Annotated in this window: 64 protein-coding genes and 1 pseudogene (1 of these 65 cut by a window edge); 53 read left to right on the forward strand and 12 right to left on the reverse strand. The window is 40.4% G+C overall.

All coding sequences use genetic code 11. The features are described 5' to 3' along the window. Positions 1–93 precede the first annotated feature (93 nt). The 3 genes from G358_RS0120650 to G358_RS34705 all read left to right on the forward strand — a co-directional run bounded on the left by G358_RS0120650 (position 94) and on the right by G358_RS34705 (position 1,554). Positions 94–300, forward strand: coding sequence for a helix-turn-helix domain-containing protein (locus tag G358_RS0120650; protein ID WP_019639160.1), 207 nt, complete (start codon positions 94–96; stop codon positions 298–300). A 168-nt stretch (positions 301–468) separates the two neighbouring features. Continuing rightward, the gene (locus G358_RS0120655; RefSeq protein WP_026342388.1) at positions 469–948 is read left to right on the forward strand and encodes a GNAT family N-acetyltransferase; all 480 of its coding nucleotides are present in this window, start codon (positions 469–471) and stop codon (positions 946–948) included. Between the two features lie 294 nt (positions 949–1,242). After that, on the forward strand, positions 1,243–1,554 hold the full coding sequence (locus tag G358_RS34705; RefSeq protein WP_019639162.1) for a hypothetical protein: 312 nt from the start codon (positions 1,243–1,245) through the stop codon (positions 1,552–1,554). Between the two features lie 74 nt (positions 1,555–1,628). On the opposite strand, the gene G358_RS0120665 is transcribed toward G358_RS34705, so the two are convergent. Beyond that, entirely contained in the window at positions 1,629–1,898 is a 270-nt protein-coding gene (locus G358_RS0120665) for a DUF6809 family protein (RefSeq protein ID WP_019639163.1), read from the reverse strand. A gap of 138 nt (positions 1,899–2,036) precedes the next feature. Beyond that, a complete protein-coding gene (locus tag G358_RS0120670) occupies positions 2,037–2,216 on the reverse strand; it encodes a hypothetical protein (RefSeq protein WP_019639164.1) in 180 nt (59 codons plus the stop codon). 696 nt (positions 2,217–2,912) lie between these two features. Between G358_RS0120670 and G358_RS0120680 the strand changes: the two genes are divergently transcribed. From G358_RS0120680 to G358_RS0120700, 3 genes are all read left to right on the forward strand, one after another. Further along, positions 2,913–3,407 (forward strand): hypothetical protein, encoded by a 495-nt coding sequence (locus G358_RS0120680; protein WP_019639166.1) that lies wholly within the window; start codon positions 2,913–2,915, stop codon positions 3,405–3,407. A gap of 211 nt (positions 3,408–3,618) precedes the next feature. Next, the gene (locus G358_RS33190; protein WP_019639167.1) at positions 3,619–3,786 is read left to right on the forward strand and encodes a hypothetical protein; all 168 of its coding nucleotides are present in this window, start codon (positions 3,619–3,621) and stop codon (positions 3,784–3,786) included. A gap of 940 nt (positions 3,787–4,726) precedes the next feature. Then, positions 4,727–5,335, forward strand: coding sequence for a hypothetical protein (locus G358_RS0120700; RefSeq protein WP_019639170.1), 609 nt, complete (start codon positions 4,727–4,729; stop codon positions 5,333–5,335). A gap of 158 nt (positions 5,336–5,493) precedes the next feature. Here the strand turns inward: G358_RS0120700 and G358_RS0120705 are convergent, their stop codons facing one another. Next, a complete protein-coding gene (locus tag G358_RS0120705) occupies positions 5,494–6,072 on the reverse strand; it encodes a lysozyme (protein WP_019639171.1) in 579 nt (192 codons plus the stop codon). Positions 6,073–6,512: 440 nt separating this feature from the next. Here G358_RS0120705 and G358_RS0120710 point away from each other — a divergent pair, with 440 nt between their 5' ends. The 18 genes from G358_RS0120710 (at position 6,513) to G358_RS0120795 (ending at position 22,567) form a co-directional block, all read left to right on the forward strand. Then, a complete protein-coding gene (locus G358_RS0120710) occupies positions 6,513–7,022 on the forward strand; it encodes a P-loop NTPase family protein (protein ID WP_019639172.1) in 510 nt (169 codons plus the stop codon). A 71-nt stretch (positions 7,023–7,093) separates the two neighbouring features. After that, entirely contained in the window at positions 7,094–7,672 is a 579-nt protein-coding gene (locus G358_RS0120715; protein WP_019639173.1) for a stalk domain-containing protein, read from the forward strand. Positions 7,673–7,884: 212 nt separating this feature from the next. Then, positions 7,885–8,697 (forward strand): GNAT family N-acetyltransferase, encoded by an 813-nt coding sequence (locus tag G358_RS0120720; RefSeq protein ID WP_019639174.1) that lies wholly within the window; start codon positions 7,885–7,887, stop codon positions 8,695–8,697. Positions 8,698–8,848: 151 nt separating this feature from the next. Next, positions 8,849–9,685: a hypothetical protein gene (locus tag G358_RS0120725; protein WP_019639175.1), complete on the forward strand. Its 837-nt coding sequence runs from the start codon at positions 8,849–8,851 to the stop codon at positions 9,683–9,685. After that, positions 9,682–10,164 carry a hypothetical protein gene (locus tag G358_RS0120730; RefSeq protein ID WP_019639176.1) on the forward strand — a complete coding sequence of 161 codons (483 nt, stop codon included), beginning with the start codon at positions 9,682–9,684 and terminating at the stop codon, positions 10,162–10,164. Before G358_RS0120725 ends, G358_RS0120730 begins: the two co-directional genes overlap by 4 nt. A gap of 260 nt (positions 10,165–10,424) precedes the next feature. Then, on the forward strand, positions 10,425–10,889 hold the full coding sequence (locus G358_RS30575; protein WP_019639177.1) for a hypothetical protein: 465 nt from the start codon (positions 10,425–10,427) through the stop codon (positions 10,887–10,889). Positions 10,890–11,053: 164 nt separating this feature from the next. Continuing rightward, the gene (locus tag G358_RS31365) at positions 11,054–11,428 is read left to right on the forward strand and encodes a hypothetical protein (protein WP_240480079.1); all 375 of its coding nucleotides are present in this window, start codon (positions 11,054–11,056) and stop codon (positions 11,426–11,428) included. Between the two features lie 449 nt (positions 11,429–11,877). Then, positions 11,878–12,435 (forward strand): metallophosphoesterase, encoded by a 558-nt coding sequence (locus G358_RS30585; RefSeq protein WP_019639179.1) that lies wholly within the window; start codon positions 11,878–11,880, stop codon positions 12,433–12,435. 43 nt (positions 12,436–12,478) lie between these two features. Then, the gene (locus G358_RS0120750) at positions 12,479–12,958 is read left to right on the forward strand and encodes a hypothetical protein (RefSeq protein ID WP_019639180.1); all 480 of its coding nucleotides are present in this window, start codon (positions 12,479–12,481) and stop codon (positions 12,956–12,958) included. 52 nt (positions 12,959–13,010) lie between these two features. Next, positions 13,011–13,814: an ATP-grasp domain-containing protein gene (locus G358_RS31370; protein ID WP_019639181.1), complete on the forward strand. Its 804-nt coding sequence runs from the start codon at positions 13,011–13,013 to the stop codon at positions 13,812–13,814. Positions 13,815–14,166: 352 nt separating this feature from the next. Beyond that, positions 14,167–14,703, forward strand: coding sequence for a hypothetical protein (locus G358_RS0120760; RefSeq protein WP_019639182.1), 537 nt, complete (start codon positions 14,167–14,169; stop codon positions 14,701–14,703). 345 nt (positions 14,704–15,048) lie between these two features. Beyond that, positions 15,049–16,041 carry a beta-ketoacyl-ACP synthase III gene (locus tag G358_RS0120765; RefSeq protein WP_019639183.1) on the forward strand — a complete coding sequence of 331 codons (993 nt, stop codon included), beginning with the start codon at positions 15,049–15,051 and terminating at the stop codon, positions 16,039–16,041. Then, entirely contained in the window at positions 16,031–17,344 is a 1,314-nt protein-coding gene (locus G358_RS0120770) for an ATP-grasp domain-containing protein (protein ID WP_019639184.1), read from the forward strand. Before G358_RS0120765 ends, G358_RS0120770 begins: the two co-directional genes overlap by 11 nt. Then, the gene (locus G358_RS0120775; RefSeq protein ID WP_019639185.1) at positions 17,341–18,345 is read left to right on the forward strand and encodes an NAD-dependent epimerase/dehydratase family protein; all 1,005 of its coding nucleotides are present in this window, start codon (positions 17,341–17,343) and stop codon (positions 18,343–18,345) included. The genes G358_RS0120770 and G358_RS0120775 overlap by 4 nt, the downstream gene beginning before the upstream one ends. Continuing rightward, positions 18,308–19,171, forward strand: coding sequence for an MBL fold metallo-hydrolase (locus G358_RS0120780; RefSeq protein ID WP_019639186.1), 864 nt, complete (start codon positions 18,308–18,310; stop codon positions 19,169–19,171). Before G358_RS0120775 ends, G358_RS0120780 begins: the two co-directional genes overlap by 38 nt. 11 nt (positions 19,172–19,182) lie before the next feature. Then, positions 19,183–20,565, forward strand: a complete 1,383-nt coding sequence (locus G358_RS30595) for a F390 synthetase-related protein (protein ID WP_019639187.1) — start codon at positions 19,183–19,185, stop codon at positions 20,563–20,565. Beyond that, positions 20,537–21,694: a GNAT family N-acetyltransferase gene (locus G358_RS0120790; RefSeq protein WP_019639188.1), complete on the forward strand. Its 1,158-nt coding sequence runs from the start codon at positions 20,537–20,539 to the stop codon at positions 21,692–21,694. Before G358_RS30595 ends, G358_RS0120790 begins: the two co-directional genes overlap by 29 nt. 21 nt (positions 21,695–21,715) lie before the next feature. Next, positions 21,716–22,567 carry an SDR family oxidoreductase gene (locus tag G358_RS0120795; RefSeq protein WP_019639189.1) on the forward strand — a complete coding sequence of 284 codons (852 nt, stop codon included), beginning with the start codon at positions 21,716–21,718 and terminating at the stop codon, positions 22,565–22,567. Between the two features lie 315 nt (positions 22,568–22,882). Here the strand turns inward: G358_RS0120795 and G358_RS0120800 are convergent, their stop codons facing one another. The 5 genes from G358_RS0120800 to G358_RS0120820 form a co-directional block, all read right to left on the reverse strand. After that, positions 22,883–23,617, reverse strand: coding sequence for an ABC transporter permease (locus tag G358_RS0120800; protein ID WP_019639190.1), 735 nt, complete (start codon positions 23,615–23,617; stop codon positions 22,883–22,885). A gap of 10 nt (positions 23,618–23,627) precedes the next feature. Continuing rightward, a complete protein-coding gene (locus G358_RS0120805) occupies positions 23,628–24,365 on the reverse strand; it encodes an ABC transporter permease (RefSeq protein ID WP_019639191.1) in 738 nt (245 codons plus the stop codon). Continuing rightward, positions 24,358–25,281, reverse strand: a complete 924-nt coding sequence (locus G358_RS0120810) for an ABC transporter ATP-binding protein (RefSeq protein ID WP_019639192.1) — start codon at positions 25,279–25,281, stop codon at positions 24,358–24,360. The genes G358_RS0120805 and G358_RS0120810 overlap by 8 nt, the downstream gene beginning before the upstream one ends. A gap of 163 nt (positions 25,282–25,444) precedes the next feature. Next, positions 25,445–26,362, reverse strand: coding sequence for a sensor histidine kinase (locus G358_RS0120815; protein ID WP_019639193.1), 918 nt, complete (start codon positions 26,360–26,362; stop codon positions 25,445–25,447). 7 nt (positions 26,363–26,369) lie between these two features. After that, positions 26,370–27,077 (reverse strand): response regulator transcription factor, encoded by a 708-nt coding sequence (locus tag G358_RS0120820; RefSeq protein WP_019639194.1) that lies wholly within the window; start codon positions 27,075–27,077, stop codon positions 26,370–26,372. 385 nt (positions 27,078–27,462) lie between these two features. On the opposite strand from G358_RS0120820, the gene comI reads away from it, so the two are divergent. Continuing rightward, positions 27,463–27,558 (forward strand): competence inhibitor ComI, encoded by a 96-nt coding sequence (gene comI / locus G358_RS34055; protein WP_019639195.1) that lies wholly within the window; start codon positions 27,463–27,465, stop codon positions 27,556–27,558. 230 nt (positions 27,559–27,788) lie between these two features. Here comI and G358_RS0120830 read toward each other — a convergent pair whose 3' ends face one another. From G358_RS0120830 to G358_RS0120840, 3 genes are read right to left on the reverse strand one after another with little or no spacing between them, the layout of a single operon-like run. Next, positions 27,789–29,042, reverse strand: coding sequence for an erythromycin esterase family protein (locus tag G358_RS0120830; protein ID WP_019639196.1), 1,254 nt, complete (start codon positions 29,040–29,042; stop codon positions 27,789–27,791). Between the two features lie 18 nt (positions 29,043–29,060). Beyond that, complete coding sequence (locus tag G358_RS0120835) at positions 29,061–29,627, reverse strand: DUF2812 domain-containing protein (RefSeq protein WP_019639197.1); 567 nt, start codon at positions 29,625–29,627, stop codon at positions 29,061–29,063. Positions 29,628–29,632: 5 nt separating this feature from the next. Continuing rightward, the gene (locus G358_RS0120840) at positions 29,633–29,932 is read right to left on the reverse strand and encodes a PadR family transcriptional regulator (RefSeq protein ID WP_019639198.1); all 300 of its coding nucleotides are present in this window, start codon (positions 29,930–29,932) and stop codon (positions 29,633–29,635) included. Between the two features lie 200 nt (positions 29,933–30,132). Here G358_RS0120840 and G358_RS0120845 point away from each other — a divergent pair, with 200 nt between their 5' ends. From G358_RS0120845 to G358_RS34605, 23 genes and pseudogenes are all read left to right on the forward strand, one after another. Then, positions 30,133–31,026, forward strand: coding sequence for an ATP-grasp domain-containing protein (locus tag G358_RS0120845; RefSeq protein ID WP_240480080.1), 894 nt, complete (start codon positions 30,133–30,135; stop codon positions 31,024–31,026). Positions 31,027–31,222: 196 nt separating this feature from the next. Further along, positions 31,223–31,330 (forward strand): stalk domain-containing protein, encoded by a 108-nt coding sequence (locus tag G358_RS34600; protein WP_084662858.1) that lies wholly within the window; start codon positions 31,223–31,225, stop codon positions 31,328–31,330. Between the two features lie 209 nt (positions 31,331–31,539). Continuing rightward, positions 31,540–32,091, forward strand: coding sequence for a DJ-1/PfpI family protein (locus G358_RS0120850; protein WP_019639200.1), 552 nt, complete (start codon positions 31,540–31,542; stop codon positions 32,089–32,091). A gap of 106 nt (positions 32,092–32,197) precedes the next feature. Further along, the gene (locus G358_RS0120855) at positions 32,198–32,824 is read left to right on the forward strand and encodes a hypothetical protein (protein ID WP_157274438.1); all 627 of its coding nucleotides are present in this window, start codon (positions 32,198–32,200) and stop codon (positions 32,822–32,824) included. A 14-nt stretch (positions 32,825–32,838) separates the two neighbouring features. After that, a pseudogene (locus tag G358_RS33710) lies at positions 32,839–33,029 on the forward strand (VOC family protein); the annotation flags it as partial. 48 nt (positions 33,030–33,077) lie between these two features. Further along, entirely contained in the window at positions 33,078–33,623 is a 546-nt protein-coding gene (locus G358_RS0120865; protein ID WP_019639202.1) for a hypothetical protein, read from the forward strand. A 287-nt stretch (positions 33,624–33,910) separates the two neighbouring features. Continuing rightward, positions 33,911–34,879, forward strand: coding sequence for an ABC transporter permease (locus tag G358_RS0120870; RefSeq protein ID WP_019639203.1), 969 nt, complete (start codon positions 33,911–33,913; stop codon positions 34,877–34,879). Between the two features lie 18 nt (positions 34,880–34,897). After that, positions 34,898–35,788, forward strand: coding sequence for a carbohydrate ABC transporter permease (locus tag G358_RS0120875; RefSeq protein ID WP_019639204.1), 891 nt, complete (start codon positions 34,898–34,900; stop codon positions 35,786–35,788). A 128-nt stretch (positions 35,789–35,916) separates the two neighbouring features. Then, positions 35,917–37,590, forward strand: coding sequence for an extracellular solute-binding protein (locus G358_RS0120880; RefSeq protein WP_019639205.1), 1,674 nt, complete (start codon positions 35,917–35,919; stop codon positions 37,588–37,590). Between the two features lie 70 nt (positions 37,591–37,660). Then, positions 37,661–39,580: a cache domain-containing sensor histidine kinase gene (locus G358_RS30605; RefSeq protein ID WP_019639206.1), complete on the forward strand. Its 1,920-nt coding sequence runs from the start codon at positions 37,661–37,663 to the stop codon at positions 39,578–39,580. Further along, the gene (locus G358_RS0120890; RefSeq protein WP_019639207.1) at positions 39,555–41,174 is read left to right on the forward strand and encodes a response regulator; all 1,620 of its coding nucleotides are present in this window, start codon (positions 39,555–39,557) and stop codon (positions 41,172–41,174) included. The genes G358_RS30605 and G358_RS0120890 overlap by 26 nt, the downstream gene beginning before the upstream one ends. Before the next feature lie 544 nt (positions 41,175–41,718). Further along, the gene (locus G358_RS0120900) at positions 41,719–42,123 is read left to right on the forward strand and encodes a GNAT family N-acetyltransferase (protein ID WP_019639209.1); all 405 of its coding nucleotides are present in this window, start codon (positions 41,719–41,721) and stop codon (positions 42,121–42,123) included. 194 nt (positions 42,124–42,317) lie between these two features. Continuing rightward, entirely contained in the window at positions 42,318–42,893 is a 576-nt protein-coding gene (locus G358_RS0120905) for a dihydrofolate reductase family protein (protein WP_019639210.1), read from the forward strand. Between the two features lie 150 nt (positions 42,894–43,043). Further along, positions 43,044–44,093: a hypothetical protein gene (locus G358_RS0120910; protein ID WP_019639211.1), complete on the forward strand. Its 1,050-nt coding sequence runs from the start codon at positions 43,044–43,046 to the stop codon at positions 44,091–44,093. Between the two features lie 425 nt (positions 44,094–44,518). After that, complete coding sequence (locus G358_RS31850) at positions 44,519–45,256, forward strand: ABC transporter substrate-binding protein (protein ID WP_051107715.1); 738 nt, start codon at positions 44,519–44,521, stop codon at positions 45,254–45,256. 35 nt (positions 45,257–45,291) lie between these two features. After that, positions 45,292–45,909: a type 2 periplasmic-binding domain-containing protein gene (locus G358_RS31855; protein WP_051107716.1), complete on the forward strand. Its 618-nt coding sequence runs from the start codon at positions 45,292–45,294 to the stop codon at positions 45,907–45,909. 170 nt (positions 45,910–46,079) lie between these two features. Then, complete coding sequence (locus tag G358_RS0120920) at positions 46,080–46,457, forward strand: BlaI/MecI/CopY family transcriptional regulator (RefSeq protein ID WP_019639212.1); 378 nt, start codon at positions 46,080–46,082, stop codon at positions 46,455–46,457. Positions 46,458–46,466: 9 nt separating this feature from the next. Further along, positions 46,467–47,807, forward strand: a complete 1,341-nt coding sequence (locus G358_RS30615) for a M56 family metallopeptidase (RefSeq protein WP_019639213.1) — start codon at positions 46,467–46,469, stop codon at positions 47,805–47,807. 488 nt (positions 47,808–48,295) lie between these two features. Continuing rightward, on the forward strand, positions 48,296–48,583 hold the full coding sequence (locus tag G358_RS0120930; protein ID WP_019639214.1) for a nucleotidyltransferase family protein: 288 nt from the start codon (positions 48,296–48,298) through the stop codon (positions 48,581–48,583). A gap of 702 nt (positions 48,584–49,285) precedes the next feature. Continuing rightward, positions 49,286–50,572, forward strand: coding sequence for an ABC transporter substrate-binding protein (locus G358_RS0120940; RefSeq protein ID WP_019639216.1), 1,287 nt, complete (start codon positions 49,286–49,288; stop codon positions 50,570–50,572). Between the two features lie 51 nt (positions 50,573–50,623). Continuing rightward, positions 50,624–50,980 (forward strand): NIPSNAP family protein, encoded by a 357-nt coding sequence (locus G358_RS0120945; protein ID WP_019639217.1) that lies wholly within the window; start codon positions 50,624–50,626, stop codon positions 50,978–50,980. 15 nt (positions 50,981–50,995) lie between these two features. Then, entirely contained in the window at positions 50,996–51,220 is a 225-nt protein-coding gene (locus G358_RS0120950; RefSeq protein WP_019639218.1) for a hypothetical protein, read from the forward strand. 334 nt (positions 51,221–51,554) lie between these two features. Next, positions 51,555–51,812: a zinc-ribbon domain-containing protein gene (locus tag G358_RS34605; RefSeq protein WP_084662859.1), complete on the forward strand. Its 258-nt coding sequence runs from the start codon at positions 51,555–51,557 to the stop codon at positions 51,810–51,812. 29 nt (positions 51,813–51,841) lie between these two features. Here the strand turns inward: G358_RS34605 and G358_RS0120960 are convergent, their stop codons facing one another. Beyond that, the gene (locus tag G358_RS0120960) at positions 51,842–53,440 is read right to left on the reverse strand and encodes a GMC family oxidoreductase (RefSeq protein ID WP_019639220.1); all 1,599 of its coding nucleotides are present in this window, start codon (positions 53,438–53,440) and stop codon (positions 51,842–51,844) included. Between the two features lie 135 nt (positions 53,441–53,575). Here G358_RS0120960 and G358_RS0120965 point away from each other — a divergent pair, with 135 nt between their 5' ends. The 5 genes from G358_RS0120965 to G358_RS0120985 all read left to right on the forward strand — a co-directional run. Next, complete coding sequence (locus tag G358_RS0120965) at positions 53,576–54,136, forward strand: NUDIX hydrolase (protein ID WP_019639221.1); 561 nt, start codon at positions 53,576–53,578, stop codon at positions 54,134–54,136. After that, positions 54,129–55,004: a stalk domain-containing protein gene (locus tag G358_RS0120970; RefSeq protein WP_019639222.1), complete on the forward strand. Its 876-nt coding sequence runs from the start codon at positions 54,129–54,131 to the stop codon at positions 55,002–55,004. Before G358_RS0120965 ends, G358_RS0120970 begins: the two co-directional genes overlap by 8 nt. Positions 55,005–55,008: 4 nt before the next feature. Further along, positions 55,009–55,257, forward strand: coding sequence for a hypothetical protein (locus G358_RS0120975; protein ID WP_019639223.1), 249 nt, complete (start codon positions 55,009–55,011; stop codon positions 55,255–55,257). A gap of 153 nt (positions 55,258–55,410) precedes the next feature. Then, a complete protein-coding gene (locus G358_RS0120980; protein WP_019639224.1) occupies positions 55,411–56,151 on the forward strand; it encodes a LytR/AlgR family response regulator transcription factor in 741 nt (246 codons plus the stop codon). Position 56,152: 1 nt separating this feature from the next. Further along, a protein-coding gene (locus tag G358_RS0120985; protein WP_019639225.1) for an ATP-binding protein crosses the window boundary here: on the forward strand, positions 56,153–57,406 show its 5' portion. The gene runs 42 nt beyond the window's last position; 1,254 of the gene's 1,296 nt are visible here — the first part of the coding sequence; the start codon lies at positions 56,153–56,155; the stop codon falls past the right edge of the window.

Genomic DNA, 57,406 nt, shown 5'->3' on the forward strand with positions numbered 1-57,406 from the left:
TTGTGTCAAGAGAACATAAATATATTTTTGATTAGGCGAAGATTTTTTAATATAATTGAAGAAAACTTCAACTAATCTGAGAGGGAACTGGCAATGATAAGTTATAAACCATTACAAAAATTGCTGATAGATCGGGATATAAAGAAACAGGAGTTATTAAAAATGACAGGGATCTCATCAGCAACGATGGCTAAATTGAATACGAACGAATATGTTTCTCTAGAAGTCATTGATAAAATTTGTGCAGCGTTGGATTGTCAGCCTGGTGATTTATTGGAGCATATTCCTGAGCATGAATAAAGAATGGAATAGAGCGTGAAATGATTTTGCAATAAGAGTTAGTTTTAAAAATATAATCAGATAAACACGCCCCGGCATAAGATAAGAAAATCTAAGGCCGGGGTGTTTTGCGAACGAAAGAATGTTATATGAAATAACAAGCGAAATATGGACATGGACGGTGGGAGCATGGAGGTCGTTGTAATAGAAGCTTCAAGAGCAGATAGACATCTGATTGAAAATCTAATTCAGTTTTACACTTATGATTTTACTGAATTTACAGGAGCAGCAATTCTTGAAGATGGTACTTTTCGGTCATTGCCTGATTTAGGCACATACTGGAGTGAACCAAATAAGAATCATGCATATATCATTAAAGCAAATGATGAAATTACGGGATTTACATTGATTAAAGAAATAGAAGGGACTAGAAAGTACAATTACTTAGCTCATTTTTTTATTTTACGTAAATACAGAAGATCTGGGATTGGTCGAAAAGCAGCAAAAGAAGTATTGAGTAAATACCAAGGGGAGTGGGAGTTGTATCAGTTGGAGAATAACATTCCAGCGCAGAATTTTTGGGATAAAGTAATCGAAGATATATCAGATCAGGAGGTAAAGGTAAGAATTGAGAACGGAAGAAGATATCAGAACTTCATTTGTAAGTGAACGAGGCCTTAGAGGATCTAACTACAATGTTAGTTGGGCTCTTTTTTTCACCACCTCTATTTTACAAATAGGCTATAATCTTGATTGATGATGGTTTGCTAAATCACGCGGAAATGGAAGAGGGTGAATGCATCCGCACCACCTAACTGCATTGCGGCCGATACGGATGAGGCGTCTGGTATTGAAAAGGTATATTAGAAATTTTAATATCAATCTTGATTTAACAGAGTTAATTAATAAATAACAGATATGGCTAAGACCTGTTAGTTTAGGTAAAGAGGATGTTCTATTTTTTTGAGAGACGATAAGGAAAGCTTTATAAAATTTGTGCAGCGTTGGATTGTCAGCCTGGTGATTTATTGGAGCATATTCCTGAACATAAATAGAAAATGGAATAGAGCCTCAAATGATTTTGTAATAATAGTTATCTTTCAAAAATATAATCAGACAAACACGCCCCAGCCTAAGATAGACGGACAGCTCACCCCTAACTGCGGTTGCGCAGTTAGGGGGTGGGCCGTCGTGAACACAAAAATTTTAAGTAAAATCTCGCTTCGTGCTGTCCTTTACGCAAAGTTCCACATCATGCTGACAAGTTTGGTTTAAGGAAACAATCGTTCTTCCGTAATTTACAAAAGTCATCTGTCCATTACCCCCCCAGTAAAGGATAGACTTTAGCTCTACCGCTTGCCGATGACCTCTATCATCAAGTTGGCACCAAGTCTGAACCCATACTGAAAAGTAGCTTCAGCATATATACTGTCCACGCTACTACGCAGGTCAAAATACTCCTCAAGCTTACGAAACGTTTCCTCACCCAATTGGTTTCGCCATTGCTCCGTTTGAACCGATATTTGTCGACTTAGAGAACGGTATTTTGGATGAGACGGCACAATAGCCTCAACAGGATCAAGTTCCCCCCGGTACAGGGCTTCCAGAATCGAATTCATATTTTCCCCCCATTAAGTATAATCGCATCACTTGAATGAGATTCCTGCACATGATAGGATATTTATGCAGTCTGCTCAATAAAGCGATTGCTCGATAGGAAGTGGCGGTGTTCTTCGTGGGACGCGCCGCTTCCTTCTTTATTTTTGGAGATCGTCATACATCTTTTCAATCCCTTTGCGGATCACATCTGAACGGTTCGTATTCAGCTTCTCGGTGCAAGCATCGAGCTTATTTAAAATGGCTTGATCGACACGTACTCGAATCAAATCGCTTTTGGGATTGTCAGATGGTGGACGCCCCATCTTTTTGGACGACATCGCTTCACCCCACTTTTTGTGTCCATAATAAATATATTATTGTAGCAACAAAAAGTCAATCCAAATACTGTTCGTTGCTTTTTCTTAATAGGTTAAATATTTATGAGCGAGAATGTCTCTTGTTATAGTAAGCATAGAAATTGGATAGATATATTCTCTTAGTTAGGGTACGCCTCTAAATCCAGTATTTTGTGAGAAGAGCAGTTTCTTTATTCCAGTGAGTTACCATGTAGATTCTGATTATATAATTTATGGAAAATACCACCTAAAGACAGGGGAATTAACAATAAAGTTAGTCGTAGCTTCCCCATACAAGGATTCAAATTGGAAATCCGATTATTATTTTAATCGTAGGTATGTGTTAACTGAATCAAAGAATAATAAATTGTTCCTAATAGACAAATATGGAAAGACGCTCAAAGATAGAATCTTTGGGAACATTAATTATAAAACGATTGCTTTTATGATAGTAACAGGCTTTATCTTCCAGCTTTTTCCCAAAAAAATGACGAAGAGCTGGCTAGTATCCTGTTAGAAGTTTAGATGAACTAGTTTTAATCACGAGACGACATTACGGTGAAGTCTCTATTTGCCGTTTCCTCTATTTTACAAATGGGCTATAATCTTGGGTAGTGATGGAGTGGGGCGAAGTTCGCGAAAAAGGAGTTAGATGAAAATCTACTAAGGATTGAAAATATGAAGGATCTAAAAAACAAAGCAGGTATATATTATCTTGCGGTAGCTACAGGCTATATTGGTAGAAGTGATGTTATTAGGTGGGCTGATTGTTGCATTGAACATTTAGATGTTCCTTACGATTTCATTGAACTCTCATTATCAGGTTCAAAATCAATTGAAGATACTTTGTCTTTTCTAAAGACTATTTATGGTAAGAATTCATTTGTGACCCCAATGTATATTATGCTTGGTCTTATTCGCTCGGATTTTATTAAGCAGAAGATATCTGAAAATGATTTCTTCACGTATATTTTTCGGTTGTATACCCATGGTTGTATGTCAGATAAAGATGTTGTTGAATTTTCTTTTCTAGATCGGTTAAGTGATGGATATTATTTAGCGACAGAAGGGATATACGGAAATACAGAATGTGTTGTACAAGAAGCTATTGATGAGTTAAAGCGATTTGAAGAATATAAAAGCTATCTTGAAGGAGTATTCTTGGAAGAGTAGAAAATTCGTCTATCACTGCATTCGCGGGGATTACGCCCTTGGGTTGTCAGAAGTATAATCACGGGAGTAGCTCAGACAAACACGACGCGACCTAACACAAGATCTATCTAAGTACGGGGCGTGTCGTAGATGCAAGGAACGTTATATTAAGATCTTGATAAAACTCAAACTAAGAATGGCTCGAATAACTACAGCAGAATCACCAACCCCGATGCCGTCGCGCCCGAGAATCCATCCTGTTGAGAAGCTGAACGTCATCCCCTATAACCTCGACTGGGGCGGCCAAAATCGCAAGCGCCTGATGGACGACCGAGGTGCTGAGAGCGGGCAAGGGGAAGGATTGGGGGAGTTTTTGGGTGAGCAGGGACATGATGAGTGAGAGAATTGAAGATCTAAGAGAGGGCTTAACTACAATGTTGTAGTTAAGCTCTATTTGTTGTTTCCACTATTTTACAAATATATTATAATCTTGGGTAATGAGGGAGGGTGGTGGTGGGGTGGGATTAGGAGGCAGTAACATCGTCAAAATGGAAGAGCCTCTTTCTTTTGCTTTTTACTTGAGCATTTTTACGCTGCAATCTTCGGCACTTTTAGTATGCAATAAATACCCGCCAACTTTTAACGAAAATATACGCTAAGCCTTCGGCCGGCTTAGCGTATTTCTTACTCTAAGCCCAATAGTTCGGGCGGTATAGCCCAGACCATCGGTCATTCAACTTCCTTTTGTTTCAGCGATCCCCTATGACCCCAAACGGGATCGCCTCCACTTTGTTTAGCTTCTAATAGCGCTCGACCGATGCGGAAATAAAGGCGCAACTTGTCATTGATCGCTTTTCCCGACTGTTGAAAGCAATCGGCGTGATTTCGTTTGGCTCGGTTGAATAGCATGCCGAGTATACGATCGTGCATATGGAAATGAGATCCTCATATTAGGGGATCTCCTTTGCAGATTTCAATGTGTTTTTAAATTTTATACTTGCTTTTAGATGTATTTATAATCTTTATATGCTAAAATATGTTAGAAATAAATTGAAAAACAGCAACTCCTTTTTTTAATGAAAAAAGGTAAGCGACATCACCAACCTACGGAGTGAGCCGATAGTGCTCAAACGATTATCAAAGGATGTTTAAAAGACATTGCTATCGGTGCTCCATGGGCCAGAAAGGGAAGTGTTGGGAATAACGCTCCAATGGAGAGCTTTTGGGCAAAGCCAAGCAATAATGGCTTAATGGCAGGCTTGTCAAAATACGCAGTAAATAACCATATGATGTCTGAAGAGATTGTGACACAATCAAAAAAATAAAAAAGAGTGTGAAATATGAAAAAAATATTAATGGTTTGTATTATGATCATGTTGATGCTAGCATCGGCTTGTGGAAATGTTGAAATGACATCAAATCCAAATACTTCTAGTGATCCTAAACCTGAAACGGATGAATCTATTATTCCAAAAAACACATCCGAATATTGTACTGTAGAACGTATAAATTTGGATAGTGAAACTGAAAAATATTTCTATGGAACTTGGAAAGTTGAGAAGCTTTTAGGATTTGCAAATTCATATAATGATGCTTCTGAATATCCAACAGGGCAAAAATTTATTGGAGATGAAATTATAGTCAATAAAGACTTTTTTTCATCAAAGGGACTTAAAAACTATAAGAAATATCAATATGAACTAAAGAATCCATTATATGAGATTACAGCGACATGTTATAACTCTCTCTCTTTTTATAGATTATATAAAATAGATATCCCAAACTTAAATGAAAATGATGTAGTAAAAGTAATAGATATAAGTGACCCTTCTACAAAAATGAGCATACCTGTAGGTATAGGTTTTTTTGTTGTTAATAACGATAGGCTTATCTTGTCATCAGAGGCAACTATTTTTGAGCTTAAAAAAATTACGAATGAAATGAATTAAGGTTATGTAATAAGTTCTGTACTAATAGAATAGAAAATATCCAGGAAGGTAAGGATATCCTATAAGCGATTCTGAAAATGCCTGTGAATATAATTTTTTAAACAAGAAAGGTCAGTTTAAAGGCTGACCTTTCTTGTTTATGTCGTAAAACGATTAAACTATAGTGAATATACTGGATATTTGTGAGTATATTTCATGCCTTTACAAAATAAAGTTGCTTCTTCATTTCTTCTTGGTTTTAAATTTCTATCATATGAAAATGCTTTGCTGACTAATTTTGAACAAGTATCAAGATCATCTGGTAGAATTGGGCCGATAAAAGGAAATATAAGAGCATGGGCAAGCATAGCTTTTACATCATCGGTTTTTAGCACCCCAGGACCTCCATTAAAAGTTAACGAAACAAGTGCATCAAACTGAGATTGTGTAAATTGACAACCTTTAGGAAGTACCAAGTCATTTACTGCCTTTACAGCCTTTGCAGTATCTTCAGTAAAAAAAGTATTTGCCTTAGACTGAGAAATTGGTGAAGTATAATCTAGTTTTAAAGACTTTGATAGATCATCAGCTTCTTTTTGGGTTAGAAGAGAATTTTTAGTATATACTTTAGTCTTTGTTATCAAATGTCCCCATCCAACTGTTGGATACCCTTTAGGATCTCCATAAAATTTCAAGGAAAATCCCTCATGTTTTTTGATAAGGTCTGCTCCACCTGTGCCTAAAGAAAAATTTGACATAATAAAAACTCCTTTGTATTTGTATTGTTATTAAGATTTCGAAATGCAAATTTATAAAGGAGATTACTAGGATAAAGGTGAGATTAGAAATGTATCCCTCATTTCCAATGGCACCATATAATGTCCTTGATTTCATTATAATATATAGCGTAACGTTACGCAATATATTATTAAAAAAGGTTTGCCTGTTAGAAGTTTAGATGAACCAGGTTTAATCGGAGACGACACTACGGTGAAGTCTCTAATTGTCGTTTCCTCTATTTTACAAATGGGCTATAATCTTGGGTAGTGATGGAGGGCGTTAGGGAGAGAAGTCACAGTGATACAAGATGATTAGAAGGTTCGCTAGTCACGCGAAAGTCGAGGGGGGACGAAGCTCACGACAAAGGAGTTTGTGAAATCATTGCATGAGTTGTTTTGAACGTAAATCAAGGTGGTGAATGAATATCAAAATACGCATAATAGGAGCATGTGGAAGCGGCAAATCTTACATCGCAAAAGAGTTATCAAAGAATTATGGAATAAACTATTACGAGCTGGATAATCTTGTTTGGGATCGTAGTGCAGAAAATTTACGATATCCGATAGAAGTAAGAGATTCAATGCTAGATGCAATCATACATAAAGAAAGTTGGATAGTTGAAGGCGCTCATTATAAATGGGGGCAGGAAAGCTTTAGGAAAGCGGATCTAATTTTTATTCTTCAACCTAATAGATTCATTCGTGATCTCAGAGTAATTCAAAGATTTATAAAGACAAGAATAGGTTTAGAAGAATGGAATTATAAGCAATCGGTAAAGAATTTATATCAAATGCTATTTATATGGAATCGTAGCTACGATCGGGAGGGGATGAATCAGGTACTTGAGATTACAGATGAATTTGCAGAGAAAAGAATAATAATTAAAAATAATCAAGAGATAATAAAACGGATTGAAAAATATTGTTAGCTATTCAAGTTAGCAAAGGAAATTAGAAGTAACTTTTTTACAATAGATATTGCCAATAATAAAAAAAGGAAGTGATTAACATTAATAAATCAAGAGCTAATATAATCGTATTTATTTTTTTATTATTTTTAATCCCATACGATTCGGTGATTGCAGCGGGTGATAATACAGAATTAAAAATTAGTATTGATGGCCATAAAGTCGATTTTATGGATGGGTTGCCATTTATTAATAGTTTGAACAATTGTGTATATGTACCAATGGATTTTTTTCAGGATGATAAAATACAAGCCCAAGCAACTTGGGTAGAAGATTTGAATCATGTATCTTTTTTAAGTAGAGACGGTATTGTTAGTTCCTTTTTTATAGGCAATGAGGATTATAGTTATTTTGAACTTGGTACAGATTATCGAGCTATAGTAAGAAAGAAAAGTATTGCGGTACCGATTCTAGTTGAAGGTAAACCATATCTGCCCTTAAGAGTCGTTGTGGAGACTTTTGGTATAAATGTAAGGTGGGATGGAATAAATAAAGAGGTAATTTTGGAAACAAGTGATGAATTTAGAGATAGCCTTGAAACCGGAAAGGAATGGAGGGAGCTGCTTGAATTTATAGAATCAAATCCTGTTATATATGGGAATGTAGAATAGTTACGGCAATTACTAGCAGCTCACCAACTTCAACGCCGTCGCGCCCGAGTAAGTGAATTGAAGATTTAGAGAGGGTTTAGCTACAATGTGTTAGTTAGGCTCTCTTTGTCGTTTCCTCTATTTTACAAATGAACTATAATCTTGGGTAAAGAAGGTACATGGGTAGTAAGAGAATAGTTGTGCCTTAATCAACGATTTAAGGGGGAGTTAACATGATAACAGAACTCAATAAAAAAGATTTTTATAAGATAAGACATATCACTGATAAATGTAAAAATATCGAGGTTCGGGCTGTCATTCAGGGGAATAATCCAGGTACGGTCTATGTGGACCATCCAACGGAGCCTACAGCCGCTTTAATTTGGATCCAAGGCCAACAAAGCTTTCAACTCGTTGGAGATCCTCAGAGTAAAACATTTTTAGAAAGTTTAGAAGGATACATGAGCACTAATATTGAACCCAAATTAAAGGAACAAGATATTAATTGGGTTGAGATTGGAGTTGAAATGAATACTTGGGATAAAACCATACAATCCATATTTAATAATCGTAAACTTTCGAATGATATTCAACATGTGTTCTGTTTGAAAGGAAAATCAAAATCGATAGAGACTCAAGATAATAAAATAACTATTCGAAAAATGGATATAGATTTGTTGAAGTCAAGACAATTAGAAAACCATTCTTTTTTAGAAAAGAAAATACTTTGTTTTTGGGATTCAATAGATTCCTTTTTACAGCAGGGATTTGGTTACATTGCTGAGTATAACAACAGTGTTGTCAGTTTATGCTTTTCGGCATTTGTTATAGATCAGACGCACGCTATTGATGTAGAGACTCTAGAAATGTACAGAAGGAGTAATTATGGCACAGCAGTAGCTAATGCATTTGTACAAGAATGCATAAGAAGAGGAATTCATCCTTATTGGGATTGTTCTCCGGAGAATACCGGGTCTATTCGAATAGCAAAGTCAATCGGAATGTCACCGGATTTTGACTATCAAATATTTTGGTGCAGCATATAACACTGTGTTCAAGTGACGGGGACAAGAATAAGCTAAACAACAAACGACCCGGCCTGAATCAAGAGATATCTAGGGGATTCCACGGGGCTAAAATCAACACAATGATACGTCGAAACGCTTCAACTAATTGGGAGAAAAAGGGGGGGATGAAATGTTGAAAAAGGTTGTAGTTATTGTAATTTCTATGTTTGTCGTTGCAGGGACTGCCTATGCAGGATCGCTTTGGGGGAGTTACAAGGGGTACCCAATAATTAAGATTACATCCAACGGAAAAACTATTAACATGCCTGATGTACCCGCGATATCCATGGAGGGACGCCCCCTTGTGCCTGTTTCTTTACTCAAAGAAATAGGTGTTAAAGCAGACTTTGATGCTAATAAACAAACTGTAGATGTTAAGGTGCCACAAAATAACCTATCAGTGACAGAACTGAATAAACGATTTGATAGTATTGGTGCTCTTGTTGCCTACAATGAATTAGGGAATGTAATTACGGAGGGTACGGCTTTTTTTACGAACGGGTTTGTAGTCACAAATTATAGATTTCTATTGTTAGCAGAATCTTTCAAAGTTTACGTAAGTAATACCGGGAAGAATATTGAATTTGGGAATCTCGATGAGATAGTCGCCTTTAGTGACCCTGGGGTGAGCCTTATTGGTTTTCCTTACGAAACCGATAATTCTTTATCCATAAGTACAAAAAAACCACAAAAAGGGGATAGAGTTTATTCCATTTGGAACGAGATGAATGGCCTAAAAATTAGAGAAGGAGTCATACTTTCGGTTGAATTGGATGGTTCGTTCAATCATAGTGCCGAGAATGACTCAGGGGAGGGCAGCGTGATTCTTGATGAAGAAGGAAATTTAATTGGTGTTACTGGTGTTTGGAGTCTCTTTGACGAAGACAAATGGAAAAAAGTAATACCAGTACAAAAACTTGAAAACTTAATGAAGAACGCTAATAAATTTAATAAGGAGAAGAAATGAAAAAATATTTATTGTCTTTATCATTGATAACCCTATTAATGGGCTGTAATAAACCTGAACTAATATATAAAGCCCCAACCAATGAACAAATAGCTGATTATGTACATAGTAATAGTCTAGATTTAGAAGATAGTATATGGATTAATGACTCAGCAATCATTTTACTCAAGAATTCATTAATTACACTTTATGCAGATCAGCATGGAAAGGTATATGACCAAAAAACATCATGGGGAATAAATTCTTCAAATCCAGTGTTTGTAGGAAACGGCAACCCATTCATAGCAGTTTTAATTAATGATAACTTGTTAAGTTCTGGTGCTGATCGTATCTTAATTACTTATACTAATGGTAAATCCTATTCAAGAGGAATTACAGGAAAAAAGGGTTATTTGATTCCCAATGCGGAAATTAGTGAAGTAAATGAAATAATAATATTTGATAATGATGGAGAAGAACTTTACAGGAAGCTTTTGTAACCCAGAACGAGGGGACGTCACACAAACTTTATTCACGCTGTATGACCTAACGGTCTCTTGGTTGTCTGGGATTGAGGGAGCTTCTGGGTGAGTAAAGATATGGTGAGGGAATTGAGGTCTTAATAAGGAGTCTAACTACAATGTTGTAGTTAGGCTCTTTTTGTCGTTTCCTATATTTTACAAATGGGCTATAATCTTGGGTAGTGATGAGGGAGGGATTTGCGAATACCTAAAATCAAGAATAGAAAGAGCGGATCAGTATGAATGAACTTTCTGTCGAGATGCAGAGAAGTAAGTATGTTGATTTAGAACATCCAGTAATATTAATTGATGGGACCCCACTCGATTTATATCTGAATAATTTGTATCCAGATAATTTGTATTTAGGACTAATTCCTACAATTACTGATTGGATTGGTTTGAAGGAAGAAACGGAATTAGTACTTGATCGATTCTATTCGGATCATGAGAAAGTTATTCTACCTATTCTAATGTGTCCAGATGATTGTGATTTAATCTGCACAATAGTTGTTGCTGAAGTAATAAAGAAGGATAATCAAGTACTATGGAACCGGCTCGGAGTGGATTTAAGTAAGCTAGGAATTCCTTATAATTATGAATTAGTAGGTACTGAAGTCGACTGGTTAAACTTGGTGCCAAAAATGAAGTTTGATAGGAACAACTACATTGAGAATCTTAAAACAGTATATAAACGATTGGGTTGAATAATGAAGATATTTTCAAAGAAAAATAATGAAAATAATCAAGATATATTATCTGTTGGTATGGAAATAGAGACTAGAAAAGTATACAAAAATATAACAAAAGTAAAAGGACGAATGGTTCCTGTTATGATTGGAGAGTTTCTCTGTATATTAATGGGAATAAGTTGTCTGAAGACGAAGTGTTTGTAGAGGAAGAGTTTTTCAAGTCCTTACTTCATCCAGGAAAATACCCTATGTTCACATGTACTTGTGGGATATTTGGTTGTGGGGGCTATCATGTTGAAGTTATCCATGGGGACAAAAGTGTGATTTGGTTAACAGAGCAATCCCCTTTCGAGGATCGCTCCATCAAAAGTTCAAATAAGTTCATTTTTTCATGGGATCAAATTATCAGGTTTTCAGAAGAGTTAGTACAAAAATTTGAGAACCTCAAAAGCTTAATGAATACTAATGACTTAGATTTTGGTTTTGATGTTGAAAGGTATAACCGGATAATAAATAAAGCTATTGAAAGAAAAACAATCAATAACAATTTTTAAGGTACACGATTACTCCAGAGACATAAAAAACCGCACAGAGTGCTTAATTCAATTTCGTAATTCATGTTCAATATCCTTTAGGCGGATCGTCTTACCTTGTTTAAATTCTAACTCTGCTTGCTCAATTGCTTTCAGGTCACTTTCACTTAATTCCTCATCATCATAAGGAATGTGTGCATCTAGGGGATTGCTTATGAGACGTTTTAAGAAGTCAGCAACTAAAGGAATATCCCTATTTGGTAATTAATGGATTAAATTAGCTAGATCTTTCTTGGATACGGCCATTTTCAACAGCCCCTTTCATTACGAATGTAGCCAATGAAATTCAAGAATATTCATTCATAATAACACATACTTGAAGTTGTCGGTAATTTCAAAGAAGCGAGTAGACAGTGAAATTGTTTCAGCGAATAACCCGACGAGGCTATGAGATTTAAGGAAGTGAACAAATGTATATTACTGGGGATCTGCATGGATATATCGATATTAGTAAGTTGAATTCAAAACGTTTCCCACAGAACAGTAGGCTAACTAAAGAAGACTTAGTTATCATAGCAGGGGACTTTGGATTAGTATGGGATAATAAAAATGATGAAAAATACTGGCGGAAGTGGTTGAATAATAAGAATTTCACGACCCTGTTTATTGATGGAAATCATGAGAACCATAACATGCTGGATTCCTATCCAGTCGAATATTGGAATGGCGGTAAAGTACATATTATTAATGATAGCATTATTCATTTAATGAGAGGTCAAGTCTTTACTATTAACGGGTATAAAATTTTCACGTTCGGTGGTGCCAATTCACATGATAAGGAACACAGAAGAGAAAACTATAATTGGTGGGCGAGAGAAATGCCATCCAAGGCGTTTTATTTGCTAATATTAAGCAGATACGGGATTGAAAGAGTGCTAGTCCCTTATAACCTAGGAGATTTAGGGAGTATTGATGATATTAATATTGAATCTATAGGTGATAATTTAACCCTCCTAACACGTCATTAAGAACGCGTCGCAGATGCTCGAATCGAGGAAAAGGAAGATCTTCATGAAGCTAATGCCAGAATATGCACAAATCTTAATTGTGGGAGTAGTATTTCAGAATTCATGGACTTGGTATATTACTGAAAGAGAGTATTGGTTTTTGAACATAGAAATGGAAGAGAGATTTGGGATTGAAGTTCTTGATGAATCAACTGCGGAGACTTTTTTACATAAAATAGAGGAATATAAAGTATCAACCTTAGAACTGACTGATATGATCGTGGAGCTTAAAAATGTATTCCAGTATTACGACGAAGTGTTAGAATTTTTACCTACAATTTATGTCGATTTTGATAAGAGAGAATTCTATTCGTCATTTCCAGAGCCTATGTCTTTTGAAGATTATGTTCCAGAAGGTTGGATAGGCGAGTATGAAAGCTTCTATGAATTAGTGCCGGTTGAGGAAAGATATTGGCTCGTTGACAATGAAAATTTATTTGAAAAATTATACAAAGATCTGAGGAAAACTTGGTTTGATATTTAATTCAGGAAACTCGACTTCTGATAAACTCTGCAAATGAAAAGGAAGTGAAGTCATGATCGTTATTTTTTGTTGTGAACCATTTAATGATAAAGCTGTTGATGCATATTATGAGAGTGAATATTTAGGTGCTAAATCATTAGGACTCGATGTTTGTTTAATTTCAATGGAGGATCTGCTATTAAACAATGTAAGTAAAGCGTTAAGAAGTGTTCCAACCGTAGAAGATACGGAAATTGCAATTTATCGTGGGTGGATGCTTAAGCCGTATTATTATGAGCTTTTATATAAAGGATTGTTAGCTAAAAATATAAAATTAATAAATACCACTGAAGAATATCTGGAGTGTCATCACTTCCCTAATGCATATAACCATATAAAACATAGAACTCCGCTTAGCTATTGGCTTGATATTGAAACAATGAATACGAATAATTTAGATGATATTCTAGATAGATTCGGTGAAAAGTCCCTTATTGTTAAGGATTATGTGAAGTCTAGAAAGCATGAGTGGGAAGAGGCGTGTTTTATTCCGTCAGCAGCAAATAAAACTCAAGCTCTTCAAGTCATTCATAATTTCATACAAAGGCAAGGCGAGGAGTTGAATGGCGGTATTGTATTAAGGGAGTTTATACACTTGGAGGGAATAACAAAACACCCCATAAGTGGAATGCCTTTATCTAAAGAGTATCGTTTATTTTTCGTAAATAATAAGTTAGTTCATAGGTTTGAGTACTGGGATGAAGCTACTTATGATGTGGAAGATAAAGTGAATATGGATGAGTTTTTAGAAATAGCGAGGGGAATTAGAAGTAACTTTTTTACAATAGATATTGCCAAGACCGCAGCAGGTGAATGAATTGTAATTGAAGTTGGTGACGGACAGGTTTCAGCATTGCCTGAAAAGGTGAGAGTAGAACGATTTTATCAGTCAATTAAGAGCTTGTGAGTGAATTATAATATGATTAATTAATGAGGAAGGTATATGAGAAGATTGGATTTAAGAAAAAGAAATTATTAGAGAAACATGAATGGCATGAAGGGGAATACCGGGATTGTTGGCTTCTTGAATATGAAGTGCAGAAATGAAAAATACATGTTGTTATTGAACTTCGATGGCAGCTGCATCCCCTAAGATAAAGCTATCCAAAGGAAATGGACATCTCGAGTAAATTGAGGCTAGGCGAAAGTCCTTAATAAGGAGTTAATCAATGAAGATAGAACCGAATAAAGAATTTGCTTGTAAATTAAGCATCATGCTGGGGAGTAAATTAATCCGGTATAAACACTTCCAGTTGTTTTGCGATGATATAATTCTTGAATATACAAAACCACCGTATTGGATAATTGAATTGGCAACAGTGCGCTTTCAAGGAAGCGCTATCGAAATAGTCAACAAATATATCAATTCAGAACCATTTATTGATTTTTATAATAGTCATTTGTTTGATCAATACATTGCTTGTTTGTACATAAAGTACGATCGAAGAGAAATATCTTGGGCTAGTTTTCTACTTGAGTCTGGACAATATGCTGACAATTGCCAAAGTGTGAAAGAACCCTGTGAGTATTTTTTTGATTTATTAACGAAGTATGAGGACTCTGATTTCAATATTGACCTCGAATATAATCAAAAAGCAGAGATACAAAATAAATTCGCTATGGAAATCGAAGAAATACAATCTATTTATGATATATTTAGAGGTTATTACAAACAGTTCATTAATAAGGAAAGAAAAGCACCTTAGTAGGGATTACGAAGAAGAAGAGTCAACGTCTAGCACTGTATCTACTTTGAAGTATTACTGAGATCAGCAGAGAAGTTGTTTCAGTTATCCTTCTATAAGCTTCTAACAAATAACTTAATTCCGAGACTTCACTTTCGTGGAGTCTCCTTTTGTGGTTTCCGCTATTTTACAAATAGGCTATAATCTTGGGAAGGGTGTAGAAACCTGTAGAAAGTTGTAGAAATATAGTAGGGCCGGAGTGCTCAGCCATATGTTCATAGGATTTTTTCTAAATAAAGAGGGGTCTCATTTGAATTTCATGTAAAAATTATTGCAGCTATGTTCTAGCAACTGGAGGTGGATGTGATGCAGGTTCGGAAGATTAAGATAGTAGGAACGGGTAAGTATTTGCCGGAGCAAGTGATTACAGCAGAAGACTTAGATAAAAAATTAGGTGTGCCCAGCGGATGGGTGCTGAAAAAAACAGATGTTAGCGTTAGACATGTTGTAAAAGAGGAAACCGCTTCTCTCATGGGAGCAAGGGCCGCGGAGGCTGCGTTAGAGGATGCTGGGCTTACTTTTTCGGATATCGACTGTCTTGTATCGACAAGCGGCACCGTGGAGCAGTCCATTCCGTGCACGGCTTCTTTAATCCAAAAGGCATTGGGACAAGAGCATTCTGGAGTTCCTGCGTTTGATATAAATTCTACTTGTTTAAGTTTTTTAACCGGACTGGATGTTATGTCTTATATGGTAGCGGCAGGGCGGTATCAACGTGTTCTGCTCGTAGCGACGGAAGTGGCTTCGGTTGGCTTGGATTGGTCTCATAAAGAAAGTGCGGCTTTGTTTGGAGATGGGGCTGCGGCTGTGGTGATCAGTAGGGCAGAGGAGGATGAAGCCTCCCAGATTATCTGTTCCTCCATGCAAACATACAGTGCGGGAGCCCATCTCTCCCAAATTAGAGGCGGAGGGACGAAAATTCATCGCCGGCATACCGATGAGATAGAGCCATTCTTATTTGAAATGGATGGACGAGCGATCTATAAAATGGCGTCACAAATATTGCCGGATTTTGTCGATGCTTTATTCCAAGTGGGGGGCTGTCAGATGACCGATCTGAAGCTCGTCATTCCGCATCAAGGCAGCGCGATGGCTATGCGATTGATATCGAAGAAGCTAAGGATAGCGGAACACCAATTAATGAATATTTCACCGACGCACGGAAATACGATTGCCGCATCGATTCCGATGGCTTTGCATGAAGCTATCAAGCAAGGGCGGATCAAGCGGGGAGAGCGGCTGTTATTGTTAGGCACATCAGCGGGCTTCTCTGTCGGAGGAATGATCCTTGAATACTAACTCCAAGCAAAGAATGCGAGAGGAAGAAGGGCTAGAGAGGCAAGGAGGACAAGCAGAACAAGAAGGACATCAGCGTATCCTGTTAACAGGCGGAAGAGCGCCGGCTACCTTGGATTTAGCTCGTCAGCTTGCTGCGGCGGGGCATCAGGTATATATGGCGGAGAGCTGTCCGGTTCACCTTTGTGTTCATTCGCGCGCGATCGTCCGAAATTATAGTGTGCCAAAGCCCAATGAGGATTCAGATGGATATATTAGCGCACTCCAAGAAATTATTATGCTAGAAAAGATAGACTGGCTGATTCCAACTTGCGAGGAGATATTTTTTGTTGCCCGAGGCTTAGAGCGTTTAAGCCAGCATTGCTGTGTTTTTACGGATTCACTAGACAAGCTGCGGCGCTTACATAGTAAATGGGAATTTATTGGTCAGACGAGGGAGTTTGGTTTATTAGCACCAGCAACAAGTCTATTAACCTCTCAAAAGGATGTGAAGGCCGCTTTGGCTGTCCCGGGGAGATGGGTTTTTAAGCCGGTTTATTCCCGTTTTGCGGCCAAGGTTTTCATGGTGCAAACGAGGGTAGCGAGTACAGTTGCTAAGGGCGAGAAGAACAAGGAGCCAGATGAAACAGAAATACCAGATGAAGCTGAAATATTGGAAAAAATGAAGCATCTCTCTCCACAGCAGCCTTGGGTTGCACAGCAATTTATGGAAGGAACAGCCTATTGCAGCTACAGCATAGCCAAGCAAGGGAAACTGACGGCTCATGCGGTTTATCCCGTGAAATTTACGGCTGGCCCTGGTGCTTGTATTAGCTTCGAGGCTGTACATCACCCAGAAATTGACCGCTGGGTCCAGCACTTCGTGAGTTCAGAGCGATTTACGGGGCAAATCTCCTTTGATTTTATCGTCACCGATGCGGGCCAAGTCTACTCTATTGAATGCAATCCAAGAGCAACAAGTGGAATTCACCTATTCCGAGCGGAAGATCAGCTTGATCAGGCGTTTTTTTATACTGAAGAAGGGCCAGAGCAGATCATCACCCCGCACCCGGGTCATAAAGCGATCATTTCTTTAGCGATGTTGTCCTATGGATTGTTGTCGATTCGTTCCTGGTTCAAATTCAAGGAGTGGCTTCGGTTGCTTATGGGCGGCAAAGACGTTGTGTTCCGATTGCGAGACCCGCAGCCGTTCCTTCAGCAGTTTAAGCTTCTGTGGTGGAATGTCAAAGTAAGCAGGCAGCAGCATATCTCGATCTTAGAAGCATCAACGCATGATATTGAATGGAATGGTGAGGAAGTGAAATGAGTACAAGCGTACTAGTGACAGGCGGGACGGGGTTTCTCGGAAGGAGCCTAGCACAAACCCTAAGTAAGCTGGGATATCAGGTTACAGCGACTGGACGAAATGAATCCATAGGGGAGGAATTGAAAAACGAAGGTATCGCCTTCATCCCCTGTGATCTTGCGGACACCGAGCGGATCGTTCAGCTATGTGCTGGACAAGACTTTGTGTTTCATTGCGGCGCATTGTCTTCGCCTTGGGGGAAATATAGCCACTTTTATGATAGTAATGTGATCGGTACCCGAAATATATTGGAAGGCTGCCGGCAGCATCAGGTGAGCAGGTTGATTTATGTGTCGACACCGAGCTTATATTTTGATTATACCGATCGCTTGAACGTACCAGAATCAGCACCGCTTCCGGATCAAGCCGTGAATGCGTATGCCGCAACGAAGCGTCTGGCCGAAGGAGAAGTGGATCTTGCTTTTGAGGCAGGACTTCCCGTGATTACCATCCGTCCTCGTGCGATCTTTGGCCCCGGGGATCAGGCGATACTTCCGCGGCTGCTTCAAGCGAACCGACAAGGACGCGTTCCCTTAATTCATGGCGGCCAGGCTCTGATGGATTTGACCTACATCGATAATGTGGTTGATGCGCTAATCCAATGCATGTCCTCCCCTGCATCGACGCTAGGCAAAAAGTACAATATTACCAATGGCGAGCCGGTAGCATTGATAGATTTACTTCAGCAATTATTTGATAAGCTGGGGGAACCGCTGCGCGGCAAGCATATTTCCTATCCTCTGGCCTACGGGGCAGCCGCCTTGCTAGAGTGGAAAGCCCACCTGACCAGGAGTAAAAAGGAACCTCTGCTCACTCGCTATACGGTGGGTCTATTAGGAAAGACGCTTACGCTAGATATATCAGCAGCGAAACAAGATTTGAACTATACTCCACGTAAAAGTATTGATGAAGGGATATCCGAATATGTCACATGGATCAAACAACGAGACTCACTTATTTAGCACCCGTGTTAAATTGACTCTGTTCTCGGCGGGAAGCTGTTCCCAATCTGAGAAAATAACGATCCGTGGCGGAGAGTGGCGGACGATTCAAATTCCTGCCCTGTTTGCCTGCATGGAGCATCCAAGGTTAGGCCCCATCTTATTTGATACGGGGTATTCGGAACGATTCTTCCAAGCAGCAAGTCGTTTTCCTTATTCGCTCTATCGAAGGGCGACCCCTGTTTCTATCACAGAAAGGGAGACGGCGGTCTATCAATTACAAGAGGCAGGGATTGAATTAAGCGACATTAAATATGTCGTTTTATCCCACCTTCATGCAGATCATATTGCCGGGGTTTGTGATTTTCCTGAAGCTTCGTTTATTTATTTAAAATCAGCTTACGATAAAATGAAGCACCGCAGAGGGCTAGCGGCGGTTCGGGCAGGCTTCCTGCCGGACTTATTACCGGGTGATTTTGAGGAGCGTTCTCTACCGATAGATGAACAACAACGGATCTCGCTGCCCTCTAGTTTTCCATTTGAGCGGGGCTTGGATCTTTTTGGCGATGGAAGTGTGATTGCAGTGGATTTGCCAGGACATGCTGCTGGTCAAATTGGCGTTCTACTTCATACGGGGGATCAGCCGTATTTTTTATGTGCGGATGCTGTATGGTCCAGTCGAGCTTACCGTGAATCCCGGCCTCCCCATTGGCTGGCTGGCCTGATTATGGATGATCGGCGGCAGTATCAAGAAAGCTTCCAGCGCATATGCCAATTCCACAAGCAGCACCCAGAATATCGAATTATTCCATCCCATTGCAGTGAAATCGGGGAATCTCTTACATAGGGGAGGGAGTCATGTTGATCGACAAAGGAGCGATTGTATACCACTATTTACGGACAAAATTTCATCAAAGGCCGGCCAATCGCGGGGAGATTGAACAGTGGCAGGAACAGAGAGTGCTAAGCCATGTTCCTTTTGTCCGCAAGCATTCTGCTTTTTATCGCGAGCTTTGGAAGGAGTATACGGATGCCCAGTGGCGGCAATTTCCGATCATGGATAAAGAGCTGATGATGGAGCATTTTGACCCATTAAATACGGTGGGAATCACGAAAGAAGAAGCTTTTGCCGTGGCGTATCAAGCGGAAAACAGTCGGGACTTTGCCCCTACCATCGGTTCGATTACGGTCGGACTCTCATCAGGGACATCTGGAAATCGCGGTATTTTCCTCGTCAGTCCGCAGGAAAGAAGGGCATGGGCTGGAACAGTCCTCGCTAAAATGCTGCCTCATTCATTGCTGCAAAAGGAGAGCATCGCTTTTTTCCTGCGGGCGAATAGCAATTTATATGGCAGTGTCGGCAGCCAGCGGCTTCAATTTCATTATTATGATTTGTTAAGTCCGGTTCAGGAGCATATTGAACGATTGAACGAGCAGCGTCCAGGATTAATCGTCGCTCCGCCATCGATGCTCCGGATTTTGGCTCAAGCAAGTCAACAAGGGCATTTGCGCATCCATCCCCATAAAATCATCTCTGTTGCTGAAGTGCTGGATCCGTTGGATCGGAAGGCCATAGAGACGCAGTTCGAACAAAAGGTACATCAAGTCTACCAATGCACGGAAGGATTTCTTGCTTGTACTTGTTCGCATGGCACCCTTCACCTGAACGAAGATATTGTAATCATTGAAAAAGAATATTTAGATCAGAAGCTTGGTCGATTTGTCCCGATCATTACGGACTTTTCGCGAAGGACGCAACCGATCGTGCGCTACCGCTTAAATGATGTCCTAACCGAACGTGCTGAGCCATGTCCTTGTGGTTCTCCTTTTCTAGCATTAGAGTCCATAGAGGGACGCTGCGATGATATATTCTATGGCTACAGTGTACATGACAACAAGCTAAAGCCGATATTTCCTGACTTTATAAGCCGGGCGATTATTCATGCTTCCGAGAAAGTGCTTGAATATTTAGCGATTCAACATTCGCCTGACCGCGTTGAAATTGTCTTGAGGGTCGATGAGGCTGGCTCTAGTTCTGCACCCATTGAACAGCAGATCACTCATGCCATGAATGATTTATTTCTTAAAATGAATTGCAAGCCGCCAGCCATTGAATTTAGCTTATATGATCAGGGTGTTCACGCTAAATACGATAAGCATGGGGAGCTAACCGACCTGAAAAAACTGCGCCGCGTGGAAAGGAGATTTCAGCTTGGAGAGGATACAGATCCGTTTATATGATGCAGATACCATAGACGATCTCCCATGGCCGGACACCAAAGATGGGCAGTACGCTAAACAGTTTCTTGTGCCATTCGTGAAGCGCCAGCCCTCGCATTATATCAACAATATTCAAGCGAAATATATGGCGGTATTTCTTGATGGTATCGTGCTGCCTATTTCAATCACTGAAACGCAATATGACAATTCCTATGTATGCTCTCCTTATACGCATTATGTAAGCTATGCCAAGCAAGAGCTCGTATTGCTCCAAAATGCACTGCTGCGTAAAGGCTTGTCAGCCCTGCTCGGCGGATTAGGGCAATTGTTTAAAGCGAGCCAGATCAATAAGGCGGTCCATGTAAACAACTGGTTCGTCTCAACGAATTTATATCCCGAATTAACACCGGATCAACTAAGGGCGCTGCACTCTTTTTTAACCGAGCAGTTCCCTGATTATGCGATCATTTATCGATCCCTTAATGAAGCGAACCATGAGGAGCTTATGCAGGAGTTTCGCCAATTCAATTATAAAATGATAGCATCCCGCCAAATCTATCTCGTTCATCCTAGCCAGTCTACCTTTTTAAGTTCCAAGTCACGCAAGCTGTTAAAAAAGGACTATGCCTTAATCGATCGTCATGGCTATGAGATGTTAGATAATGATCAATTGTCAGATCAAGATATTTCGCGAATATTGGAGCTGTACAATGCTTTGTATTTGCAAAAATATTCGATGTACAATCCGCAATTTAACGAAGATTTTATCGCTCTCGCGATTAAGAATAAGATTCTTCATCTTCAGGCGCTTCGGAAAAATGGGCGTATTGATGCCGTGATAGGTTATTTTTGCCGCAACGGAGTCATGACGACCCCATTGCTTGGTTACGATCTTTCTTTGCCAAGAGAAATCGGTTTGTACCGGATGTTGTCTGCACTTTTATTCTACATTGCACTAGAGAACGGTCATTTATTAAACAGAAGCTCCGGTGCTGCTCATTTCAAAAGGAAGCGGGGTGCTGCGGCTGAGATGGAGTACTCGGCTGTTTACGATAGACACTTACCGTTTCAAAGGCGGCTTTGCTGGTCATTTTTGCAAACCGTCCTTAACAAAATTGGAATTCCTATCATCCGAAAATATAAGCTCTAACTATAAAGGAGGCTGCAGGGCATGATGCAAAACAGACCGATTGCTTTGGTGACGGGAACATCCAGCGGTTTTGGGTTACTGATCACGCTGGCATTAGCCGGAAGCGGCTATCATGTCATTGCCACGATGCGCAATATCACGAAGCAGGATGCGTTGATGCAAGCTGCGGAGCAAAAAGGTCTAAGCCAGCATATCGAGTGCTGTTCCCTTGATGTGAGCGATCAGCAAGCAATTGGCAAGACCGTGGATGAACTGATAAAGCGTTATGGGCGCATTGATGTGCTTGTGAATAATGCCGGCATCTCACTTGGCGGCTTTGTGGAGGAGATTCCACTAGAGGACTGGATCCACGCCATGGACACGAATTTTTTCGGTCTTGTTGCTCTAACCCAAGAAGTATTGCCACATATGCGATCGAGAAAATACGGGAAAATTATTAACATCAGCAGCATCAGCGGCAGACTTGGCTTTCCCGGGTACGGGCCTTATGCGGCTTCAAAGTTTGCGGTGGAGGGATTCAGTGAATCGCTTCGTTTGGAAATGCTGCCATACGGCGTTTATGTGTCATTAGTTGAACCAGGCGCATACAAAACCGCGATTTGGTCCAAAGGCTTCGATTATATTTCGATGAAGGCAAGGAAAGATTCACCCTATCAGGAGCCTCTTGCAGCCATTCTGGCCTACAGCAATAACGTAGCTAACAACGCCAGCGATCCGCAGGATGTGGCCAGGACGGTGGTGCAAATCGCCCAAGCTCGCTATCCCAAATTGCGTTACGTGTTAGGAAAGGGAGCATGGACTGCGATATGGGGGAAGGCGCTTCTCCCTTGGAAATGGTTCGAGCAAATTGTATTGCGCCAGCTCCGGAAATAGGAATTAAGAATATCGGCAGAATAGTTAATATACAACGTCACTTTCCGTGACGTTTAGAGGACGGACATTGAGAATAGAAGATGTAATTATAGATACGGGGTCTTTTATTGTTTCCTCTAATCTACAAATGAACTATAACCTTCGATAAAGAAGGTACATGGCCTAATATTGAAACCAAACTAAGAGGGAGAGGCCAAGCTACTACTCCAGACCAAGTCATTGTTGAATTTCCATTCGGTATAACAGTGTAACATACCAAAGAGCAGTGGAAATATAATCAGTTTCTTCAGTCTCTTCATTTTGAGATGACCTGCTTTAACTTTTTTCACTATGCTTTAGACCCTTCAGTATAAAGGCAGAAAGGCAGCCGCAAAGAAGTAAGCTTATGCAACTAAGGATTACTTGACTTGTTGATGCGTCATAGTATCCAGAAATAGTAAATACAGCCGTAATGGGATAAAGGGCTTTTAGGAAATTTGACATACTCATAAATAGTCCGGCAAAAGAATAAATTTCAGCAAATAACAGCGCAAGCCAATATCCCTTTTTCATACGCGATACAAAAGCAATAATGGGTGAGATAGCAAGGAATATACCTAAGCCGTCCAGAAAATATGCTTTCAGAAAACCTAAAACCATTTCTAGTGACAAATCAGAAAAATGTAAGATGGCTTCAACCGAAAATGTTATAGTAAAGAGCAGCAAGTAAAGGAGTATGCTAAACGCAAAAGTAACAATCATTTTTACAGCGGTTAAGCTCACTTCATTTACGGGAATAAGCCGCAGAGATTTTATAGTGTCCTCCTGTTCTTCACGACAAATCATATAACTGCCCAAAAGGGCAATGACCGCGGGAAGAACAAAAAAAGTTGCCCATGGTTGAGCCATAGTCATATACCAGCCTGCATTGTCTATATTCCGAGAGCCGTCATACACATCCTGCCCCCCTAAAAAAACAATAACCGCTACCATAACTGTTGCAAAAACGGTAATCCAAACAATATTTAAACGGCGAATCTTTTGACATTCCGCCCAAAGTAATTTTTTCATGATTCACACCTCACTTTCTTCTTCCCAATGCGATATTTGCAAGTAGTACTGCAACAATATCCCAAACGCAAATACAAAGAAATGCTAAAGGAATGTTAAGTGCTTGTGTAAATACAAGACCCGGAATATCTCCGTTTCGCATGACAATAACTGCCATACTGGATAATGGGTGTAGATACATATTTACCGTCATTAAAATAAAGCCGAGAAAGACATAGACCAATGTTATGGAAACTGGGAGAATGTATCCTTTTTGCGACGCAGATAATGCCAAAATCGGTAGCATTGTAAAAGAAGTGAGAACACCAATCTCTAAACATTTTTTCAGCAAATATAAGACGCTTCCCCAGTCAAATTCGACATATCCGGGAAGGACACTAAACATAACAGAAGCAACGGCTGTAATCAGCATGAAGCAAATGGAGTAAATCAAAACTAAAAAAAATTTACTGAAGAAGTATCCCATTTTGCTGATAGGCACAATCCAAAGTTGTTTGAGCATATCGTGCTGCTTTTCCTCGTACATAAGCATAGTGCAAAGTGTTCCCAAAACGACAGGCAAGATAAACCAAAGCGTGTAACCAAACGCTGACCATCTATAAAACTGTAACGGATCACCACCTAATTCTTTCACATATTTGAAATATAATAGTGCGAAAAACGGCATAAAGAGGGCGGCTAACAACATGAGCCAGACAAATTTCCTGCGGCGCAGTTTAAGGAATTCTATCTGAATAAGTCTAAGCAATGCCTTCTCCTCCTGTGATTTTTTTGAAATAGTCCTCTAAGGTGTCATTACAAAGCCCCGAACTCATAACGGTTATATTCTGCGTCACAAGGGCTTTATTGATTTCGCCCATATCCAGAGCGGTGTCATAAAGCCGTAAAGTATGGTCGTCTTGAACAGAATAATCTTTCAAGTGAAATTGACGTTCTAAAATCAGTAACGCTTTTGGAATGTCTGAAACTTGCAGCAAGACATATTTACGGTTTTTCTTTTCCAGTTCGCTCATGCTGCTTTCTTCCAAAAGAATGCCGTGGTCGATGATTCCAATATCATCAGCCAATAATGAAATTTCCGAAAGAATATGACTGGAAATAAGAATTGTCTTTCCTTGTGTGGCGCTCAAATTCTTAATAAAGTCTCTTACTTCTGCAATGCCGATAGGGTCAAGACCGTTTGTAGGTTCGTCCAAAATCAGCATTTCCGGGTCATGCAAAATAGCGTTTGCAATACCAAGACGCTGCTTCATTCCAAGGGAATACTTACTAAACAATTTTTTGTCTTTATAAGGTAATCCTACTACTTTCAATGCGGTTTCAACTGCGTGTGGGGCGGCTGTACCGCGCAGCTTCGCAAAAATCTCCAAGTTTTCCGTTCCTGTCAAATTTGGATAAAATCCCGGTGTTTCGATAATAGCACCGATACGGGGATATACTCGTTTTTCCCGGCCTTTGATACTCTGTCCGAATACATTTACCTCGCCAGAAGTGATTGGAGTCAACCCTAAAATCATTTTCATAATCGTGGTTTTTCCGGCTCCGTTACGTCCTAACAGACCGTAAATCCGACCTTTTTTTACATGGAGATTGACTGAGTTAACTGCTGTCTGCTCACCGTAAACTTTTGTCAGTTGTTTCGTCTCAATCACAAAATCATTCATATAAAATATCCTCACTTTCAATAATTGTGCTTTCGCAATATGCTAACCAATATAATGGCAGAACAATCACAGTTAAAAGTATAAAACATTAACCTTGCCAAAACCTTGTCGTAACCTTGCTTTTATCTTGTTTTAGCAGTAAGGCAGTAAAAAAGCCCTGCGTCTACAGGGCTTTAGGAAGTAATATTGTAAATATGGTTTCCGTACCGGGAGTGCTCTCGGCAGTGATAGTTCCTTTGTGAACGCTGACAAGTTCCTTAGCAATAGCCAAACCCAAACCATTTCCTTTTGCAACCCGTGAATGGTCGCATTGGTACATTCTTTCAAAAATATGTGGGAGGTTGTCAGAAGATATACCTTTTCCGTTATCTGTTATTACAATTTTGGCCTGCTGTTCATTCTCAAAAATGCGTAAGGCCATATTGTCACCTCCACTGTGTGTAATAATATTTTGTAATAGATTATTGAGAATACGGCTATATGCAGTTGCGTCTATGCGCATGGAATACTCTGTTTCAGGTATGTCAAATTCATATTCAAAATGACTGTTTTCTAAAATAGGAATCCAATCAGCTATAATATTACGGGATAACTCATTCAAATCAAAAATCTCAAAATGAAAATTTTGTTCCCCGGAATCTAATTTAACCCATTCAAACAGATTTTCTACAAAATGTTTTAAGTGCTGAGCTTTATCAGACGCAACATGGATATATTCGTCCTTTTCTTCTCCGACAACAATTTTACTTTCCATTGCTTCCAAATAACCAACCAAAGAAGCAAGTGGAGTTTTCACATCATGGGAAAGACTTGTCATTAGCCGTTTGTATGCCTGCTCTGATTGTTTTTGCTGAATAAGTCGTGATTGGCTGTTGATTGCAATTTCGTTAATATCATAACAAATTTGCTTTGTCATATCGCTTTCGCTTGCTAAAACCCGTCGATTAAGATTTCCGTTTTTTATATCTTCTAAAGCGTCTTTTATAAGTGTAAGCTGTGTTCGGACACGCCGCAAAACAGAAACAAGGTACGCTATAATAAGTAGGGTAAGAACCAATGCAAAAAGTAGATAAACACTCATATTTATCTCAAGCCTCCTTATTAAAACGATAGCCTACACCTCGAACTGTTAAAATATAAAATGGACGGTCGGGGTCTGGTTCAATCTTTTTGCGTAATTTACTGATGAAAGACATAATGTTACTATCGTCAAAAGCATATTCATCTTCCCACACTTGCGTATAAATCTGTTTTTTGGTAAACACCCGTCCTTTATTAGAAGATAGAAACGAAAGCAAGTCAAACTCTTTGCTTGTAAGTTCAACTGGAATATCATTGACAGAAACAATGCGATTTGCTTTATCAATGACCATTCCTTTCAGCACCAAGCACTCCGTCTCTATTTCCGTCGTAGGGTTTAAGGTGGTATAGCGGCGGATAAGAGAATTGACACGAGCCATCAGCTCGTTAATACTGAACGGCTTTGTCAAATAATCATCAGCACCAAGCCGCAGCCCGAACACTTTATCTTCCTCGTCATTTTTGGCGGTTAGCATGAGTACCGGGATATTACTTGTTTCTCTAATTCTTTTTAGAACTTGAAAACCGTCTATATCCGGCATCATTACGTCCAAAATCACAAGAGAAAGTGAGCAGCTGTTTTTATTTTCGTCAGCCAGACGCAGCCCCTCCACACCGCCATGTGCAATAATAGCAGACAAATTCTCTTGCTCTACACATTTTTTCATAAGAGCGCAAAGCTCTTTGTCATCATCTATAATCAAAACACTATTCATGTTACAGCTCCTTTCCTCTCTTTATTCTGCCGTTAATCGGCTTTTCCGCGTCCTTTGGTATCAGCACAAGGAGCTGAAATATATTCCATAACTTGACCGTCCTTTCGTTTGCAAACAATATCACAATATATTATATACGGACAGACGTACCCTCGTCTGTCTTTCCTTATCACCATCAAAGGGGCAGAGGCGATGAATTATCGGATCGAAAAGAAGGAAAGCTTTGGGCTATAATGATGGGTGAAGTCGAGGGGGAACGCTTGTACGCAGATGTAAATAAAGGTAAAATATAACTACAATTGAATCTTGGGTGGGCATGGTTTCCCTTCGAGCAGAGAATTTTCGAAGTAATGTTTCCTTCGGAAACTTTGGAGGAGGTGAAGCCATGGAAGTGAAAGATGCATTAACGATCATGTTCCTGTTTGGAACGTTCATTCTTGCTCTTTTAACATACATCAATAATAACAACAAGAGAAAGTAAAAACCCACCCAAAGGTTAAGGCCAAAGGTGGGTTTTGTTCCTAGACGACTTAGAAGGGAATAAACCATCCAAGCCAATTGTACTGACCAAGTGTTCGCAGCACTTGGTCTTTATTACATATATAATAGCACAAAGAAAAAAATGTATCAAAACGTGAGTTGGCAATATAGAAGCGTATTTATTACCGTGTTCACGAAGCTGTACTTACGCCCTGTTGGCCAGATGTATAATCATGGATTTGATTCAATGACCGTCGTCGGTGTTGCCTCTTTTACGATGATCATCCCATCGTATGCTTCATTCGGTACCATTTCAAGGGTATATAATTTTTTTGAAGATTTATACCAGGTGCTGAAGTCATCACCAATGTTCGGCATTCTCTGTTTTTGCGATATAATTTCAGCAAGTTCTTTTGAATTGCTCGCTAGTTCAAAGTCAACGTAAAAAATATTGCTTTCGACTTCACTAAATACCTTCACAAAGGGGTCACTATTATGAATGGTATGGTTCTCTCGTTTATTAGCTCCTTTGTTATCTGCCTGAAATGTATTGTTTATAAAGTCAGTCCCAATTGCAAAATAATGATTTCCATACATTTCGTCCAAATAGTCTCCCATGGATTTATAACCAAAGGCGGCGGATGTTTTTTCAATATGTCCGTTATGTGCAGAGATGAATAATTTATCGTGTCCACGTTGTGCTTCAAATTCCACAATCCACTTTACATTTTCCGCCAAGTACTCATCCCGCAGCATCGTATATTGCTTATCATTTCCCAGAAGGCTTGTACGCTGTCTCATGACGTTAGCATACTGCAAAGCAAAAGCATAGAATTGCTGTGATGTCTGTGCTAAATATTCATCTTCATTGGATTGTAAATCCGTGATGATGTCATCGATTATTCCGTCCAGTTCCTCTAGTTGTTCGGCGGTTAAATTACGCATGGTATCATTAGATACATGTTGTAATTGTGCAGTATATTTTTCTGCCATTTCTTCATTCACCGTTTCATAAAAAGCCAGCAAACCTTTTTTACTAGCATCATACCGCTGCATATCATTGCCATAAAAATATATTTTTTCATCTGCAGTTTCATTATATTCATGCAGCCATTCTACCAAATCGATCATTTGCTGCGTTTTATAAATGCCGTAGTCAAGAGCAAATACCGCTTCTTTAGCTGTCCCGGTTCCATACAAAATATAGTCATTAATTTGCTGACCGGCTCCAAAGTCGCCTTCTAGAACAAAAACCCGCACATTTTCATTTTTAATTAACGCTTCAAATAAGTTCTTTTTCAATTCCTGAAATTCAACATTCCCATGTGTGGCTTCTCCTAAACCGAAAATCGTTACATCATCAGGAACATCAATATCTTCCACCCTTGTAACATATTTTTCTGCTTCATCTATCCCTACAGTTCCGCAACCTGTAATTAAGGTTAGTAAAATACCAGCAGCTAAAAATAGTTTAGCAAACCTCATATGTATCCCACTTTCTTTCTAATTTTCTTTGAATGTTGCGTATTGCCGGTAGGCTTTGAAGAAACCGATACTAAAAATAATCAATAAAAATAATGGAATTAATCTGAAAAGCGCAAACGGGGTTTCAAATAAAAAAGCTAACCAAAATAGTTTGCCCTTCATTTCCCAAAGGCCTTCCGTTAAATATATACCGTTGTTGTATAAGTAAAAACAAATCACTAAAAATATCAGTCCTAATGATAAGGAATATTTCATTAGCCGTTTATAATATTGAGATGTGGATTGGCGATCAGAGAAAATTTCATTTTGATCTCCAGCTTCTTTTTGCCAATATTGAATGGTTCCGAATCGTGACCCCTTTACATGGGACCATCCAAAATCCTCATAAATGGTCTTGTATTCTACAAACTTTTCCTTCGGTAAAACATCTTGATAATCCAGTCGTACGACATAATCTTCGCTCATTTTTTCAAAGGTATAGATCCCTGAATTACTGATTTTCGTGCAGCGATAACCTTGTTGTAATTGCTCGTTCAGCCATTTCTCTTCCTCAACAATATTAAAGAACATCTTGAATTTTTTCATCTTCTTCACTCCTTTTCGTACAGAGATAAGATATGCTGTAATCTTTGCTGCTCTCCCTTTAAAATGGTTAATCCTTCATCTGTAATTTTGTATATTTTTCTTCTCCCCGTTTGCCCATCTGGCTCAATCCAACCATGTTTGTTTAAATTATCAAGTGCGCCATATAAGGTTCCAGCGGCTAAGACTACGGTGCCATTACTCATTTGCTCAATTTCTTGCATCAATGCATAACCATGAAGAGGTTCTCGCAGCGCTAATAAAATATAATGCATCGTTTCAGACAGGGGTAACAATGGATGTTTCATATTTTCACCTTCTATTCAGTTGGACTATATAGTTGAACTTAATAATAATATAATACAGTTGAACTGAATAGTAAACCCCATTTTTTCGTTTCCTCTATTTTACAAATGGGCTATAATCTTGGGTAATGATTAGGGAAGGATTTGCGAATCATGAGGATATCTCGAATTCTGATAAACTTAGCAAATGAAAAGGAAGTGAAATGATGATCGTTATTTTTTGTTGTGAGCCACTTAATGATAAAACTGTAGATGCATATTATGAGAGTGAATATCTGGGTGCTGAATCATTGGGACTCGATGTTTGTTTAATTTCAATGGAGGATCTGTTACTAAACAATGTAAATAAAGCGCTAAAAAGTATTCCAACCGTAGACGATACAGAAATTGCTATTTATCGTGGTTGGATGCTTAAGCCGCAGTATTATGAACTTTTGTATAAAGGATTGTTAGCTAAAAATATAAAATTAATAAATACCACTGAAGAATATCTTGAATGTCATCATTTCCCTAATACATATAAGAATATAAAACATAGAACTCCGCTTAGCTACTGGTTAGAAATTGAAACGGTGAATACGAATAAATTGGATAATATTCTAGATAAATTCGGTGATAAGCCCCTTATTGTTAAGGATTATGTGAAGTCTAGAAAGCATGAATGGGAAGAGGCGTGCTTTATTCCGTCAGCAGCAAATAAAACTCAAGCTCTTCAAGTCATTAATAATTTCATACAAAGGCAAGGCGAGGAGTTGAATGGCGGTATTGTATTAAGGGAATTTATACACTTGGAGGGAATAACAAAACACCCCATAAGTGGAATGCCTTTATCTAAAGAATATCGTTTATTTTTCCTAAATAATAAGTTAGTTCATAGGTTTGAGTACTGGGATGAAGCTACTTATGATGCGGAAGATAAAGTGAATATGGATGACTTTTTAGAAATAGCGAAGGAAATTAGAAGTAACTTTTTTACAATAGATATTGCCAAGACCGAAGCAGGCGAATGGATTGTAATTGAAGTTGGGGACGGACAGGTTTCGGCATTGCCCGAGAAGGTGAATGTAGAAAAATTTTATCAATCAATTAGAGTCTAGTAAGTTAATTCAAAAAAGGCAGAAGCACCAGATAACAATGCAATATAACATAAAAAGGACGTGGTTAACATTAATAAATCAAGAGTTAATATAATCGTATTTATTTTATTATTTTTAATCCCATACGATTCGGTGATTGCAGCGGGTGATACAGATTAAAAAATTAGTATTGATGGTCATAAAGTCGATTTTATAGATGGGCAAAAGTATTGCGGCACCGATTCTAGTTGAAGGTAAACCATATCTGCCCTTAAGAGTCGTTGTGGAGTCTTTTGGTATAAATGTAAGGTGGGATGAAATATAAGTATCCAGATGGAAACGAAGGCCATTAATAGAAGACTTAAAGAGTGATATAAAATCCATATTAAGAACGAACCTAAGGTAGGTTAATTTGAAAAAGTCATTAGCACTAATAAACACCGTATCTACGCTATGGGCCTTGCCCTTTCGTGAATTAAAAATGTTTTATGTAATTTACTGTAAAGAATAACGTCTAAGGAAGGATTTTAAGAAATGAAAACAAAGGTAACAGGTGTTATATTATACCCCTTGTTTAGTGAATATGAATTAATGGTTGCTCTATCTGTACTTAAACAGGGAGAGCACCCAATAAAGACAATAGGGATAACTTCTGAAGCAATAAGAGGTGAATCAGATCTAACTTGTATTACTGATACAACTATCTATGATGTAGATATAAATACCCTAGATAGTTTACTATTTCCTGGCTGTATGGATATTTCAACGCTATTTGATAATGAAGATTTGATAGATTTTATTAGAAGATGTGCTTTAAATAATAGGAATCTCATAATTGCAGCAATCTCAAGCTCTCCATTTCTATTAGCAAAAGCAGGATTGTTAGAAAATCGTAAGTATACAGTTGGAATTTATGAAGAACAGAGAAAAGAAATAGGAATTTTTAATGAAGAGAATTATTGTAATGATCTTGTAGTACAAGATGGAAATATTCTAACTGCAAGAGGGAGAGGGTTTATTGAATTTGGAAAGAGGTTTGGACAATTATTAAAATTAGATTTCGATTCTAATTGGTATTATGGATAATAATTTGAATGAACAATCATGGAATGAAAGTATGGAGAAACGCCCTTTTTTCGATCGTCAACCAGATGGAAAGTCGCTATAGATACATGGGGGAGTCTATGATTGAGTGTTAGAAGAAAACAGACCGACTAAATTCATTGGAGTTTATAATATGTCACTATCATTTCAGATAAATAGAAGAAGAATGAAAATAGAATCAACTGAAATTACAGTTGTCATTCTAAAGCAGAAAAACATTAACATTATCGTTAGAGAAGAATTAGGCCATTTACTATTAATCGATGCTGCTGATTGTCGTGAGATGTTTCTATTAGCAAGTCTTTTCAAGCATTCAATGGAAAGCCATGATGTCATATTTTTAGAGCGTGAAGATGATTCAAAGACAGATCTTTTCATTTTTAATGGCGCAATAAAACCACTAGCATTGAAGGATTTAAGAAAAATTAAAACGTCTATGAGGTTCATAAAACCCGAAATATACAGTTTGCCATTGATCAATTCCTATGATGAAAGAATATGGGATACATATGGACATTGGAAGTATGATGAACAACTAAGGGTTAAGGCAGATAAAGACTTAGGATTGATTAATGCCTCACAACTTGGATTTGAACTTTTAGTTGATCAATGCTCTTATCTTGCAAGTTCATTTTCTGGACATGCTCATTTTAATTGGTATTCAACGAAGTCTTCGATAGAACTTATTATTCGTAATATTGCTAGAAATAATTAATCGGGCTATGAAACTCGCAAGGAGGTTCATTGACACCTACGCCTGATTTATCTATTGAAGTTGACGATGTAGATATTTGTTTTGAACGAATGAAGAATGCAGGATTTCTAATTGGATATGGTCCTATAGAAGAGCCTTGGGAGTTTGACGTTTTTTTGTTCGCGACCCATTTGGCAAGCTAATAAACATTCTTGCCCATACATAATAGTTATCGGAAATCAATGCAAGGATAACTTCAAGTAAGGAGAAAGCGATGAGAGGAAAAATAATATTCATTATTATACTTTGCCTGGGAGCTTTTTCAGTTTGGTATTTCGTGCCCAAACAATACAAGACGACACTAGAGGGTGTTTATTACCAATTAGGAAACGATAAAGTATTCGAGAGAATAAAAATACATCTCGACGGAACGTTAAAAAATCGAATTGATGGTAAAAAAACTTTTATAGGTACAGTTAACTTTGAAGGAAAGGAATTACCCAGAACTCCGCAAGATAGAACAGAACTTGAATTGCATTATCATGGTGATCATATAGGCTCTATATTTTCCGGCTTTCGAATTATTGATGAAGCAGGCAGAGTAGAAGCTGATATTTTTAATTTTGGTACGGTGTATGCAAATGCTAAATTTTCTCAAATTACTATTACTATGCTTACTGGTGAGAATAATAGAACATGGTCTCCATCTAATGGATTTATGATAACTGCTCCTGCTAATAACAGAGAAGAAGCAATTAAGATATCCCAGAAGCTAATGGATGAATTTAGAATAACATTAAATGATTTATTGAAGCACTAAGCGAACCGTATGTAATGCAGATAATACAGCTTCTGAAAAAAAATATTTCGATGTGAAAAATTAAGAGGACAGTCACTTGGTTAGTGGCTGTTCTTTTTTTATATACTCCTAGATGTCTTAAAACATAGGTTCAAGTGAAGTGCGGGATTTATTCGGCGATCCGAAAAATGAACCCACCGATACGAAATTTGGAACATTACACCTGGCCCCGGCCGCTATTACAATAGATACAGATAGTTGAAAGGGCTTACAAAGACAGATAATAAACAGCTTGGAGGTCAGAGGGGATGGAAATGCAGCCGTCTACACAACCCGAAGCCATGCAACAGATAAAACCGCCGCCATCGGCAAGGCGGAAATGGCTGAAAAATCTTTACTCGCAGAGACATATTCAAATTATGGCTTTGCTCGGCGTCGCCTGGATGATTATTTTTAACTATATTCCGATGTACGGCGTCATTATCGCGTTTAAGGACTACGACATTATTAGAACCATTGCCGAAGCCCCTTGGGCTGGGCTTAAGCACTTTAAGGAATTTTTGGCGGATGAGAATTTCGGTTATGTCATGAAAAATACACTGGGTATCAGCTTGCTTAAGCTAATGACCTTTCCGCTGCCAATCATATTTGCGCTCTTCTTGAATGAAATACGGTCGCTGCGGTATAAGAAGGCAATCCAGACGATCTCGTATCTCCCGCACTTCCTATCCTGGGTCGTACTTGGTGGAATTCTGGCGACCTGGCTGTCTGATGTGGGTATCATCAATGATATTCTTATGGCGCTCCATATCATCGATAAACCGATATCATTTCTGGCTGAGCCGAAATATTTCTGGACCATCGTCATTACTTCGGATGTATGGAAGGAGCTGGGCTGGTCAGCGATCATTTACTTGGCCGCCATTACGAGCATATCGCCGGAGATGTATGAAGCCGCCACCATTGACGGGGCCGGTCGACTCCAGCAAATGTGGTATGTCACGCTTCCTTCTATTAAAGCAACCATTAGCATTTTGTTTATTTTGGCGGTCAGCGGTGTGATGAGCTCCAACTTTGACCAAATCCTGGTGCTGCGCAACTCGCTGAATGACAGCGCAAGTAACGTTATCGATTATTACGTCTACTATACGGGGATATCCTCGGGCCGTTACTCGTACTCTGCGGCGATCGGATTGTTCAAGTCCGTCATAGCACTTATTCTGCTGCTGATTGCGAACCAAGTATCCAAAAAACTCAACGACACTTCGTTGTTTTAGGCCAAGGGGGACCTGCACATGTTTTCATTACGCCGCAGAACGAAAGGCGAAGTCGTCTTCGATACGCTTAACAATTTGGTCATGCTGATCATTTGCTTCGTCACACTGTATCCGATCTGGTACGTATTAATTAATGCTTTTAATGATGGAAAGGATGCGATGCTTGGAGGCATTTACTGGTGGCCGAGGGTGTTCAGTTTGGAGAATTTCGAAGCGGTATTCGAAAATCCCGGCATCATGACCGCGATGGGCCTCACCGTTGCGAAAACCGTTATCGGTGTAGCAGCCCACGTATTCTTTACCGCGATGGTCGCATACGCTTTTTCCCGCAGAGAGCTGATTGCAGGAAAGTTCTACATTCTGATGGGAACGATCACCATGATCTTTTCTGGAGGTCTGATCCCAACGTTCCTGCTCATCCGCGATCTGCATATGCTCGATAAATTTATAGTGTACATTATCCCGGTGCTGTTCAGCTTTTTTGATCTGATCATCTTTATGACCTTCTTCCGGGAAATTCCCGATGGTCTGGAGGAGGCGGCCCGGATCGATGGGGCTAACGACTGGACGGTCTTTCTGAGAGTCGTGCTTCCGGTATCCTTGCCTGTTTTGGCAACGATTGCCTTGTTCCACGGGGTATATCAATGGAATGATTATTTCACAGGAATCATTTATGTCAATAATGAGAACCTGCAGCCGATTCAGACGTTCCTATATCGGGTTGTGGCACAATCGAGTTCAAATATTATGACTACAGCGGTCCAAGGTAGTGCGATAACGAAAACGGTAACCTCACAATCGATTAAACTGGCCACGATGGTCGTCACGACCTTGCCGATCGTGTTCGCTTATCCGTTCCTGCAGCGTTATTTTGTCAAAGGAATGATGATTGGCTCGATCAAAGGTTGAGCAAGCGGTTCGATTTGGCCGGTTTCACCAGGCTTCAGCACTTTGCGGTAACTCCTCCAGGCCGCTTCATCGCGGCTTTGGAGTTGCACATATAGGATCAATACAAAATGGGAAAAGGGGTAAAAAGCATGGTCAAGAAAAGCAAGTCCCAAAAAATGATGATGTTGCTGATGGCGGTCATCCTGGTTCTGTCTCTGGCTGCTTGCGGTGGCGGCAATGCCAAAAAGGAAAGCGTTAACAGCTCCAACAATGCCGAGCAGAAAGCATCCGAGCCTACAGCGGTTCCATCAGCGGACGAACCGGGATGGAAATCGGACACGTCTCCGATCACGTTCGACTGGTATTTGAACTTTTCCTGGTTCCCGAATAAATGGGGGGTTGACCCGACTTCCCAATATGTAACTAAGAAGACGGGTGTAGATATCAACTTCATCGTGCCTGCCGGTAATGAAAACGAGAAACTGAACACATTGATTGCTTCCGGTAAACTTCCTGACCTCATTACGCTCGGCTGGTATGAGGACAACGTAAAGAAAATTATCGAAGGAGGCCTTGTTGAACCGCTGAACAAGCTGGCCGAACAATATGATCCATACTTCTTCAAAGTGGCCGACCCGGACAAAATCGGCTGGTATACCCAACCGGACGGGAATTTGTACGGTTATCCGAACTCATCCTCGTCTCCTAAAGACTATGAGAAATATGGCGAGAAATATGTATCCAACCAAACCTTTGTCGTTCGCAAGGATATTTATGAAGCGATCGGCAGCCCGGACATGCGGACGCCCGAAGGCTTCGTGGCGGCTCTGAAAGCAGCTCAGGAGAAATTCCCGGATATCAACGGTCAGCCATTGATCCCGCTTGGTTTGCATGAATTTACGACTACTGGCAATGATTCCCTCGAGGGCTATATCCAAAACTTCCTGGCCATCCCGAGAGAAAAAGACGGCAAGCTGTATAACCGTGAAACGGATCCTGAATACGTAACCTGGCTGAAAACGCTGCGTAAAGCAAATGAAGAGGGTTTGCTGGCGAAGGATATCTTCATCGACAAGCGCGCTCAAATGGAAGAAAAGATTGCGCAAGGACGTTATTTTGCGATGCTATACCAACGCACGGATTTCGCCGCGCAATTGGGCACCCTGTACCAGCAAGATCCGAACAAAATTTACATCGCGGTTGATGGGCCCGCCAATTCCAAGCTGGATCCGCCTAACCTGAACGGACCTTCCATCTCCGGCTGGACAGTTACGCTGATTTCCAAAGATGTTAAGGACAAGGCGCGCGCCATTAAATTCCTGACCTATCTGATGAGTGAAGAAGGGCAAAAGGATTTTTACCTGGGTGAAAAAGGCGTAAGCTATAATACAATAGACGGTAAGGAACAATTCTTGCCAGAAGCTTTTGACATGATGAATAATGACCGTGCGGCATTCGATAAGCAGTATGGATCTTCCTTCACCTTCTGGATGATGCAGGATACCAACATTACCCAACAGTGGACGCCGGAATCAGTCGAGCCTTACAAACAATTGGAGGATTGGACTCGCGGCAAGACGGTGAGTGTCTCCGAATTTGATTTGATCGATCCGCTAGCCAACTCCGAAGAAGGCATCATTCTTACCAAAATCAAGGATCTGCGCGGCAAAACACTGCCGAAGCTCTTGATGGCTTCCTCCGAAGCCGAATTCGACAATATTTGGGCGGATTACATCAAGAAGCAAGAAGACTTCGGTCTTGCGAAAGTGCAAGCCTTCCAACAAGTAAAATACGAAGAGAACAAGAAGAAACTTGGCATGTAATAATCGTTCTGCCCAAAACGCCCGCGGCCCGCGGGCTTTTGGGTGTATATAAAAAGGAGTCAAACGGCTGATGAAGAGTGACAAGCGCTGGACAGCATGGTGGGATATGTTTAAATACTGGTTTAGGCGCCGTTCGCTTCAGAGCCGCCTGATTGCTTCCTATATTTTTATCATTTTGGGACCCAGTTCGTTGGTGTCCTTTTACTCGTATGAAGTGATCAATAACATGTATATCCGTGATGCCGAGGATAAGAACGTGTCGCTCTTGGAAATGGAAGTGCAGCATATTGATACCCAGATTGAAGCGATGGTAAGGGCGATGCAAGTCGCCTACGATGATTTTGAAGTAAGGAATTACCTGGTTAATACGGCTGAGCCTGGGGCCAAGGATCTGGTCGATTTTAATAACAACAGCTTTAGAAGTTTGACGCGAATTCAATATTATAACCCGAATGTAGAGCATCTTCGCCTGTTCTCAAGCAGCAACATCACAGAAATCTGGCCGATCTTCTTCAGGGAAACCCGTGTGGCGGGCGAGCCATGGTATCAAAGAGCGAAGGAACTCAAAGGGATGGAATCCTGGTCCTTCCTTTACAATGACCCGGACTTGGTAAAGCGTTTCAAAGGTCAGACTCCTGCGCCAACACCCAAGGTTTCTCTGCTGCGTGAGATGAGTATTCCGGCCAATCATCATGTCGGAATGGTTCAGGTAGATATGCTGCTGGAGAAATTCAGTCCGAGAACCTATGCGCCAGCGCAGGACAGCGAATCGCAAATGCTGCTTGTGGACGATGAAACCCAGATTTTCACCCGGGAGCAGAACTCCTTTTTAAAGGTTAATCCGGAAATGGAACAGGCAATCCAGGATCGCCTTGCGCGATATAAGGCAACGGGGGATTGGGATATTCATTACAAAGAGAACGGAAACTCATTTCTTCTGCTGCACAAGCCGCTTGAGCGGATCAATGCGGATCTGCTGAATATCGTGTCCATGGACGGTGTGCTGAAGGAAATTTCATATATGCGCAATGTTTTGATCGGAGCCAATATCGGATTTATCACGTTGGTTACGGTGATCGCTTATATTCTAAATGCGTTTATCCTCAAAAATCTTCGCTTGCTGACCGAACAAATGAAGAAGGTGCGGCGCGGAGAGAGCTATAGCGGAATAACGATCCGTGGCGGCGGCGAGGTCGGAGAGCTGGCGCATCACTTCTCCAAGCTGATGAACACCATCAATACGCTGGTAGCTAAAGCCGTGCACAAGGAAGCGCTCACGAAAGAAGCAGAATTGCGTACACTCCATAATCAAATAGACGCTCATTTTTTGTACAATACGCTGGAAAACATCAAAATGCTGGCCGAAATTGAAAATCAAAGGAAGATATCCGATGCGCTGACGTCACTCGGGGGGATGATGAGGTATAACTTCAAGTGGTCCGGGGAGTATGTTAAGCTGCGCGATGAAATTCGCCATATCGAAAACTATATCGAGGTCATGAACATTCGTTTTGATGAGCCAGTTGACTTGCAACTGGACATTCCGAACGATCTTCTCGATATGGAGATGCTTAAGATGTCCCTTCAACCGGTGATTGAAAATGCGGTGAAGCATGCCTGGACCGGGGAAGAGACGGGGGCGCGGCACATCTCGATTAAGGTTCAGGAATTACCGCAAAGCGATGTGCGGATTGTGGTGACGGATAACGGGAGAGGGGTTGACGAAGCCTCGCTGCTCGATTTGAACCAGGAACTAGAGAAGTCAGGTTCCACAGATAAGGTACCTGGTAATATTGCTTCGAAATCGCCGAATCATTACGGCATTGGCCTTCGCAATGTTCAGGAGCGTATTCGGCTTTACTATGGTAAGAAATACGGCCTGAAAGTATTCAGCGAGCAAGGACAGTTCACCAAGGTTGTCATTGTTATGCCGAAGGTACTGTTAACAGGAAGGGTTGGCACGGATGACAAAACTATTGATCGTGGATGATGAGAAGAATATCCGTATCGGTCTGAAGACCATGATTGAACGCGAGTTCCCGGATCAATACGAGTTAGTGACGGCGGCCCACGGTGCCGAGGCGCTTGAGATGTACCTGGAGGCCGACATAGAAATCATCATCACGGATATCCGCATGCCGGTGATGGATGGAATCGCTTTGATTGAGAAAATCTCTGCAGAACCGCTGGCGAGCGGGCAGGGTGGCCGGCCGATGGTCATTATTTTAAGCGGATATGAGGATTTTAAATATGCCAAGGCTGCCATTCAGTATCAAGCGGTCGATTATCTGCTGAAACCGATCCGCAGGGAGGAGCTGTTTGCGGCGCTGCGCAAATGCCAAGACCATCTGGCGAAGCGATCACAAATGACCGAGCAGTTGGCTGTGACGGAGAGCTACCGGCTTGAGGTTCAAGCGGTGCGTTTGCAGGAATTGCTGCTGCAGCAGGAAGTTACGGAGGACGAGGTCAGGGAATGGAGCGCCGAAATCGGCTTTAACCAATATATCCTGCCTTTTTCTGTCGCGGTATTGACATACAAAAATGAGGATGGCAGCCGCATGAAGAAGGAGGATTTGAAGTCGCTCGTCCTGCATATGTTTGAAAGTGTGGACGGTACACTTAATGCTTCCTTGCTGGATAGAGAGGGGCAAGTGATCCTTATCGGGGGACCTCAAAGCAAGTTTGCGCAAATGTCGCTCTTGGCTGCAGAGCGCGAACTCGACGGGATGCTGATTGGTGTCAGCCGGGAAGGCAGCCTGCTCCCGGATCTGGTCAGTTGTTACCGTCAGGCCTGCGAATCGCTGAAATATACGTTTATTTATCCGAATTCCCGGATGATCTGGTACGAGGAGCTGAATAGGAAGCGGCTGGTTTACCCTGTACCAAAGGAGGCGATCCGCAAGCTTGGCAATATACTGGGCACAAATCGGGAGAAAGAGATGGGGCCGCTGCTCCAGGAGATTTTCCGGATTGACCAGTTGCTTGAGATCGATATCACCTACCTTGAGGACGTTAGTCAGCATATGAACGAACAGGTGCTGGATGAGGTGTTCCGGGTTTACGGCGAAGCCTCCGTGGATGTGCTTAAGCTGTACCGCAAAGTGGGGGACATGTCGAACTTCTGCCATTTTCACGACTATTTCAGGTCCTTGGAACAGCTGCTGTCGGATCTCGATGAGTATATTAAAGAAATCAGATCTGCTCACAGTGAACAGGGAGACATGAGAGAAGCGGTGGTGTATATCGAGAACAATTACCATCGTCCGCTGAATATGGCGGTCGTAAGCAACTATGTATCGCTCAATTATTCCTATTTCAGTGAGGCATTTAAAGCGTATACCGGCGAGAGCTTTGTAACCTATTTGAAAAAAGTGAGGATCCGCAAGGCAAAGGAACTGCTCGGGAAAGGCCACCCCAAATTGTCTGATATCAGCGCCGCGGTTGGTTTCGAGAATAGCCGTCAATTCTCCCGTGTGTTCAAAGAGCTGGAGGGGGTGTCTCCGCAGGAGTATCGGGACAAATTAGCTGCCGGCATCGTGCGGTTTGCGGGCGGTGAAAACCGAGTGGATGGCGATCAGGATTAGCTCACCCAAGCTCGTACCTTACCGTGCTATGACCAACTCAATAGCTATGAAGTGGCACGGAACGTAAAGGCCCAAGCGATGATCTGAAATTCATTCCGGTGCCCAAAGGAAAATTGAAAGCGCTTGTACGCAGATGTTAATAAAGGTAAAATATAACTGCAATGGAATCTTGGGTGGTTAACTAATCCGTAAGGAAACAAATTGAATGGAGTGATCTTGTGTTATTTATTAATTTTAGTTCTGGACTGACTATTCTTGTTATCGTTGCTATCGTTCTTATTTTGACGTTCATTTTCAAGAGAGATAATAAAAAAAGTACAGTACTTAAGGACACGGGAAGTTTAATTCAATCTCTCTCCATAGCGATAGCCGTTGGTTATGGCCTGGTGTTTTTATCGGAGATCGGTAGTGTTCAGGATTTTAGCGGGAAGCTTCATTACAGTCTTGTTCTAATCTTTTACGGAGTTCTTGTTAATTTAATTGCCAATATATCTGCTCGAATCGTAAATAAAACTATCTGAAACCGGTGCAAAGGATAAATCATATGAAAATTGAAATGGCTAGCGAATCTGATTACAACTTCATTGTTGGTCGAGATCGTCACATCGCTGAATTATTAGTTAACTCAAAAATTAGCAATGGAGAAATATATATTTTTAGAGAACAAGATAAAGAGATTGGTTGGATGAGGTATGGTTATTTTTGGGACAATATACCTTTCATGAATTTGATATGGATTGATGAAGAGTATCGGGGGCGTGGATTTGGAAAGGAAGTAGTAGAATTTTGGGAAGAATTAATGAAGGGTAGAGGCTTTAAGTTGGTTATGACCTCAACGTTATCTAATGAAGAGGCTCAGCATTTTTACAGAAAGCTGGGGTATAAAGATGTCGGAGGTTTATTACTAGAGAATGAGCCACTTGAAATATTAATGACAAAGCAATTATAAGTAACCACCATTATCAATTTTTACAGGTAACGATATTAGTTTTACAATTCCAGATTCGGCTTTCTGCTTATTCTTGTTAAGTTAACGGGCAGGTTTGGGATTAGCAATCCATAAGAAACAACCCAAGTTGAATTATGATAAATTGTAGTTAATGTTTAATGTAGATATCCCTCATGAACCAAGGAGAACTAAAAATGAGAAAACTCGTTCTATTTCTGCACGCATCGCTTGACGGTTTTGTAGAAGGGCCGAATGGTGAAATGGATATTGGCTGGGTTTCCTACGATGCTGATTTGGAGAAACACGCGAAAGAAATTCTGAGTACTGCCGACACTGTCATTTGGGGACGTGGGACTTATCAGATGATGCACAGTTACTGGCCATCTGTGCCTTCGAACCCATCAGCTTCGCAGCATGAACGGAATCATGCCGAGTGGATCGAAAAGACAGCCAAAATCGTTTTTTCCACGACGCTGGAGAAAGTCGAATGGAATAATTCCAGACTCGTGAAAGAACATGTCGAGGAAGAGATCAATAACCTCAAACAGCAGCGAGGCAAGGATATGGTCATCCTCGGCAGTCCTAGGTTAGCACACCACCTTATGCAGCTTGATTTAATTGATGAGTATAAAATTACGGTTTCTCCCGTCCTGATCGGTAAGGGATTGCCGTTATTCCAAGGTCTCAAGGAGAAGATCAATCTTAAGCTAATTGAAAACAAGACCTTTGATTCTGGAGCCATAGGCCTCGTTTACCAGACGGTAAGATAATCTTGTCACTTAAGGTGTCAACGTTAACGGGAGACGATAGCTCAATTAACCGCCTTTTCACAAAGGCGGTTTTCTTATGGTCACAAATCAACATTAGTGGGTGGAATATGGTATAATCAGGAAATGAATTTAACGATGGAGGTTCTTCCTGTGAAGAAAATGAGCTTATTGTTTTCATTGATATTGTTGTTTACATTTTTCTCGACAGCCCAAACTACGGAAGCTGCTGCAAAATACTCAGAAACATTACTTGCTGATTCCACGAAAGCATACGCATTAACCTTAACCCAAACCTTACTAATCGATCATATTAACAACCAGCTTCAAGTATTGGATCTCAGCACTCAACAAATCGTATGGAGCAAGAAATTTCCCGTCGTGTATGACAGCCAAGTATTAACCAACCCTTTAAAGATCATCGTTATTACATCGGAAAATAAAAAACTGAAAAAGGTGACCATTTCCGCTGACGGAACTATTCTATCGGAGCAAGTATTTACTCATATTAAACTAACAGAAAATTTGAGGATTAGCTGGGCGCCTGCAATGAATAAAGACAAGGAAAAGTTGGCTGTTGTGAGTGGCGGCCAGGTACTGCTTTATGAATATCCTTGGAAAAAGCCAATAGCTACTCTCCCTTACAGTTTGACTGAGGATAAGAAATATGAAAATACTATTCTAAAAGACGTCCAACTACACACGCCGTATGTAGTCATCAAATTAACTGGGGATAACTCTACTCAATCACAGGATTTATACAGAATATTGAATATAACTGCCAAAAGGGCGATTACAATCCCTGCTGAGTGGAATGTGAACACTAGTTTTTTGGTTGAAGGAAATGAATTGATTGTAAATTCTTCAAGTCAAATCGGCCACCCCCTTGGAATTAATGTAGATTCTGATTATATCATTTATGCAAAATACGACCTAAAGACAGGGGAAATCAACAACAAAGTTAGTCGCAGCTTCCCCACATGGGATTCAAATTGGAATTCTGATTATTTTAATCGTAAGCTCGTGTTAACGGAGTCAGGGGAAAATAAAATATTCCTTATCAACCAGTATGGGGAGACGCTTAAAGAATTCCCCAGAACTTTTGGGAACTTTAATTATAAAACGATTGGTTACGATGGTAACAGGCTCTATTTACTAGTTCCATCGGAAGGTAATGGAGCTGAGCTGGTTAGTATCCTTTAAAGTTTTTAGTGAATAACTTGGGTGAGAGACGACACTTCGGTGAAGTCTCTTTTTGTCGTTTCCTCTATTTTGCAAATGGGCTATAACCTAGGGTGAATCAGATGCATTCCGCAGATATTGCTTAAATAACGGGCAAGGTCTGCGGTTTTTTTGCGTTCTACCACAACTAAAAAGAAGGAGCCGTTTAGACCGAAACCAAGCCATGAAGATTACATGGATGTTTGAATTGATGAAGATCGAGTTAGCCACAGCTACGGATCGATCCTGATGACTTGACATTGTTCTACGTGTCGTAGTAATTTTATACCACTACACCTCGTAGTGGTTAATTTCGGTATGGACGCATATCGAAATCAAGAAATGTTCACCGTGAACCGAGCTTTAGGCCAACAACACCCCGTACACTTTTGAAAGGATGTCGAAAGATGAAGTATTTAAGGATGAAGTATTTAAGATGGAAGAAGATCATGGTGTCAATAAGCGTGCTGTCGTTAACGATGCTAGTCTCCGCTTGCATCGGGGGAGACAGTAAGAGTGAAGGCGGCCTGAGGCCGCTCCCCCAGGGCGAGGAGCCAACGATCAAGGTGATGTATTATTATGACGAAAGTGAATTTTTCCGGGATTACGGAACTTTGTTTGTAAGTAAATTTCCAAACATCAACGTGGAAGTCCTAAACATGCAGTCGCTGGAAAACTGGGGATCGCTTACTGACGAGGACATTTACAAATTCATTGAAGAGGAAAAACCGGACGTGCTGCTGCTTGGGACCAATCAATACGAGAAGCTCGCGGGTGAGGGCAAGCTATACGCCCTCGATCCTCTCATTACGCAGGATAAGTTCGATCTCGAAGGCATTAATCCGTCCATTGTCAAGTTGCTGCGGGACAAGGGAGGCGGCAGCTTATACGGGTTAACTCCGACTTTCAACAGCCAGGCATTGATCTACAATGTCGACCTTTTCCAAAAATACGGAATCGAACCACCGACTGACTCGATGAGTTGGGAGGAGGTATTTGCTCTGGCCAACCGCTTCTCGACCAACGGTGGCGACCAAAATCGCGTATACGGATTCGGATTGCCCGATTACAGCGATTACGCTGATCTGGCCTATACAATCGGTCTCTCAAACGAGCTAAGAATGGTGAAGCCAACTCTAAGGTGACACTTGAAGGGGACTCCTGGAAGAGCGTTTTCCAGATGGTCGTAAACGAGGTTAACTCCAAAGCAATACATCTTCCGAGCCCGGGGAAGCAAGTTCAGATCGCTGGGGATTATTACAGTCAAGATCCTTTCATTTCGGAGAAAGTTGCGATGAAGCTCGTCAATTCATTTGAAATTGAGAACCTTAAAGAAGCCAAGGCTATTCTTGGAGCTGAGAAGATGCCTAACTGGAACATCGTCACGGCGCCGTTCAATCCAAGCAAGCGCGGCCAGAGCAGTTATTTCAACATCAGCAACGTATTCGCGGTCAATGCAGACTCACAAAATCTGCGGGCTGCATGGGAGTTCGTCCAGTTTATCAACAGCGACGGATTCGCCCGGGCGAAAGCCGAAACTCCCGATACCAATGGATTGCTAAGCCGTACCGCCTATATTTCGGATGTAGATGGCGTCAGCATGGAACCGTTGTTCAAATTGGAACCTGCTTCCAACTACACTGATCCGCTGGAAGAGGCTCCTGCCAGCTTTCGAAGCCTGATTATGCCCATTTTGCAAAAAGAACTGCAAGCTGTGATCGACAACAAGAAGACGATGGACGAAGCGATTAGTGAGTTGCAAAATCGAGCTCAGGATGCGCTTGTGCAAGCCCCATAAAGAGGATAAAGGAAAGAGTGAAGCGGCGGAAGCCGCTTCCTCGTACTGTCGTCCGCCAAGGCATCCCACCATTACTTGACAATTCACTACATAAAGCAGTATGTTATTTTAACTACGGAGCATAGTGATTTGGTTTGTTATGCCGATTACGATGTAATAGGGGGTTCACAATGAATAAGATTCAAAAGCTATCGGATACGGAATTGGAGCTAATGGAAGCGATTTGGGCGTGTACGCCTCCGGTCACCTCCACCGAGCTGTTGCGTCTGTTTGCTGAACGGGGAAAAGAATGGAAAGCACAGACCATATCTACCTTTCTATCACGTTTAGTGGACAAAGGAGCGCTTACCGCTACAAGACGTGATGGACGGACTAACGAATATTCGCCTCGCATTTCGTCTGAGGATTATAAGCTGCTGGAGACGCAGCACGTTCTGGACGGATTGTATCAAGGCTCCGTTAAAAATTTGATTTCAGCGATGTACGATGGAGACAAACTTTCAGAGCAAGACATTACCGAACTGAAAAAATGGTTATCAGAAAAGTAGGTGCTGCAGATGAACACCATTCTTGAAATGCTGTTTACTTTGACCGTGGCCGGAAGTGTCGCTACGGCTTTTATGCTTGCACTGCGGCTCATACCCACGGATATCTTTCCTGCAAAGTGGCGTTACGGACTCGGTGAAATGGCAGTCGTTTTTTATCTTTTTCCCGCGGCCCTTTGCATTTCGGGGTTTTCGTGGCTTTTTACATCCAATTCAATATTCAATTTACAACATACGCAAACCATGCAGTTTCCAGAGATCAATCCGAAGCCGTTTGTGCCTGAACAGACTATTTCAGCAAATGTTGCCGTCCTCCTCCTAAGCATATGGGCAATCGGAGCTCTCGGTTTCATGGCATGGCACATGTACTGTTATAAAAGCTTTTTGAAGAAATTAGAACATACGCGTACCGCCGTTCCGCAGAACAGCGAAGCTGGTGAACAGCTTCCTTTAATCAAGAAAGCTCTTGGCCTAAAAAGCAACGTTCAGCTTGCTTACAGCTCCATTATACGAAGTCCTGTTCTTGTCGGGCTTTGGAAGCCTACTATTTACCTCCCGATGGAGAATCTTGTGAATTTGAATATGGACATGGTGCTCCAGCATGAGTTGATCCATCTGAAACGAAAAGATTTATGGGTCAAGATGCTCACGTTGGGGGCCAGTGCTTTGCATTGGTTTAATCCCTTGGTTCACATGATCCGCAAGGACATTCATACCTGGAGCGAGCTGTCTTGTGATGAAGAAGTCGTAAAAGGGATGTCTCATGCGGACCGTAAGTGCTATGGGGAAACGATCTTGAACGTTATGGCAGGCTCAAGGAATGTACCAGCGCAATTCAGCTCCTTTTTATCCGGTGACGGCAAACATTTAAAAAGGAGACTGACAGTTATGCTTAACGTAAAGAAATCGAATAAGAAAACCATCTTTCTAACGATTACAACATTAGTTCTGGTTGCTGTGATTAGCACAACTGCAGCAATATGGGCTTCCAATAACGCACCTAAAGTAGTTGACAGTGTAGATGCTGCTGAAGTTTATAAAAAGACATCCATTGGTAGTGAGGCAACACCTCCTGAGGCTTCTCAAGAATCGACAAAGGACAGTGTGGCAGCTTCCTTTGAAGCTCCTCAACAACAGGTAAAGGAAAGTGAACTAGTTTCTGTGGTTCCTCAAGAACAGGTAAAGGACATAGAGGCGGTTCCATCTGAAGCTCCTCTACAACCGGTAAGGGACATAGAGGCCATTCCCTCTGAGGCTTCAACAACGGTAAAGGATAGAGATGCAGCTTCATTTGAAGCTTCTCAACAACGTAAGCGTCAAATACCCCTCAGCGTGTTGCAGGATAGGGGCTGATTTATGCTGTTATTATTATTTCGATGTAAATATCCGGTAAGTTAGAGGCAGCGATGATGACCATGGAAGCAGACGTCTCAAGGTTTCCGGCACTCTCGGGTCTTTGAGTTGTGGCAGTAAGTTTGTGCATAAATTGGATTACATTTAGAAACTGATTTTAGATGACTTTTGATAGCACCATATTCACGCTTCGGGCCTTAGGGTCTTCGGTCCAGCAGACGAGGCTTCGGGGATGAAGGAGCAATTGGAACACATCGATCTACCTAAGCAAGGAGTTATCTAAGGGAAATCGATGTCGTGAATACAAGAAATGCAAAGAAGCATATTCAGACAACACACGACCCGGCCTAAGAGAAGAGCGATCAAAGGCTGGGTCGCGTTGTAGATGCGGAAGCGTTAAGTGAAATTTCCCTGTAAAGACATTAAAGTCATTAATAACTCTTTTAGGTTATAATGAAAGCATAATAATGATTAGGGAGGGAAATTCAATGAAGCGAGAAGAGATTGAAAATAAATTAAGAACTGAAAAACAATATTTGAAGGAACATTTTTATGTTGAGAAGATTGGGTTATTTGGTTCATTTGCTCGCAATGAGCAAACAGAAAACAGTGATATTGATTTATTAGTTGAATTTTCTCGACCTGTAGGATTTGAATTTTTGGATTTAAAGGACTATTTAGAGTCTGTACTTGGCAGAGAAGTTGATCTTGTAACCCCTAAAGCCATTAAACCATATATGAAAGATGAAATTCTTAGTGAGGTACAATATCAGTGAACGGCGTAATCACGCTGCGAGACCTGTTAGATGTATAATCAAGGAAGAAGCTCAGACAACACACGACCCAGCCTAAGATACGAGCTATCTAAGGCTGGGTCGTGTCGTGATACGAGAACGTTTTAGGAAATCAGAGCATTAGCGCACTTAATCATCCAATAGAATCAATTTTAGAAGAGGTGGACAAGTATGTTGAATGAACAAATAAGAAGTTGAATTAAGAACAGTAAAACTCTTCAGTTTTATTAAAGAAGATATTTGAGCCAGAAGGAATTATTTTTTGCCAAAATGGTGGAATTTTCAATGATTTGAAACATTATCACATGCATGTTTATTCCAAAATTTACTGGAGATGGATTCGGTTGGTCTGGACCAACAGGGGAATTCAAAACAGAAAGAACATTATAAAATCTAGAAAACACATGTAGAAAGCCTAAACTTTAAATCTGGAGGGGCACTAACTCAAATAAGTGGATTTAATATTAGAGATTTAAAGGATCATGGATATCACCCCATGAAATATTTGATTGAGGATTACGAGAATGGAATGATTAATTTCTATTGTGCTGACATTGAGTTTGTAGGTCTTAAGGAAAGCGAGAACATAACAATTTAACATACATAAAAGAAATATTGAATGTTGGTTTAAGTGACATATGTTCACATTCAAAAGAATATAGTGAGAGGGACTTGTCTAATATAATGAGAAAAATGACTATTGTATTTATTGTATTAATAATTCTAACAGCTTGCAATTCCACAAATGAACCGCAGGGTGGGAAGATTAAAGTTTTATACTGGAATCAAGAAATGTTTAACGCGGATTACGGAAATATGTTCTATTCGAAATATCCTGATATTGAGGTTGAAGTGGTTTCACTTGATAACCTGGTCAATCGATCTGAAGGCTCCATAGATGAACTCATTAAACAAATAGACCAGGCGAATATAGATGTCGTATTTACGAGGTCATATGAAGAATACCTTACCTTTTCTAACCGAGAGGTGCTTGAAAGTCTCGATGAGTGGATACAAAAAGATCATTTTGATATTGATAATTTTAATCCCCACATTACTTCATTGTTACGAGAAAATGCATCAAATCGTTTAAATGGTTTAGCCCCCATGTTTTCTAGTATCGCGTTATTTTACAATAAGGATATGTTTGACCAATTCAGTATTGAATATCCCGAGGATCAATTAAGTTGGAAAGATGTTTTTGGGTTAGCGACCAGATTTGTAGATGATAAGGATGATACCTATGGTTTTTCATTCGAGGGTTCCTTATACGAATTAGTAAGTATGATAGGTAGAACCAATGGGCTAAATATAGTTACAGTCAACAACAATAATATTTGGATAATGAATGATTCCGAAGAATGGGAAAACATATTAGCAACTGTACAAGAAGTGCATCAATCTGGTGCGATTCACATAACTGAACCAGTATTTACTGCTACTCTTGATGTGAAGGGCAAGGAAGAGCTTTTTATTAACGGGAAGTCAGCAATGACCATATCCACGACAAGCCTTATTGAGCAATATGAGAAATCTGATAAATCGTTTACTTTAGGTATAGTGACAGTGCCTGTTGATCCGGCTTTTCGAGATAGTTCGTATACAATAAGGCCGAATCAAGTATTTGGAATTTACTCTAGATCCCCAAATAAAGAATTGGCATGGAAATTTATTTCGTTTGTCAATAGCGATGAAGTAGCAAAAGTAAAATCTAAATCTGTTACCGGATTATACACAAGAACAACATACTCTGAAGAGTTATTTGGTCACTCACTTGAACCGTTTTATAAGTTAAATCATGACATTCGCATTCGTTATCCAATTGATTTACCACGTGACTTTAACAGGGCGCTAAACGAGCTAGTTACTAAGGAAGCAACTCAGTTTCTTTCAGGGAGCCAAAATAGCCATGAGACCGTTATTAAAGTAAAACAAGAAGGCGAAGTTTTATATAAAAATATGAAGGAATAAAATGAGGCAGGAAAAAGGACTTGAACATAAAAAAGAAAGGGCGTGTGACAAATGCTTTATAGAAGAAAAACTTATATCATTGAGCCAGCATTTATTGATGAGTTTAATCAGTTATTTAATGAGATATTATTACCCTCCCAGTTGAAATATGGAGCCAGATTAATTGGACGATGGATGCTTGAAAAAGACGAGAACAATACAGAAGTATTTGCCATGTGGGAGTATGACAGTTATGAAGATTATGAAAGAATAGAAAGTCAGATAAAATCAGATACAGAACATGTATTGAAGGTACAAAATCGTTTCGATCAAATTGGTAGAGATAGGTTAAAGAAGGTACTCAAAGCAGACATCAAACAGGAGTTTTTTAAATCCACTGTACCTAGAGAAAAAACAATATTAAGATAGGTCAGATTACAGTTGATGAGTGTCCCAAATGATGAATTGGAACATATTTTGGATCATTTGAATGATAAGAATAAAATTGTGGCTAAGAGCTTTTTATCGTGGTTACTTGAGAAACAGTTGGATGAAGAAGATGATTATTTAACAGCCAGTGATTTAAAAGCCATTGAAAAGGGACAATTAGAGTTCCAGAGCGGACAAACTAAATCATTAGGGGATTTGAAACGTGAGCTCGAGATATAGGGTTAGAATTAATAGTATTTGTTATACGTGTAGGTCCAAGAGGTGATGTATATAAATAACAACAAACCTCGGCAAAGAGTCTGTAAAGAAATAAACTATACTATGTTAAGTATAACGAGAAATGGAGGGAATTAATATCCGCATTGGCAAAAAAACGAAGAAAAGAACTTGTACTGACGACCCGACCTAAGAGCAATCTAAAGGTCGGGTTGCTTTTGTAAATTCTACCACAGCTAGTACAATAAACCTGTCTAATTTGGTATGATTTTACTAGATACATATTGATGTCCAAAGTTGGATATTCTCTTATTAATTAATATACATAAAGGAAGGAATGGACGGATTGGATTACAAATTTTGTTCTTCATGTGGGAGACGACTAAATGCTTCGGCTCGATTCTGTGAGCATTGTGGTATGAATCTTGTGCCACAGGCGGCAGAGCAGGTACCATCACAAGCCCCACCGCCACCACCACGAGTACCCGCATCAGGGCCACCACCAGTGCCGCGAATGCCTTCATCGGTGCCATCCTACATGTCACCGCCGCCACCATATGGTACTCACAGCGTTATTGAGGAAGCGTTATTCTAGTACCTTCGTGACGTCGGTCTGGCCAATAATTATTCTTCGTCCCGTTCTGCAATTCTAGAGCGATTGCGCAGTTGATTAGCAATCGTATATCCGATAAGGAACGCAGCGGCAGAAGTATTGCCGTCGACCGTAAATGGAATGAGGGAGGCGTCGGCGACGATTAAATCCTTTACCCCGTGTACATTTCCTAGACGATCAACGACTCCGCCCTTGTTCCTTGGGGCCATCCGAAGGAAGCTCTGCTGGTGATGATTATGATCGAAGTTTTCCTTAATAAACTGTTCTAGCTGCAAATCATCATCTATAACATCCAAACTCGGTGTTACGAGACGGATGGAAGGATCTATGCTTGCCAGTTCGGCCGCAATTTTTTTGATATATATTTTATAAATATTTTTAACTGCTTCCATGTCTCTTGGATCTGACAGAAACCCTTCATCAGCCAACACAATGTTGAGCGGATCATTATTTTGAATGGTAATCGATCCCCGGCTCTTGGGCCGCAAATATAGAATCGCGATGGTTAACATGCCATCCGAACCGATTCCAATCAGTTGTACGGCTCTACGGTCAGGTTTTGTTCCAGTGGGGTCAGGCAAAAAGGCTCCTCCTGTGTATAGCGCATCCGGATCATTGGAAGGCAGTGCAGCATCATCGGGGTTCGTTGTAAACACAGCAGTGTTTAATGTGTGATTTTTTAATCTTTGGCCTACGTTCGGATTATGAACAATGACAGGTATTCCCGCTGCTTTTAGCGTTTTGGCGGGGCCTATCCCCGAGAGCATTAACAATTGGGGACTATTTATTCCTGCTGAAATGATCACTTTTTTTCTCGAAAATACTTTAATGAACTTCCCTTCTTTTAATAACTCTACGCCTATAGCCCGTTTGCGGTCAAAAAGCACGCGAAGGGCTGTTGTCTTATAGTAAACGGTTAGTTTACGTCCATTCTTGCCTCGGCCAGAGGATGTAACGATATCGGAGGACAAAAAAGCGGTTGACGAGCTTTCCCGGTCTCCATTTGGCATTTGATACAATTGCCAGCGGGTGAATGGACCGAGTGGAGTATCAGTATCATTGTAGTCAAGAATGCTAGGAAATCCGGTGGCTTGCTCAATGGCGAGGACGAGCTTATCCGCCAGGGGCGTTGGTTCCGAAGGCGCTTGCCTGATGTCTATTCTTCCTTGAAACCCGCGCGCCTCCACGTTATCGGTTTCACCATTATAATTTTCTAGTCGTTTAAAGCGACGAATGGCTTTATCCGGGGACCAAATGGGACCGAGTAACTGTTCCCACTCTCTAAGCACCGCTGTGGTTGGACGCACATACTGCTCCCCGTTAATGGAAGATCCGCCGCCGGAGAGGCGGCCGGTTGTCCATTCAAAAGATCGATCATCTATGTTCTCTTGAGGGACGCCTTCTCCTTGCCAGAAGTAATTGGGGAAAAAGCTCTCCTCCAGTTCCAGAGCAAAGCTTGAATCCATAATGGGTTTGTCTTTATCATGATTTTCGCCCGCTTCGATGACGAGTACAGAAGTTTTCTTATCATCTGTAAGCGTTTTGGCGATGACTGCGCCTGCTGGTCCTGTACCTATAACGATATAATCAAAAGATGATTTCCCTTTCATCGGAGCACTCCTTTATAAAATAGACTAATGTAGAGTATTACGTTGTACCATGCTGTGTGCTAGTCTAATTCGGAAAGGCAATAAATGACCCTGCCTCGGGCAGTAGAATCTTAACTGAAAGGTGCCTGCATTGATATGAATGATATCGCTGATTATTTGGATAACGTACCTACCTTGAAGAAGCCAATCCATTGGAGACAAGTATCCAGCCAGTTTAAGCTAGGCAAGGTTTTCGATGAAGCATTGGTGAGTAATATTAGCATGATCCCTTTTATTGGCTCAGAGTGTGTGGTCATGCAATTGGATGACGGCAGATGGGAACTGCCAGGTGGAACGATGGAACCCGGGGAGAGCTATTTAAAGTGTTTAAGAAGGGAAATGCTTGAGGAGTTAGGCGCGGAGATAAGTGATTTTGAAGTGTTTGGTTATTTTTATTGTTTTTCCAGTGCAGAGGAGCCGTATCGGCCCCATATCCCTCATCCTAATTTTATTAGACTGATTTGCTTGGGAGAAGTGAGGATCGTTTCAGGGCCATTGAATCCGACGGATGGTGAGAAGGTTGTAGCCGTGGAAGCCGTAAGTATAGACGAGGCAGTCAAAAGATTTGAGGCGATCGGTCGATTTGACATTGCTGATCTGTATAGGCTTGCGTATCAAATAAAAGAATCGAGGAGCGATAATAAATCACATGATTAAACGAGTATTTATTGTACTGTTAGTTCTATTTGTTTTTATTCCTTTACAGAGCAATATAGACGCTCAAACCAATGCAGCAGTCCCTTCATATAAAATTGTTATCGATAATAAAGAACTCAAGCTCTCAACGCCCCCTTTTCAACATAATGGAACAACGATGGTGCCATTCCGTCCTGTCTTTAACCAGCTTGGATTAGATGTAGAGTGGGATCCTGTGCATCATCAAGTGGTGGGAAAGAATTCAGAAGTGACAATTACACTAACCATCGGCTCGGTTTATGCCAAAGTGAATGATGCTGCCGAAGTTATGCCGCTAGCGCCAGTACTTCGCAATGGAACAACTTATATTCCCCTTCGGTTTGTCGGAACGGCGAGTGGAGCGGATGTAGAGTTTTATGGTGAGAGCTTAAATGTAGTCTGGATTATTTCTGCAAAACAGGATCAACTGCTTAGTGCTGTGATACGCAAAAATGTAGCGGAGGTTAAAAGGTTATTAGAATCAGGCGCTGATCCCACCATTATGGTTGGACCTGAGGGCTCGGCCATATATCACTTTATTGATGACTCCCTTGATATCGTGAAGTTGTTTCTTGAAAACGGGATGGATATAAATTATTACGCGGAAGACTACTCTTATAGCAGAACTCTGCTCCAAATTGCGGCTGCTGATGGCCAGGTGGAAATCGTGAAGTTCCTATTAGATGCTGGTGCAGATCCCTTAATAATAACGGGTACCAATTGGACGGCACTAGAGGTTGCGGAATATTGGAGAGGTCGGGTTGAAGCGGGGTATCAGAATATGGATCCTTCAAGAACGCCGTCTGTGGAGTCATACGATGAGATCATTGAACTTCTACGGAAGCGGTGAATAAATGAATAATTCATTTACAGGAAAAGATTTAGATTTATTTTATAAAATGGGGTGCTATTTAATGAAAGAGAGATATTATTTTATATATGCATTAGTTTTATTAGTTTTCTTTAGCTTATTTATACATCCTACTTTATATAAATATACTGAGATCGAAATAAACGATCAAACACTTCCTGTGAAAATTAATCGGTTAACTAATAATGCCAAGGTACTGACATCTGGTGGCTGGCTTGATATTACGAAATAAAATTAAACAACGTTAGCGAGTAGCCCACGAAAGGCATTTAAGGGATTTCAATTTGCGTTTTAGCCATAATTTATTAGGAAACCATCAAACTATTGTATAATGGCTTACACATGAATCGATTTCACAATCACCCTGGGAATGAGGTGTAGGTTATTGTATAGAGTGGCTTTGTGCGACGATGAGGAAAAACAACGGGAGCTGGTTAAGAATATTCTGATTGCACTCTCGATAAAGTCTAATATAGAATTTGAAATTGAATGCTTTGATTCGGGAGAGCAGCTCGTATCTCATTATGAGAACAATGAAAAGCCCTTTCATATTTTAATATTGGATGTTGAAATGAGTGGTATTAACGGAATACAAACAGCCCATATCATTAGAAATTTAAAAAATCTCGATGAACAAATTATATTTCTAACAAGCTACCCGGAATATATGGTAGAAAGCTTCGACGTAATGACCTTCCAGTATTTGATCAAGCCAATTGCCCCCCACATTTTGGAGGAGAAAGTTATAAAGCTGTGCCAATACTTCCAAGCCCTTGATAAGAAGTGGATGATCATTAAGTCAGAGTATGAGGAAGTGGTTTTAAGATATGATGACATCATTGCTATTGAAGCTGCCAAGAGCTTAACGATAAAAAGTAAATTAAACTTTATCACAACGGGTCAAACTTATGAAAGCAGAGGCATTATATCCGATTATGCTTTAGCATTAAAGGATTTTAATTTTTTGCAAATCCATCGTTCCATTATTATCAATTTGATTCATGTGAAGAAATTCGCGAGCGGGGTTGTGCTGATGTCCAACGATGCAAAGTTGCCCATAGGCCGTACTAAAGTGAAAGAGGTTAAAGATTTCTATACCAAATTTATGATTATGAAGGATCATTAATATGATTCAATATAATCTGCTTATTGTCGGCTGTGTCGCACTTGTCATGTGTTTTCAAGGCACTTTGTTTTTTAATTCTGTGCTTGATAAATCAACGAGAAAAGCGAATAGAGTTATTTACTTCATCCTATTCGTGGTTCTTGATTACATATACTTGACAGTTCATATGACTACGGTTGTATCCTCAATCCTGGCGCTGGTGATGGTGTTTAGTTTAGCGCAAGCTTATCGAGTGGAGTTAAAAACTAAAATTACTTTTACGATACTTTATGTTGTTATAATGACGATCGTTAATTTGATCTCCCTATATATATTTTATGTCATAGACTCCGTTGACTTAAGCACCGTTGATCCTACCTATATACAAGCTCATTCCTTTATTAAAGTGATATTATTGAGTTGCATTATCATGTTTGCTGTCATTCAAATTATACGACTCATAGCCAAACGCAGGAGCTTCCCTATACATTATCGTTACTACATTATATTTATGATCGTTCCCGCAATAAGTATTTACCAGCTTAATGTTCTAACGACTTACAGTGAAAAAAATATTTATTATTTTATTTCGATCATCGGATTTCTTGTCCTAAATGTGGGGATCATCTATATTTTTGATCATATCATTGATAAATTTCAATTCATGCATGAGAATGCTCAATTGCAGCAGCAAATGGATTATCAAGATGCGAACTACGAGAAAACGGTGCACAGCTTCAAATCGATGAAGAGAATCATTCATGATACGCACCAGCAATTTCTGTATATTGAAGAGTGTATTAACCGAAATGAATTAGCAGCGGCAAGGGAGCATATTAAGGCTACATTGAATAAAGTCGAAGGAGCCTATCACAGGGTCAATACGGGGAATCTAGTGATAGATGCTCTCGTCACGAATACGCTTAATATTGGCCAGGCCAATGGAATAAAAATAAATACAAAGTTAAGCCTGTATTCGCAGGAATTAAATATGGATAGGTATGACTTATGTGTCGTGTTAGGCAACATGTTGGATAATGCCGTAGAGGCATCTAAGAAGGTTAAGATTGCTGAGGATAGATATATCCTTATTAAAATACATTCCGACGAGTCGGCTCTATTCATTCATATCCTTAATCATATGGAGAATGAAGCAGCCCATTTGCATAGCCAAAAGGAAAACCCGGATATCCATGGCATTGGTTTGACAAATATATCCAGAATCTGTGACAAGTATGGTGGAAATATGACCATTGAAGCGAAACATAAAGTTTTT

The organism is Paenibacillus fonticola DSM 21315, from assembly GCF_000381905.1.
GTDB classification, from domain to species: Bacteria; Bacillota; Bacilli; order Paenibacillales; family Paenibacillaceae; genus Fontibacillus; species Fontibacillus fonticola.

What these genes read in the sequence shown, in the direction of transcription:
- G358_RS0120650 (WP_019639160.1), top strand. Translation starts at nt 94, where the DNA reads ATGATAAGTTATAAACCATTACAAAAATTGCTGATAGATCGGGATATA.
- G358_RS0120655 (WP_026342388.1), top strand. Translation starts at nt 469, where the DNA reads ATGGAGGTCGTTGTAATAGAAGCTTCAAGAGCAGATAGACATCTGATT.
- G358_RS0120665 (WP_019639163.1), bottom strand. Translation starts at nt 1,898, where the DNA reads ATGAATTCGATTCTGGAAGCCCTGTACCGGGGGGAACTTGATCCTGTT.
- G358_RS0120670 (WP_019639164.1), bottom strand. Translation starts at nt 2,216, where the DNA reads ATGTCGTCCAAAAAGATGGGGCGTCCACCATCTGACAATCCCAAAAGC.
- G358_RS0120680 (WP_019639166.1), top strand. Translation starts at nt 2,913, where the DNA reads ATGAAGGATCTAAAAAACAAAGCAGGTATATATTATCTTGCGGTAGCT.
- G358_RS33190 (WP_019639167.1), top strand. Translation starts at nt 3,619, where the DNA reads ATGCCGTCGCGCCCGAGAATCCATCCTGTTGAGAAGCTGAACGTCATC.
- G358_RS0120700 (WP_019639170.1), top strand. Translation starts at nt 4,727, where the DNA reads ATGAAAAAAATATTAATGGTTTGTATTATGATCATGTTGATGCTAGCA.
- G358_RS0120705 (WP_019639171.1), bottom strand. Translation starts at nt 6,072, where the DNA reads ATGTCAAATTTTTCTTTAGGCACAGGTGGAGCAGACCTTATCAAAAAA.
- G358_RS0120710 (WP_019639172.1), top strand. Translation starts at nt 6,513, where the DNA reads ATGAATATCAAAATACGCATAATAGGAGCATGTGGAAGCGGCAAATCT.
- G358_RS0120720 (WP_019639174.1), top strand. Translation starts at nt 7,885, where the DNA reads ATGATAACAGAACTCAATAAAAAAGATTTTTATAAGATAAGACATATC.
- G358_RS0120725 (WP_019639175.1), top strand. Translation starts at nt 8,849, where the DNA reads ATGTTGAAAAAGGTTGTAGTTATTGTAATTTCTATGTTTGTCGTTGCA.
- G358_RS0120730 (WP_019639176.1), top strand. Translation starts at nt 9,682, where the DNA reads ATGAAAAAATATTTATTGTCTTTATCATTGATAACCCTATTAATGGGC.
- G358_RS30575 (WP_019639177.1), top strand. Translation starts at nt 10,425, where the DNA reads ATGAATGAACTTTCTGTCGAGATGCAGAGAAGTAAGTATGTTGATTTA.
- G358_RS30585 (WP_019639179.1), top strand. Translation starts at nt 11,878, where the DNA reads ATGTATATTACTGGGGATCTGCATGGATATATCGATATTAGTAAGTTG.
- G358_RS0120750 (WP_019639180.1), top strand. Translation starts at nt 12,479, where the DNA reads ATGAAGCTAATGCCAGAATATGCACAAATCTTAATTGTGGGAGTAGTA.
- G358_RS31370 (WP_019639181.1), top strand. Translation starts at nt 13,011, where the DNA reads ATGATCGTTATTTTTTGTTGTGAACCATTTAATGATAAAGCTGTTGAT.
- G358_RS0120760 (WP_019639182.1), top strand. Translation starts at nt 14,167, where the DNA reads ATGAAGATAGAACCGAATAAAGAATTTGCTTGTAAATTAAGCATCATG.
- G358_RS0120765 (WP_019639183.1), top strand. Translation starts at nt 15,049, where the DNA reads ATGCAGGTTCGGAAGATTAAGATAGTAGGAACGGGTAAGTATTTGCCG.
- G358_RS0120775 (WP_019639185.1), top strand. Translation starts at nt 17,341, where the DNA reads ATGAGTACAAGCGTACTAGTGACAGGCGGGACGGGGTTTCTCGGAAGG.
- G358_RS0120780 (WP_019639186.1), top strand. Translation starts at nt 18,308, where the DNA reads ATGTCACATGGATCAAACAACGAGACTCACTTATTTAGCACCCGTGTT.
- G358_RS30595 (WP_019639187.1), top strand. Translation starts at nt 19,183, where the DNA reads ATGTTGATCGACAAAGGAGCGATTGTATACCACTATTTACGGACAAAA.
- G358_RS0120795 (WP_019639189.1), top strand. Translation starts at nt 21,716, where the DNA reads ATGATGCAAAACAGACCGATTGCTTTGGTGACGGGAACATCCAGCGGT.
- G358_RS0120800 (WP_019639190.1), bottom strand. Translation starts at nt 23,617, where the DNA reads ATGAAAAAATTACTTTGGGCGGAATGTCAAAAGATTCGCCGTTTAAAT.
- G358_RS0120810 (WP_019639192.1), bottom strand. Translation starts at nt 25,281, where the DNA reads ATGAATGATTTTGTGATTGAGACGAAACAACTGACAAAAGTTTACGGT.
- G358_RS0120815 (WP_019639193.1), bottom strand. Translation starts at nt 26,362, where the DNA reads ATGAGTGTTTATCTACTTTTTGCATTGGTTCTTACCCTACTTATTATA.
- G358_RS0120820 (WP_019639194.1), bottom strand. Translation starts at nt 27,077, where the DNA reads ATGAATAGTGTTTTGATTATAGATGATGACAAAGAGCTTTGCGCTCTT.
- comI (WP_019639195.1), top strand. Translation starts at nt 27,463, where the DNA reads ATGGAAGTGAAAGATGCATTAACGATCATGTTCCTGTTTGGAACGTTC.
- G358_RS0120830 (WP_019639196.1), bottom strand. Translation starts at nt 29,042, where the DNA reads ATGAGGTTTGCTAAACTATTTTTAGCTGCTGGTATTTTACTAACCTTA.
- G358_RS0120835 (WP_019639197.1), bottom strand. Translation starts at nt 29,627, where the DNA reads ATGAAAAAATTCAAGATGTTCTTTAATATTGTTGAGGAAGAGAAATGG.
- G358_RS0120840 (WP_019639198.1), bottom strand. Translation starts at nt 29,932, where the DNA reads ATGAAACATCCATTGTTACCCCTGTCTGAAACGATGCATTATATTTTA.
- G358_RS0120845 (WP_240480080.1), top strand. Translation starts at nt 30,133, where the DNA reads ATGATGATCGTTATTTTTTGTTGTGAGCCACTTAATGATAAAACTGTA.
- G358_RS34600 (WP_084662858.1), top strand. Translation starts at nt 31,223, where the DNA reads ATGGGCAAAAGTATTGCGGCACCGATTCTAGTTGAAGGTAAACCATAT.
- G358_RS0120850 (WP_019639200.1), top strand. Translation starts at nt 31,540, where the DNA reads ATGAAAACAAAGGTAACAGGTGTTATATTATACCCCTTGTTTAGTGAA.
- G358_RS0120865 (WP_019639202.1), top strand. Translation starts at nt 33,078, where the DNA reads ATGAGAGGAAAAATAATATTCATTATTATACTTTGCCTGGGAGCTTTT.
- G358_RS0120870 (WP_019639203.1), top strand. Translation starts at nt 33,911, where the DNA reads ATGGAAATGCAGCCGTCTACACAACCCGAAGCCATGCAACAGATAAAA.
- G358_RS0120875 (WP_019639204.1), top strand. Translation starts at nt 34,898, where the DNA reads ATGTTTTCATTACGCCGCAGAACGAAAGGCGAAGTCGTCTTCGATACG.
- G358_RS0120880 (WP_019639205.1), top strand. Translation starts at nt 35,917, where the DNA reads ATGGTCAAGAAAAGCAAGTCCCAAAAAATGATGATGTTGCTGATGGCG.
- G358_RS30605 (WP_019639206.1), top strand. Translation starts at nt 37,661, where the DNA reads ATGAAGAGTGACAAGCGCTGGACAGCATGGTGGGATATGTTTAAATAC.
- G358_RS0120890 (WP_019639207.1), top strand. Translation starts at nt 39,555, where the DNA reads ATGACAAAACTATTGATCGTGGATGATGAGAAGAATATCCGTATCGGT.
- G358_RS0120900 (WP_019639209.1), top strand. Translation starts at nt 41,719, where the DNA reads ATGAAAATTGAAATGGCTAGCGAATCTGATTACAACTTCATTGTTGGT.
- G358_RS0120905 (WP_019639210.1), top strand. Translation starts at nt 42,318, where the DNA reads ATGAGAAAACTCGTTCTATTTCTGCACGCATCGCTTGACGGTTTTGTA.
- G358_RS31850 (WP_051107715.1), top strand. Translation starts at nt 44,519, where the DNA reads ATGAAGTATTTAAGGATGAAGTATTTAAGATGGAAGAAGATCATGGTG.
- G358_RS31855 (WP_051107716.1), top strand. Translation starts at nt 45,292, where the DNA reads ATGGTCGTAAACGAGGTTAACTCCAAAGCAATACATCTTCCGAGCCCG.
- G358_RS0120920 (WP_019639212.1), top strand. Translation starts at nt 46,080, where the DNA reads ATGAATAAGATTCAAAAGCTATCGGATACGGAATTGGAGCTAATGGAA.
- G358_RS30615 (WP_019639213.1), top strand. Translation starts at nt 46,467, where the DNA reads ATGAACACCATTCTTGAAATGCTGTTTACTTTGACCGTGGCCGGAAGT.
- G358_RS0120930 (WP_019639214.1), top strand. Translation starts at nt 48,296, where the DNA reads ATGAAGCGAGAAGAGATTGAAAATAAATTAAGAACTGAAAAACAATAT.
- G358_RS0120940 (WP_019639216.1), top strand. Translation starts at nt 49,286, where the DNA reads ATGAGAAAAATGACTATTGTATTTATTGTATTAATAATTCTAACAGCT.
- G358_RS0120945 (WP_019639217.1), top strand. Translation starts at nt 50,624, where the DNA reads ATGCTTTATAGAAGAAAAACTTATATCATTGAGCCAGCATTTATTGAT.
- G358_RS0120950 (WP_019639218.1), top strand. Translation starts at nt 50,996, where the DNA reads ATGAGTGTCCCAAATGATGAATTGGAACATATTTTGGATCATTTGAAT.
- G358_RS34605 (WP_084662859.1), top strand. Translation starts at nt 51,555, where the DNA reads ATGGACGGATTGGATTACAAATTTTGTTCTTCATGTGGGAGACGACTA.
- G358_RS0120960 (WP_019639220.1), bottom strand. Translation starts at nt 53,440, where the DNA reads ATGAAAGGGAAATCATCTTTTGATTATATCGTTATAGGTACAGGACCA.
- G358_RS0120965 (WP_019639221.1), top strand. Translation starts at nt 53,576, where the DNA reads ATGAATGATATCGCTGATTATTTGGATAACGTACCTACCTTGAAGAAG.
- G358_RS0120970 (WP_019639222.1), top strand. Translation starts at nt 54,129, where the DNA reads ATGATTAAACGAGTATTTATTGTACTGTTAGTTCTATTTGTTTTTATT.
- G358_RS0120975 (WP_019639223.1), top strand. Translation starts at nt 55,009, where the DNA reads ATGAATAATTCATTTACAGGAAAAGATTTAGATTTATTTTATAAAATG.